The sequence below is a fragment of the Flavobacterium chungbukense genome (genome assembly GCF_020805785.1).
GTDB lineage: Bacteria > Bacteroidota > Bacteroidia > Flavobacteriales > Flavobacteriaceae > Flavobacterium > Flavobacterium chungbukense.
The window spans coordinates 461,372-519,042 of the sequence record NZ_JAJGZV010000001.1 but is presented as its reverse complement, the minus strand read 5'-3'; the positions used below and the strand labels follow the sequence as shown (position 1 = coordinate 519,042).

49 protein-coding genes and 1 tRNA gene (2 of these 50 running past the window's edge) are annotated in these 57,671 nt (G+C 33.4%); 29 read left to right on the top strand and 21 right to left on the bottom strand.

Annotated elements, in window-relative coordinates:
* Together LL966_RS02195 and LL966_RS02190 are read right to left on the bottom strand one after the other, a co-directional pair.
* On the bottom strand, positions 1 to 2,024 hold the 5' portion of the coding sequence (locus LL966_RS02195; protein WP_229349758.1) for a hypothetical protein. The gene continues 217 nt to the left of window position 1, outside the view; the window shows 2,024 of its 2,241 coding nt (coding positions 1-2,024); its start codon is at positions 2,022 to 2,024; its stop codon lies beyond the left edge, outside the window.
* 246 nt (positions 2,025 to 2,270) lie between these two features.
* Positions 2,271 to 2,387, bottom strand: a tRNA-OTHER gene (locus LL966_RS02190).
* A gap of 484 nt (positions 2,388 to 2,871) precedes the next feature.
* On the opposite strand from LL966_RS02190, the gene LL966_RS02185 reads away from it, so the two are divergent.
* The 7 genes from LL966_RS02185 (at position 2,872) to LL966_RS02155 (ending at position 12,532) form a co-directional block, all read left to right on the top strand.
* Positions 2,872 to 3,486 (top strand): HD domain-containing protein, encoded by a 615-nt coding sequence (locus LL966_RS02185; RefSeq protein WP_229349756.1) that lies wholly within the window; start codon positions 2,872 to 2,874, stop codon positions 3,484 to 3,486.
* 315 nt (positions 3,487 to 3,801) lie between these two features.
* A complete protein-coding gene (locus tag LL966_RS02180; RefSeq protein WP_229349755.1) occupies positions 3,802 to 4,827 on the top strand; it encodes a helix-turn-helix transcriptional regulator in 1,026 nt (341 codons plus the stop codon).
* 232 nt (positions 4,828 to 5,059) lie between these two features.
* Complete coding sequence (locus LL966_RS02175; protein ID WP_229349753.1) at positions 5,060 to 5,518, top strand: MarR family winged helix-turn-helix transcriptional regulator; 459 nt, start codon at positions 5,060 to 5,062, stop codon at positions 5,516 to 5,518.
* Positions 5,519 to 5,556: 38 nt separating this feature from the next.
* Entirely contained in the window at positions 5,557 to 7,947 is a 2,391-nt protein-coding gene (locus tag LL966_RS02170; protein ID WP_229349751.1) for a 3-hydroxyacyl-CoA dehydrogenase/enoyl-CoA hydratase family protein, read from the top strand.
* Between the two features lie 110 nt (positions 7,948 to 8,057).
* A complete protein-coding gene (locus LL966_RS02165; protein ID WP_229349749.1) occupies positions 8,058 to 9,239 on the top strand; it encodes a thiolase family protein in 1,182 nt (393 codons plus the stop codon).
* A gap of 174 nt (positions 9,240 to 9,413) precedes the next feature.
* Positions 9,414 to 11,204, top strand: coding sequence for an acyl-CoA dehydrogenase family protein (locus tag LL966_RS02160; RefSeq protein WP_229349747.1), 1,791 nt, complete (start codon positions 9,414 to 9,416; stop codon positions 11,202 to 11,204).
* Positions 11,205 to 11,437: 233 nt separating this feature from the next.
* The gene (locus tag LL966_RS02155) at positions 11,438 to 12,532 is read left to right on the top strand and encodes a glycoside hydrolase family 18 protein (RefSeq protein WP_229349745.1); all 1,095 of its coding nucleotides are present in this window, start codon (positions 11,438 to 11,440) and stop codon (positions 12,530 to 12,532) included.
* A 68-nt stretch (positions 12,533 to 12,600) separates the two neighbouring features.
* Here LL966_RS02155 and LL966_RS02150 read toward each other — a convergent pair whose 3' ends face one another.
* The 3 genes from LL966_RS02150 to LL966_RS02140 all read right to left on the bottom strand — a co-directional run bounded on the left by LL966_RS02150 (position 12,601) and on the right by LL966_RS02140 (position 14,182).
* A complete protein-coding gene (locus tag LL966_RS02150) occupies positions 12,601 to 13,086 on the bottom strand; it encodes a hypothetical protein (protein WP_229349743.1) in 486 nt (161 codons plus the stop codon).
* Between the two features lie 112 nt (positions 13,087 to 13,198).
* On the bottom strand, positions 13,199 to 13,714 hold the full coding sequence (locus tag LL966_RS02145; RefSeq protein ID WP_229349741.1) for a DUF4251 domain-containing protein: 516 nt from the start codon (positions 13,712 to 13,714) through the stop codon (positions 13,199 to 13,201).
* 33 nt (positions 13,715 to 13,747) lie between these two features.
* Complete coding sequence (locus LL966_RS02140) at positions 13,748 to 14,182, bottom strand: META domain-containing protein (protein WP_229349739.1); 435 nt, start codon at positions 14,180 to 14,182, stop codon at positions 13,748 to 13,750.
* A 214-nt stretch (positions 14,183 to 14,396) separates the two neighbouring features.
* Here LL966_RS02140 and LL966_RS02135 point away from each other — a divergent pair, with 214 nt between their 5' ends.
* The gene (locus LL966_RS02135; RefSeq protein WP_229349737.1) at positions 14,397 to 14,924 is read left to right on the top strand and encodes a superoxide dismutase family protein; all 528 of its coding nucleotides are present in this window, start codon (positions 14,397 to 14,399) and stop codon (positions 14,922 to 14,924) included.
* Positions 14,925 to 15,033: 109 nt separating this feature from the next.
* The gene (locus LL966_RS02130) at positions 15,034 to 16,236 is read left to right on the top strand and encodes an LETM1-related biofilm-associated protein (RefSeq protein WP_229349735.1); all 1,203 of its coding nucleotides are present in this window, start codon (positions 15,034 to 15,036) and stop codon (positions 16,234 to 16,236) included.
* A 52-nt stretch (positions 16,237 to 16,288) separates the two neighbouring features.
* Here LL966_RS02130 and can read toward each other — a convergent pair whose 3' ends face one another.
* The 4 genes from can to LL966_RS02110 form a co-directional block, all read right to left on the bottom strand.
* Positions 16,289 to 16,924: a carbonate dehydratase gene (gene can / locus LL966_RS02125; protein WP_229349734.1), complete on the bottom strand. Its 636-nt coding sequence runs from the start codon at positions 16,922 to 16,924 to the stop codon at positions 16,289 to 16,291.
* Between the two features lie 114 nt (positions 16,925 to 17,038).
* Positions 17,039 to 18,685 (bottom strand): SulP family inorganic anion transporter, encoded by a 1,647-nt coding sequence (locus tag LL966_RS02120; RefSeq protein ID WP_229349732.1) that lies wholly within the window; start codon positions 18,683 to 18,685, stop codon positions 17,039 to 17,041.
* Positions 18,686 to 18,769: 84 nt separating this feature from the next.
* Complete coding sequence (locus LL966_RS02115; RefSeq protein WP_229350881.1) at positions 18,770 to 19,051, bottom strand: hypothetical protein; 282 nt, start codon at positions 19,049 to 19,051, stop codon at positions 18,770 to 18,772.
* A 122-nt stretch (positions 19,052 to 19,173) separates the two neighbouring features.
* On the bottom strand, positions 19,174 to 19,653 hold the full coding sequence (locus LL966_RS02110) for a Dps family protein (protein ID WP_111288607.1): 480 nt from the start codon (positions 19,651 to 19,653) through the stop codon (positions 19,174 to 19,176).
* 106 nt (positions 19,654 to 19,759) lie between these two features.
* Between LL966_RS02110 and LL966_RS02105 the strand changes: the two genes are divergently transcribed.
* Positions 19,760 to 20,704: a LysR substrate-binding domain-containing protein gene (locus LL966_RS02105; RefSeq protein WP_229349730.1), complete on the top strand. Its 945-nt coding sequence runs from the start codon at positions 19,760 to 19,762 to the stop codon at positions 20,702 to 20,704.
* 29 nt (positions 20,705 to 20,733) lie between these two features.
* Here LL966_RS02105 and LL966_RS02100 read toward each other — a convergent pair whose 3' ends face one another.
* A complete protein-coding gene (locus LL966_RS02100; protein WP_229349728.1) occupies positions 20,734 to 20,931 on the bottom strand; it encodes a hypothetical protein in 198 nt (65 codons plus the stop codon).
* A gap of 168 nt (positions 20,932 to 21,099) precedes the next feature.
* Positions 21,100 to 21,762, bottom strand: coding sequence for a tRNA (5-methylaminomethyl-2-thiouridine)(34)-methyltransferase MnmD (mnmD, locus tag LL966_RS02095; protein ID WP_229349726.1), 663 nt, complete (start codon positions 21,760 to 21,762; stop codon positions 21,100 to 21,102).
* A 307-nt stretch (positions 21,763 to 22,069) separates the two neighbouring features.
* Here mnmD and LL966_RS02090 point away from each other — a divergent pair, with 307 nt between their 5' ends.
* Positions 22,070 to 23,140 (top strand): branched-chain amino acid aminotransferase, encoded by a 1,071-nt coding sequence (locus LL966_RS02090; RefSeq protein ID WP_229349725.1) that lies wholly within the window; start codon positions 22,070 to 22,072, stop codon positions 23,138 to 23,140.
* Positions 23,141 to 23,357: 217 nt separating this feature from the next.
* Here the strand turns inward: LL966_RS02090 and LL966_RS02085 are convergent, their stop codons facing one another.
* Positions 23,358 to 23,738, bottom strand: coding sequence for a nucleoside triphosphate pyrophosphohydrolase family protein (locus LL966_RS02085; RefSeq protein ID WP_229349724.1), 381 nt, complete (start codon positions 23,736 to 23,738; stop codon positions 23,358 to 23,360).
* A gap of 454 nt (positions 23,739 to 24,192) precedes the next feature.
* Between LL966_RS02085 and LL966_RS02075 the strand changes: the two genes are divergently transcribed.
* The 4 genes from LL966_RS02075 to LL966_RS02060 all read left to right on the top strand — a co-directional run bounded on the left by LL966_RS02075 (position 24,193) and on the right by LL966_RS02060 (position 26,940).
* A complete protein-coding gene (locus LL966_RS02075) occupies positions 24,193 to 25,383 on the top strand; it encodes an SRPBCC family protein (RefSeq protein WP_229349721.1) in 1,191 nt (396 codons plus the stop codon).
* Between the two features lie 76 nt (positions 25,384 to 25,459).
* The gene (locus LL966_RS02070) at positions 25,460 to 26,002 is read left to right on the top strand and encodes an RNA polymerase sigma factor (RefSeq protein WP_229349719.1); all 543 of its coding nucleotides are present in this window, start codon (positions 25,460 to 25,462) and stop codon (positions 26,000 to 26,002) included.
* Between the two features lie 33 nt (positions 26,003 to 26,035).
* Positions 26,036 to 26,455, top strand: coding sequence for a hypothetical protein (locus LL966_RS02065; protein WP_229349718.1), 420 nt, complete (start codon positions 26,036 to 26,038; stop codon positions 26,453 to 26,455).
* A gap of 26 nt (positions 26,456 to 26,481) precedes the next feature.
* Positions 26,482 to 26,940: a sensor of ECF-type sigma factor gene (locus LL966_RS02060; protein WP_229349716.1), complete on the top strand. Its 459-nt coding sequence runs from the start codon at positions 26,482 to 26,484 to the stop codon at positions 26,938 to 26,940.
* A 72-nt stretch (positions 26,941 to 27,012) separates the two neighbouring features.
* Here the strand turns inward: LL966_RS02060 and LL966_RS02055 are convergent, their stop codons facing one another.
* On the bottom strand, positions 27,013 to 28,074 hold the full coding sequence (locus LL966_RS02055) for a beta propeller repeat protein (RefSeq protein ID WP_229349715.1): 1,062 nt from the start codon (positions 28,072 to 28,074) through the stop codon (positions 27,013 to 27,015).
* Between the two features lie 241 nt (positions 28,075 to 28,315).
* On the opposite strand from LL966_RS02055, the gene LL966_RS02050 reads away from it, so the two are divergent.
* The 3 genes from LL966_RS02050 to LL966_RS02040 all read left to right on the top strand — a co-directional run bounded on the left by LL966_RS02050 (position 28,316) and on the right by LL966_RS02040 (position 33,128).
* The gene (locus tag LL966_RS02050) at positions 28,316 to 29,671 is read left to right on the top strand and encodes a hypothetical protein (protein WP_229349713.1); all 1,356 of its coding nucleotides are present in this window, start codon (positions 28,316 to 28,318) and stop codon (positions 29,669 to 29,671) included.
* A gap of 128 nt (positions 29,672 to 29,799) precedes the next feature.
* On the top strand, positions 29,800 to 31,779 hold the full coding sequence (locus tag LL966_RS02045; RefSeq protein ID WP_229349711.1) for a KUP/HAK/KT family potassium transporter: 1,980 nt from the start codon (positions 29,800 to 29,802) through the stop codon (positions 31,777 to 31,779).
* 134 nt (positions 31,780 to 31,913) lie between these two features.
* The gene (locus tag LL966_RS02040; protein WP_229349708.1) at positions 31,914 to 33,128 is read left to right on the top strand and encodes an RsmB/NOP family class I SAM-dependent RNA methyltransferase; all 1,215 of its coding nucleotides are present in this window, start codon (positions 31,914 to 31,916) and stop codon (positions 33,126 to 33,128) included.
* A gap of 324 nt (positions 33,129 to 33,452) precedes the next feature.
* Here the strand turns inward: LL966_RS02040 and LL966_RS02035 are convergent, their stop codons facing one another.
* Positions 33,453 to 34,496: an AMP-binding protein gene (locus LL966_RS02035; RefSeq protein WP_229349707.1), complete on the bottom strand. Its 1,044-nt coding sequence runs from the start codon at positions 34,494 to 34,496 to the stop codon at positions 33,453 to 33,455.
* Positions 34,497 to 34,501: 5 nt separating this feature from the next.
* Entirely contained in the window at positions 34,502 to 35,434 is a 933-nt protein-coding gene (locus LL966_RS02030) for a CPBP family intramembrane glutamic endopeptidase (RefSeq protein ID WP_229349705.1), read from the bottom strand.
* A gap of 116 nt (positions 35,435 to 35,550) precedes the next feature.
* On the opposite strand from LL966_RS02030, the gene arsC reads away from it, so the two are divergent.
* Positions 35,551 to 35,895, top strand: coding sequence for an arsenate reductase (glutaredoxin) (arsC, locus tag LL966_RS02025; protein WP_229349703.1), 345 nt, complete (start codon positions 35,551 to 35,553; stop codon positions 35,893 to 35,895).
* Between the two features lie 90 nt (positions 35,896 to 35,985).
* Positions 35,986 to 38,487 carry a TonB-dependent receptor domain-containing protein gene (locus LL966_RS02020; RefSeq protein WP_229349702.1) on the top strand — a complete coding sequence of 834 codons (2,502 nt, stop codon included), beginning with the start codon at positions 35,986 to 35,988 and terminating at the stop codon, positions 38,485 to 38,487.
* 162 nt (positions 38,488 to 38,649) lie between these two features.
* Here the strand turns inward: LL966_RS02020 and LL966_RS02015 are convergent, their stop codons facing one another.
* The 3 genes from LL966_RS02015 to LL966_RS02005 all read right to left on the bottom strand — a co-directional run bounded on the left by LL966_RS02015 (position 38,650) and on the right by LL966_RS02005 (position 43,833).
* A complete protein-coding gene (locus LL966_RS02015; protein WP_229349700.1) occupies positions 38,650 to 40,107 on the bottom strand; it encodes a PepSY-associated TM helix domain-containing protein in 1,458 nt (485 codons plus the stop codon).
* A gap of 73 nt (positions 40,108 to 40,180) precedes the next feature.
* Entirely contained in the window at positions 40,181 to 41,419 is a 1,239-nt protein-coding gene (locus tag LL966_RS02010; RefSeq protein WP_229349699.1) for a DUF4374 domain-containing protein, read from the bottom strand.
* Between the two features lie 23 nt (positions 41,420 to 41,442).
* Positions 41,443 to 43,833 carry a TonB-dependent receptor gene (locus tag LL966_RS02005; RefSeq protein WP_229349697.1) on the bottom strand — a complete coding sequence of 797 codons (2,391 nt, stop codon included), beginning with the start codon at positions 43,831 to 43,833 and terminating at the stop codon, positions 41,443 to 41,445.
* Positions 43,834 to 43,940: 107 nt separating this feature from the next.
* On the opposite strand from LL966_RS02005, the gene LL966_RS02000 reads away from it, so the two are divergent.
* From LL966_RS02000 to LL966_RS01975, 6 genes are all read left to right on the top strand, one after another.
* Positions 43,941 to 44,972, top strand: a complete 1,032-nt coding sequence (locus LL966_RS02000) for a helix-turn-helix domain-containing protein (RefSeq protein ID WP_229349696.1) — start codon at positions 43,941 to 43,943, stop codon at positions 44,970 to 44,972.
* 495 nt (positions 44,973 to 45,467) lie between these two features.
* Positions 45,468 to 45,782 (top strand): hypothetical protein, encoded by a 315-nt coding sequence (locus LL966_RS01995; RefSeq protein ID WP_229349694.1) that lies wholly within the window; start codon positions 45,468 to 45,470, stop codon positions 45,780 to 45,782.
* Between the two features lie 24 nt (positions 45,783 to 45,806).
* Positions 45,807 to 46,373: a 2'-5' RNA ligase family protein gene (locus LL966_RS01990; RefSeq protein ID WP_229349692.1), complete on the top strand. Its 567-nt coding sequence runs from the start codon at positions 45,807 to 45,809 to the stop codon at positions 46,371 to 46,373.
* A gap of 311 nt (positions 46,374 to 46,684) precedes the next feature.
* Entirely contained in the window at positions 46,685 to 47,608 is a 924-nt protein-coding gene (locus LL966_RS01985) for a helix-turn-helix domain-containing protein (RefSeq protein WP_229349690.1), read from the top strand.
* 437 nt (positions 47,609 to 48,045) lie between these two features.
* Positions 48,046 to 48,774: an SDR family oxidoreductase gene (locus tag LL966_RS01980; RefSeq protein ID WP_229349688.1), complete on the top strand. Its 729-nt coding sequence runs from the start codon at positions 48,046 to 48,048 to the stop codon at positions 48,772 to 48,774.
* A gap of 71 nt (positions 48,775 to 48,845) precedes the next feature.
* Positions 48,846 to 49,610, top strand: a complete 765-nt coding sequence (locus LL966_RS01975; RefSeq protein WP_229349686.1) for an SDR family oxidoreductase — start codon at positions 48,846 to 48,848, stop codon at positions 49,608 to 49,610.
* Positions 49,611 to 49,745: 135 nt separating this feature from the next.
* Here the strand turns inward: LL966_RS01975 and LL966_RS01970 are convergent, their stop codons facing one another.
* The 3 genes from LL966_RS01970 to LL966_RS01960 form a co-directional block, all read right to left on the bottom strand.
* Complete coding sequence (locus LL966_RS01970; RefSeq protein ID WP_229349684.1) at positions 49,746 to 50,219, bottom strand: hypothetical protein; 474 nt, start codon at positions 50,217 to 50,219, stop codon at positions 49,746 to 49,748.
* A gap of 130 nt (positions 50,220 to 50,349) precedes the next feature.
* Positions 50,350 to 51,054: a LytR/AlgR family response regulator transcription factor gene (locus tag LL966_RS01965; protein WP_229349682.1), complete on the bottom strand. Its 705-nt coding sequence runs from the start codon at positions 51,052 to 51,054 to the stop codon at positions 50,350 to 50,352.
* Complete coding sequence (locus LL966_RS01960) at positions 51,051 to 52,088, bottom strand: sensor histidine kinase (protein ID WP_229349680.1); 1,038 nt, start codon at positions 52,086 to 52,088, stop codon at positions 51,051 to 51,053. The genes LL966_RS01965 and LL966_RS01960 overlap by 4 nt, the downstream gene beginning before the upstream one ends.
* Positions 52,089 to 52,259: 171 nt before the next feature.
* Between LL966_RS01960 and LL966_RS01955 the strand changes: the two genes are divergently transcribed.
* The 3 genes in view from LL966_RS01955 to LL966_RS01945 are tightly spaced (at most 12 nt apart) and all read left to right on the top strand, a layout consistent with a single transcriptional unit that may run on beyond the window.
* A complete protein-coding gene (locus LL966_RS01955; protein ID WP_229349677.1) occupies positions 52,260 to 53,645 on the top strand; it encodes a TolC family protein in 1,386 nt (461 codons plus the stop codon).
* Between the two features lie 12 nt (positions 53,646 to 53,657).
* On the top strand, positions 53,658 to 56,942 hold the full coding sequence (locus LL966_RS01950) for an efflux RND transporter permease subunit (protein ID WP_229349675.1): 3,285 nt from the start codon (positions 53,658 to 53,660) through the stop codon (positions 56,940 to 56,942).
* Positions 56,932 to 57,671, top strand: partial view of an efflux RND transporter periplasmic adaptor subunit gene (locus LL966_RS01945; RefSeq protein WP_229349673.1) — the 5' portion only. It continues 349 nt past the right edge of the window; 740 of the gene's 1,089 nt are visible here — the first part of the coding sequence; it begins with the start codon at positions 56,932 to 56,934; the stop codon falls past the right edge of the window. Before LL966_RS01950 ends, LL966_RS01945 begins: the two co-directional genes overlap by 11 nt.

Here is a 57,671-nt window from a genome sequence, read left to right as displayed (position 1 = left end):
TCTAACCAAACGATTTCTCTTTTGGCTACATCCAACACCCCAAAAACCAAACCTTTGGCAACATTTTGCGTCACACGAACCTGATGATCTACACACGACGGATCGTACGCTACACCAGTTCTCTCCGAAATTTTCATCGGGTATTTGCTGTTCATCCAACCTACAACCAAATTTGGCGTAATACTTCCGTTGCTGTATGCGTTGCAAGTAAAAGTTACAAATTTTGCTTTGGCTTTCGCCAATTCGTCAATGTTGATGTTGATATATTCGGCAGTTCCAATTTTATTCGGAATGCTTCGGATATCTCCACTATGCTGACAACCTGTTGTATTCAATCGGCTGAAAGAACAAATATCGGCTTTATCTTCATAAGCGATATGACAGCTCAAATCCATATCTAAATGTTGCGCTGGCAAATCTTTCCCCCATTGCATAAACAATCGCACTTCGTTTCCTTCAATTGGGAAACGTGTTCCCATTAAAGCAACTGGCAAATCCTGAACCGTTTCGCTTCGATCTCCTATAGAAACCGGAATGTTAAACAATTGCGGATCGATATAGATTGTTTTGTTGGTGTTCGCCATTTTCGCAAATCGTTTTTTCATGGCCAAAAGACACAATTCTTCGATTTGATTTTTCATCGCTTCCAACTGAAAATCTTCGTACAACTTCAATAAAGCGTTTGCTTCAATTCGTTTGTTTGTTCCACCCAAAGGTTTCACACTTCTCTGCATGTTTTTATCAAAATAATTTTGAGCATACATGTTTAAAGTAAACACCAATCGAGCCGGAACTTTATCGATGATTTCTTCAAAATGAGCAATAGTTTCGGTTGCTCCAAACCATAGCATGTTCGAGAATAACGAACGAGCAAATAATCCTGGACGCTGTTTTAATAATGCAAATGTTTTATCAGCATCAAATTTCAATCTTGACGAATCAACTTTACTCTGCCAAACATCATACACTTGGTTGTAGAATACATCCATTAAAAAGTTCAATTTCTCAAACCCTTTTCTTTTGCTGTATTCTGCCAAACGAAGTGCGCGGATAAAACGAACCCACATTCCTCTTTTTGGATGCATGGTTTCGCACATTGCCTCAACTTCCATATCCATATTATTCAACCAATTTGCTACCATTAAACATTCTTTTCGGGAATATTTAAGTTTCAAATCTTTTTGAGACGCAATTCTCGACTGAACGCTTGTATCTAAAACATTATGGAAATGCTGTGCATTTTTTGATGTTCTTTTGATAATCGTTTTTGGCTCGATAATTTGAAGCATTCCTGTGTTTTTATACCATAAGTATCGCAAGATATCGGTTGGCGTTTTCAAAAACTGAGACGCTTCTTCTTCTTTACCATTTTCGATCAAAAGATCAATCACCAGCATTAAAGTTTCCTTCATTGCCACTTCTGTTTTTGGTAAAGGCAAATACTGCATCGCCATTTTTAAACTATCTACCTGAGTAGCGTCTAAAGCGGTTTTAGATTGCAATAACGATATATAGAAATCATTTAAATCTTTTTCTTTCCATAATTCAAGCATTTTCAATTTGCTTCCTTGTCCGATATTTTCCAGTTTTCCGAATTCAAACGGAGTTCCGCAGAACGGACAACCGTTGTATCTTTCTAATGGGAAAGTATTATCCGGGATTATATGTCCGCATTGTAAAGCTGTTCCGTTTTTAGTTTTAAAAACATTTCCGAAATACGTGATGATATGATCCAAAACAGATTCACCTGTTAGAATATTCCATTCTTTTACCAATGGCGTCCAGTTTTTATCTGTTCCTAAAACTTCTCTCAAAACTTCTAAAACCTCGATTTTATAATTCGGGCTCACATTGTTTAAAGCATGTAATAATGATTCAGAAAATGTAAATCCAAGTTTTGAAACATTGGCTAACAAAACGGATGTTGTTCCTGATAAATTTTTAACGTCATTCGTAATCATTTCTGACGGAATGAAAATGGCATTTTGGCGTAAACTGATTTTTAATAATTCTTTTGTTTTCATTTTTTTAATTTTTAAAATTTAGATAATGGTGTTTCTGAGTTCTACCTAAAAGATTTTTGAAGTAAGAAACACTTGACCTGAAATTAGAGTGTAATGAATTAACTGAGCTTAAATGGAGCGGGACAACCGCGAAGAAGTAAGTTAATCTTGACCCTCGTTTTTTATTAATGATGATTTTAAAACTTTGTTCGGATTCGAACCGAAATTAGCCGTGTTCTGAAGTAAGTTTTAATTGACCATTAATTGTAAAGCAGATGGGATTCGAACCCACGACACGGACATTAGAAGTGTACGAAGTAAGTTTTGATTGACCTTTTCAGGATAATTTCAAAACTACCTGCTCTACCACTGAGCTACTGCTTCATAATAATTGAATAAAAAGGTAATGGTGTAAGTTTGTACATTGGAAAGTGTTTTCGAAGTAACTCAAACTTGACCTGTTTTATTCTTTATTTTTATTTCTATGAACGTTTGTTTTTATTTCTGAACAAAGATTTTAAAACTAGTGCGCAGTTATTTTGCGTAGTGAAATTTTTGTTTCATTTTTTAGAAATACTGCTTGTTTTATTTCTTGGACAAAGATTTCAAAACTACTACGCAATTATTTTGCGCAGTAAAAAAAGAATTTTAAATTTGAGTAAATATTAATTTGAAAAAAGCGCGTAAGTCCCAGAGGGACGACATATTTATAGCTCTTTGATGATGCCTAAAAAGAGCCCCAGCGGGGCGACATATTTTTTAATAAAGCCCAACTTAAGTTTCGCTCCGCTGGAGCTTTATGATTGGATCTTATAAATTAGCTATAAATATTTAGCTCCTCTGGAGCTTAAAAAATCCACTTACGATTATGAATTTAGAAAAAATTTATTCTGATTTACTCTCTAATATTGGCTTTTCAGCAGATGAAATTCAGAAAAACTGGAAGAATTTGGAAAAGGAATATTCCAAAAAATCAAGGCATTATCATAATCTCACCCATTTAAAAGAAATGATTGCGAGTTTTGAAGTCTATCGAGATGAAATTCAAAACCCAGACGAAATATTATTTTCTATTTTTTATCATGATTTTGTTTATTCAGCTTCCAAAAAAGACAACGAACTTAAAAGTGCAGAATATGCTTTGTCCGTTTTACCAGAAAATAGCAATCTAAATAAACAATTAATTTTTGATGCGATTTGTGCGACGCAACAGCATCAACACAATTCAATCGAAGATATTAATTGGTTAATTGATTTTGATTTGAAAATCCTTGCCAAAGATTGGGATGATTACAAAATCTATTTTGAACAAATTAGAAAAGAATACCGCATTTATCCTGACTTTCTCTACAAACCTGGAAGAGCGAAAGCTTTGAAACATTTTCTGGAAAATGAGTTTATTTTTCAGACTGAGGAATTTCGGAATTTGTATGAGGATAAAGCGAGACAAAATATAGAAAAGGAAATTTCAATATTAACATAAAGTATGTCTGTAGAGACGCACTGCAGTGCGTCTACGCAAAGTAATTCGATACCAATATAACGTAATAATTAAATATGTCGGGTTTTGCTATGCGTTGTGGCTAATCGTTGCGGAGACGCACTGCTGCGCGCCTCTACGGTATGTCTCTATGGAAAATTGGAACGAAAATAAAATCATTGAAAACGAGATTTCATTATTAACGTAAATGCGTGAGGGATTGAAGTGGAGCTCTTTTTTAAGGCGATTTTTCTTCGCCTTAAAAAAAGCGGGAACGTAAAGCCCGGCCCGGAGGGACACGCCCAAAATCATAAAAACATGTCACAAAACAAAAATGCCTTAATTCGCTACAAAACCATCGATAAATGTCTACAGAATAAATACAGGCAATGGACACTCGAAGATTTAATCGAAGAATGTTCTGAAGCTTTATCTGAATATGAAGGACGCCAAAATCCGATCAGTAAGCGAACCATTCAAATGGATATTCAATTGATGCGTAGTGAGAAATTGGGTTACAATGCTCCGATTGTGGTTTACGATAAAAAGTATTATAAATATGAAGACGAAGATTTTTCGATAACTGATATTCCGCTGACGGAGACGGACATGAATGTTTTGACGGAAACGGTTTCGATGTTGAAACAATTTAAAGATTTCTCTCTATTTAATGATGTTTCGGATATTCTACAGCGTTTGGAAGATAAAATCTACTCCGAAAAATCGCATACAAAACCAGTTATTTATCTGGACAAAAATGAGAATCTGAAAGGTTTGCATTATTTAGACGAAATCTATCAAGCGATTATCAAAAGAATGGTTTTAATAATTACGTATAAATCTTTTAAATCGAGAGAAGAAACAAAATTCCATTTTCATCCTTTTATATTAAAGGAATTCAATAACCGCTGGTTTTTAATCGGAAAGAAAAAAGCCTCGCAGCCAATTACGAATCTGGCTTTGGACAGAATCATTTCTATTGATTACGATTTTAATCATCCCTATTTAGAAGAAGATTTTGATGCCGATGATTATTATAAAGATGTAATTGGCGTAACGGTAAATTCAGGATTAAAAGCAAGACGAATTGAATTGTGGGTAGATGCTTCGAATGCGCCATATGTAATAACAAAACCGTTGCATACTTCTCAGCGATTAATTAAAGAAAATGAAGATGGAAGTGTTATCCTGCATTTGTTTGTGATACCAAATTATGAAATGGAACGGCTTCTATTAGGTTTTGGAAATTGTCTTGAAATTCTAAGGCCCGAAGGTCTGAGAAATCGTATGAAAAAGATCCTCAACGATGCTATTTCACGCTATGATTCTGAGAAACTCACTTAAAGAAATACATTTTTTTTTGAATAATACAGAATTAAATCCAATATAAATACTATAAAGAGATTTTTACCGCACATAAATTGTTAAAATCTAAAAAAAGAATAGTATATTTCAAATCAGAAGAACCACAAAACCCTCTAAATCAAGGGTATTTTTTAACTAACCAAAAATTTATGAAAAAATAATATGCATGCATAGTATTTTTTCATTATATTTGAAATCGATATAGTTACCTATGAAAGACAAAACGATAGATTATATTTTGAGAGCTACATGGCAGGCTGTTTCAAGAATGTATAATGAAGAGGCTGCAAAATACGATGCTACAATGGCAACGGGATTTGCTTTGTTAAGCATTGATAAAGAGGAAGGAACTCCCTCAACCGCTTTAGGTCCAAGAATGGGAATGGAAGCTACAAGCCTGACCAGAACATTAAAATCTATGGAAGACAAAGGTTTAATTGTTCGCAAGAAAAATCCAAGCGACGGAAGAGGTGTTTTAATTTACCTGACTGACTTTGGAAAAGAAAAAAGAGAATTATCAAAAAATACTGTTCTGAAGTTTAATGAAACCGTTAGAAAGCATGTTTCTGACGAAAAACTGAAACATTTTATTGAAGTTTCGGAAATCATTAATGAATTAATTCACGACAAAAACATATTTAATCAAACAGAAAACACGGCAAACGAATAGTAAACGATTCATTTGCTCATACAAACAAGTAACAAATTATGAAACGCACAATTAAAAAAGTTGCTGTAATTGGATCCGGAATTATGGGTTCAGGTATAGCTTGTCATTTTGCCAACATTGGTGTTGAAGTTTTACTGCTTGACATCGTTCCGCGCGAGTTGACAGAAGCTGAAGCTAAAAAAGGATTAACGCTTGAAAGTAAAGCCGTTCGCAACCGTGTGGTAAACGAGCATTTGGCGAATTCATTAAAATCGAAACCCTCTCCTATTTACAGTCAAAAATTCGCAAATAGAATCACAACTGGAAATACGACTGATGATATGGCTAAAATTGCCAATGTAGACTGGATTATTGAGGTTGTTGTAGAGCGTTTAGACATTAAGAAATTAGTTTTTGAGCAAATCGAGAAATTCCGTAAACCGGGAACTTTGGTTACTTCAAACACTTCTGGTATTCCAATTCATTTTATGAGTGAAGGAAGAAGCGAAGATTTTCAACAGCACTTTTGTGGAACTCACTTTTTTAACCCTGCGCGTTACTTAAAATTATTTGAAATTATTCCTGGCCCAAAAACTTCAACTGAAGTATTGGATTTCTTAAACGAATATGGATCTAAATTTTTAGGAAAAACTTCGGTTGTTGCTAAAGATACTCCTGCGTTTATTGGAAACAGAATTGGTATATACGGAATCCAAAGTTTATTCCACTTGGTAAAAGAAATGGGATTAACGATTGAAGAAGTTGATAAATTGACTGGTCCGGTAATTGGTCGTCCAAAATCGGCTACTTTCCGTACGGTTGACGTTGTTGGATTGGATACTTTGGTACACGTTGCCAATGGTATTTATGAAAACTGCCCGACAGATGAACAACACGAATTATTTAAACTTCCTGATTTCATCAACAAAATGATGGAAAATAATTGGTTAGGAAGTAAAACAGGACAAGGTTTTTACAAAAAAGTAGATAAAGACATTCTTTCTTTAGACTTAGATACATTAGAATACCGCTCTGCAAAAAAAGCAAATTTTGCTACGCTTGAACTAACAAAAACTATCGATAAACCAATCAATCGTTTTAAAGTTTTAGTAAAAGGGACAGATAAAGCGGGAGAATTCTACCGTAAGAGTTTCGCTGGAATGTTTGCATATGTGTCAAACAGAATTCCTGAAATCTCAGACGAATTATACAAAATTGATGATGCGATGAAGGCAGGTTTTGGATGGGAAAATGGTCCATTCGAAATCTGGGATGCAATTGGTGTTGCAAACGGAATTGAAATCATGAAAGCAGAAGGTCTTGAACCAGCTGTATGGGTTACTGAAATGCTGGCTTCCGGAAGCGAAAGTTTCTATTCTGTAAAAGAAGGAGCGACTTATTTCTATAACATTCCAACAAAATCACAAGTAAAAGTTCCTGGACAAGATTCATTTATTATTCTGAACAACATTCGCGAAAGCAAAAAAGTTTGGAGCAACAGTGGAGCAATCATTCAGGATTTAGGTGACGGAATCTTGAACTTAGAATTCCAATCTAAAATGAATACAATTGGTGGCGATGTTCTTCAAGCTATCAATAAAGCAATCGACTTATCTGAAAAAGAATATCAAGGTTTAGTTATTGGTAATCAGGCAGCGAATTTCTCTGTTGGGGCTAATATCGGAATGATTTTTATGATGGCAGTTGAGCAGGAATACGACGAATTGAACATGGCAATTAAATTGTTCCAAGACACTATGATGCGCGTTCGTTACTCTTCTATTCCGGTTGTGGTTGCGCCTCACGGAATGACTTTTGGCGGTGGATGCGAAATGAGCTTACACGCTGACAAAGTAGTTGCTGCTGCTGAAACCTATATGGGATTGGTTGAATTTGGTGTTGGTGTACTTCCTGGTGGTGGTGGATCTAAAGAAATGGCTTTAAGAGCTTCAGATTTATTCCGCAAAAATGATGTGGAATTGAACGTTCTTCAAGAGTATTTCTTGACAATCGCAATGGCAAAAGTATCAACTTCTGGTTATGAGGCTTTTGATACAGGACTTCTTCAACATGGAAAAGATGTTATTGTAGTAAACAAAGATCGTCAGATTGCTGAAGCTAAAAAACATGCTTTGTTAATGGCAGAAGCGGGTTATACACAACCTATCAGAAGAACTGATGTGAAAGTACTAGGTAAACAAGCACTTGGAATGTTCTTAGTTGGAACAGATCAAATGGAAGCTGGAAAATATATTTCTGAACACGATAAAAAAATCGCTAACAAACTGGCATACGTAATGGCTGGTGGAGATTTATCTGAAGCGACTTTAGTATCTGAACAATATTTATTAGATATCGAACGTGAGGCTTTCTTAAGTTTATGTACTGAACGTAAGACTTTAGAGAGAATTCAGTATATGTTAACTAAAGGAAAACCGCTTCGTAATTAGATAAAAAGAAGCAAGAAACAAGAAGCAAGATTTCAAAACATAGTTTTGTCTTTTCTCTTGCTTCTTGCCTCTTTCCTCTTCTTCTAATAAATCTTAAAAAAACAAAACAAATGAAAACAGCATATATAGTAAAAGCTTACCGTACTGCGGTAGGAAAAGCACCAAAAGGGGTTTTTAGATTTAAAAGACCTGATGAATTAGCAGCAGAAACCATTCAGTTTATGATGGACGAACTGCCTGATTTTGATAAAAAACGTATCGATGACGTTATGGTAGGAAATGCCATGCCGGAAGCAGAACAAGGTTTGAACGTTGGACGTTTGATTTCTCTTATGGGATTAAAAGTTGAAGATGTTCCTGGTGTTACGGTTAACCGTTATTGCGCTTCTGGATTAGAAACTATCGGAATGGCAACTGCTAAAATCCAATCAGGAATGGCAGATTGTATCATTGCAGGTGGTGCAGAAAGCATGAGTTTTATTCCGATGGGAGGTTATAAACCAACTCCGGATTATAAAGTTGCTGCTGCAGGTCACGAAGATTATTATTGGGGAATGGGTTTAACTGCTGAAGCGGTTGCAAACCAATATAAAATCTCTAGAGAAGATCAGGATGAGTTTGCTTACAATTCTCACATGAAAGCTTTGAAAGCACAGGCAGAAGGAAAATTCGATAAACAAATCGTTCCGATTACTGTTGAGCAGACTTTCATCAATGAAAATGGAAAAAAAGAAACAAAATCATACGTTGTAAATAAAGACGAAGGTCCAAGAGCAGGAACTTCTAAAGAAGCTTTAGCAGGTTTAAAACCAGTTTTCGCTGCTGACGGAAGTGTAACTGCTGGTAACTCTTCTCAAATGAGCGACGGTGCCGCTTTCGTTTTAATCATGAGCGAAGAAATGGTAAAAGAATTAAATCTTGAGCCAATTGCGCGTTTGGTAAACTTTGCTTCTTCTGGTGTTGAGCCAAGAATTATGGGTATTGGTCCTGTAAAAGCAATTCCGAAAGCGCTGAAACAAGCGGGATTAACATTGAACGATATTGAGTTAATTGAATTAAATGAGGCTTTTGCTTCACAAGCTTTAGCTGTAACTCGCGAGTTAAGCATTAACCCAGAAATTGTAAACGTAAACGGTGGAGCTATCGCTTTAGGTCACCCTCTGGGATGTACAGGAGCTAAACTTTCTGTTCAGTTATTTGACGAAATGAAACGCAGAGGTAACAAATACGGAATCGTTTCGATGTGTGTGGGAACTGGACAAGGTTCTGCTGGGGTTTACGAGGTATTGTAAGAAAGTATTCTCTCCTATTTGTCATTTCGACGAAGGAGAAATCACACTCGGGAATCGACAAAGATTCGCACATTACGTTGCGGAGCTTCTAGTGTGATTTCTCCTTCGTCGAAATGACAAGATTGAGGAAAAAACATAAATAAAAAGATACTAAAAACAAAAAAAATAAAGGTCATGAGCGACAAAACAAGAGGAGGTCAATTCCTAGTTAAAGAAACAAAATGCGAGGATATCTTCACTCCAGAAGATTTCTCGGAAGAGCAGTTAATGATGCGTGACTCTGTAAAAGAGTTCGTAGACAAAGAATTATGGGCGCATAAAGATCGTTTTGAGAAAAAAGATTATGCTTATACTGAATCATCTATGCGTAAAGCTGGTGAACTGGGACTTTTAGGAGTTGCAGTTCCGGAAGAATACGGCGGATTAGGAATGGGATTTGTTTCTACAATGTTAGTTTGTGACTACATTTCTGGAGCTACAGGTTCATTCTCTACTGCTTTTGGTGCACATACAGGAATTGGAACAATGCCAATTACACTTTACGGTACCGAAGAACAAAAGAAAAAATACGTTCCAAAATTGGCTTCTGGAGAATGGTTTGGAGCTTATTGCTTAACTGAACCAGGCGCAGGATCTGATGCTAACTCAGGAAAAACAAAAGCTGTTTTATCTGAAGATGGAACACATTATAAAATTACAGGACAAAAAATGTGGATTTCGAATGCAGGTTTCTGTAGCGTATTCATCGTTTTTGCCCGTATTGGAGATGATAAAAATATTACAGGTTTCATCGTAGAAAACGATCCGTCTAACGGAATTTCTATGAATGAAGAAGAACATAAATTAGGAATCCGTGCTTCTTCTACTCGTCAGGTTTTCTTCAACGAAACAAAAGTTCCTGTTGAAAACATGCTGTCTGAAAGAGGAAACGGTTTCAAAATCGCTATGAATGCTTTAAATGTTGGTCGTATTAAACTAGCTGCAGCTTGTTTAGATGCTCAAAGAAGAGTTACTTCTGGAGCTGTAAAATATGCTAACGAAAGAATTCAGTTCAATACTTCTATTTCAACTTTTGGAGCTATTCGTTCTAAATTAGCAGAAATGGCAACTAGCGCTTACGCTGGAGAAAGTGCTTCTTACCGTGCTGCAAAAGATATCGAAGACAGAATTGCAGCTCGCGAAGCAGAAGGAACTTCTCATCAAGAAGCTGAATTAAAAGGTGTTGAAGAATATGCTATCGAGTGTTCTATCTTGAAAGTAGCAGTTTCTGAAGACATTCAAAACTGTTCTGACGAAGGAATCCAGATTTTTGGCGGAATGGGATTCTCTGAAGACACTCCAATGGAAAGTGCTTGGAGAGATGCTCGAATCGCTAGAATTTACGAAGGAACAAACGAAATCAACAGAATGCTTTCTGTTGGTATGTTGATCAAAAAAGCAATGAAAGGTCATGTTGATTTACTTGGACCTGCAATGAAAGTTCAGGAAGAATTAATGGGAATTCCATCTTTTGATACTCCAGATTTCTCTGAATTATTTGCAGAAGAAAAAGTAATCGTAGCGAACTTGAAAAAAGTTTTCTTAATGGTTGCCGGAAGTGCTGTTCAAAAATATGGTCCAGATTTAGATTCTCACCAACAATTATTGATGGCTGCTGCTGATATTTTAATCGAAATCTACATGGCTGAAAGTACTATTCTTAGAACTGAGAAATTAGCTAAAAAAGAAGGTGAAGATAAAGTACAAGAGCAAATCGCTATGGCGAAATTATACTTGTACAAAGCGGTAGATATCGTAAACTTAAGAGGAAAAGAAGGAATCGCTGCTTTCTCTGAAGGAGATGAGCAACGTATGATGTTAATGGGACTCAAACGTTTCACAAAATACACTAATCTGCCAAATGTTGTGGCGCTTAGAGAAAAAATTGCAGAAAAATTAGTTGCAGAAAACTCATACTGCTTCTAGTTTCAAAATAGTTTTTAGCTTTTAATTTGTTTAAACCCGCACAAGTCCGAAACTGTGCGGGTTTATTTTTTCACGTTTTAAAGACGAAAGATTTTAACTACAAGTCGCAAGTTTTTTGCATGAATTTGCAAAATATTCGTTAAAATTATTGTTTGCAAACACTTCCTATAGTTAAATATCAAATTTATTGCAGTACTTTTAGCTTTCTAAAAAACGCTAAAAAAACCAGAAAAATGAAACAAACTACTTTAATTGCTTTATTTTTAATGTGCTTTTGTCTCACAAATACATTTGCTCAGAAAAATAAAAAAATGGACATTATTGCTTATTACACCGGAGATTCAAAATTAATTGATGAATACGAGGTTAATAAATTAGACCAAATCATTTTCAGTTTCTGTCATTTGAAAGATGGAAAACTAACTGTTGATTCTGCTAAAGATTCAATTACGATTAAACATTTGGTTTCCTTAAAAGCTAAAAATCCGCAGTTAAAAATTATTGTTTCACTTGGTGGCTGGGGAGGCTGCGAACCTTGCTCTGCTGCTTTTTCTACTGCTGAAGGACGCTTAAAATTTGCAAAATCGGTAAAAGATCTAAGCGATTCTTATAAAGTAGACGGATTAGATTTAGATTGGGAATATCCTGCAATTGAAGGACTTCCTGGACATTTATATCAAGCGGTTGACAAACCGAACTTTACCGAATTGGTAAAAATATTACGTACAACATTAGGTAAAAAATACGAATTGAGTTTTGCTGCAGGTGGTTTCCAAAAGTATTTGGATGAATCTATTGATTGGAAAGCAGTAACTCCATTAGTAAATCGTATTAATATCATGAGTTACGATTTAGTAAATGGATATTCAAAAGTTACTGGACACCACACTCCTTTATACAGCACAAATCCGAAAGAAGAATCTACAGACAGAGCTGTTGAATTTTTGCTAAAACAAGGAGTTCCTGCTGAAAAATTAGTAATTGGAGGCGCATTTTATACGAGACAATGGAAAAATGTAGAAAATGTCAATAACGGATTATATCAGGCTGGTGAACATTTCGAAGGTGTTGATTTTAAAAACTATGCTAAAACTTACACAGAAGCTAACGGATGGAAGTATTTCTGGGATGATAAAGCAAAAGCACCATATTGGTATAACGCACAGACTAAAACTTTTGCAACATCTGACGATCTTAAGTCTATAAAAGCTAAAGCTGAATATGTAAAAGCTAAAAAACTAGGCGGAATTATGTTTTGGGAGCTTACTTTAGATAGTTTCCGTGACGGAATGGTAAATGAAATTTACAAAGTAAAAACAGGAAAATAAAAAATAATTACAAGAACAAAAAAAAGGGAATCACTTACTATTCCCTTTTTTTTATAATGCTATTTTTTTTAAAGTACTTTATTTTTATCTAATTCACCAATAAAAGGAATTGCTTCTAAAATTTCACTTCTAATGATGGTTTGCAAATAAACTTCAAGCTGAATAAATTTTGCTGCATTTATAGCCCCAATTGCTTTTTTAGCCTGGCCGTATGTTTTAGTGTAAAGCTTTTCATAAGCAATATGATTTTTTAAAGTTCCTTTTGCCAATTCATCTGCTTTAGCATCTGTTAATGTTTCGTAATTGGCTGCATAATCATTAATCAATTGAAATTTGGTCTTGCCCAACGATTTTCGTGCTGTTTCATAATTATCATAAACCTTGGCAAAAGCCGCAGCTTGCACATCAGACAAATTCATGTACTGCTTTACTAGTTCACTTTTAGATTTTCCATAAACACTTTGCACTACTTCTAAATCTTCCGTATAAGAGGATTGTGCATAAGATGAAAACGAGGCGATAGCCAAAATCAGGATAAGACTTAATTTTTTCATAATTAAAATTTGTTTTGGGTTGTTTTTAAAAATTTATTTACTTCTAACAATACTGATTTTTAACACATTAAAACATATTTAATTGGTAAGATTTGGGTAAGTGCTTTATACTTTATTTTTGTTCCTTATCTTCTGGAGCACGAATAATTCCATCGTAGCTAATAGGAGCTCTATTATTACTGTTTACCGATAATGTTGCCGATCCGTTATAAAATATTCTAAACATTAAATCATAAGTATCGTTTTGTCCCTTTACAGTTGCTTGAAAGTTAATGTTTTTAGATTTTTTCCCAACCTTAATTTTTTCAGGTTTACCTTCAAATTTAATTCCGCCATCACCATTGTATGCCACATTAAAAGCACGTCCAAAAAATGGCAGATCACAAGAAGTTGAATCAGGGTAGAATTTTAAGAAATGGGTATAATCATTCAAAATAATTAATCTACCTCCTTGAGGCGTAACTTTTTGCGCTTCGAAAACAAAAGTTTTAGCGTCAATTAATTCTTCAATTTCTTTTTGTTTTTTCTCTGCTTGTTCTGCTTTAAGTTCTTTCTTCGTTTTTTGCTGTGCAATAGAAGGGAAACTAAAAAAACATAAAAGCAATAAAATGGATAATTTAGCTGACATAAAATTTTAATTAAATAGAATTATAAAATTGTTTTATTTCTTGGTAAATCGCATCATTGCAATATCTCCAGAAATAAAATTTAAAGTTTTTCCATCATCGGTAATATCGTATGATGTTATTTTTTGGAGTGTATTCATATAAACTTGTTCTCCCTGATTATCGATACACATCATTTTTGTTACTGCCATCGGTTGGGTAAAATCAATTTTGTTTCCATTTACCACCAATTTTCCTGTGTAAGAATTGCAACTATTATTTCCTGAAACCCTATTCTCTTTTGAATCAAAATTTATTGTTGGCTTTTTGTTAGCATACAAACCATCAAAAGTAATGCGAGGTCCTGTAATGTAGTTTAGCTCCCAATTTCCATCCAATTTAGAAGCTGTATCATTTTTTTTGCATTTGAAAACATTACATGAAATTAGCAATGTTGCAAGTAACACGAGAATTAGAATATTTTTGCTCATATTATCAAAAATTAACTTTTATCTTTTTATCAAATTGGTTTTCAGATTTTTAACCATTAAAAAGTTCTTCGAATTTACGCAATATTTTTCAGAACTAATCTTATGGAAGTTTAAATTACAAAGAATAGTTTGACTTTTTTTTAACTTTTCTGACTTATCAATTCCATTATTTTATGTTAAATTTACTTAATAAATAATTTAAAAGCCTTCCTATATGAAAAAGATAATCGTTTCTTTCGCTATACTTACTGCCTTAGTTATTGGCTGTAAGACCAATACAAAATCAAATGATGCAAAAACGCTAACAGTTGCACTCGAGCCAAAAAGCAACAGTAAAGTTGCCGGAACCGCTGTTTTTACTGAGAAAAATGGTAAAGTAACGTTTACAGCAAAAATAACTGGTCTTGAACCGGGAGTGCATGCCATCCACATTCATGAAAAAGCGGATTGTAGTGCTGCCGACGGAAGTTCTGCTGGCGGTCACTGGAATCCAACATTCAAAAAACATGGAAAATGGGGAGTTGGCGAATACCACAAAGGTGATATCGGAAACTTTACTGCTGATGCAAAAGGTAACGGATCGATCACTCTTACTACAGACGAATGGTGTGTTGGCTGTGGAGATTCTAACAAAGATGTTCTTGGAAAAGGATTAATTGTACATGCAGGAACAGACGATTTTACTACGCAACCAACTGGTGATGCGGGAGGAAGAGTAGCTTGTGCAGGAATCATCAAATAAGAAAAATCATCATAACCGTTATATTTTCACAAAATATAGCGGTTATTTCATTTAAAATTAATTCTAAAACAAGAAAAAGACATAGCTTTGCATCAGCAAAATAAAGTCAATGATTAACCCATCAGCACCAGGCTGGATCGATAAGTTTTTTAGTGAACAGAAGTTTTCAGAAGCTATTCCTTTTGAAACTGTAGATTCTTTTTACTATAAAGTAAGAGACACAGGATTTATCTATGGACATATTATTGCTATAGATTCACAGATTCCGATTCCAATTAAAGGATGGTTTAAAACCGAAATTTCTAAAACAGCGTTACTCAATACGCTTTATCATGTTTTTTGCTTAGAAAAAAGAAATTCGGAACCTAAAAACTTTATTTCAGAAGTTTTAAAGTTTTACAAACAGATGAATCCAGAAGGATTTAATTTGTTTAAAATCTTATTGCCAAAAGATACTCCTTCTCTATCTCTAGAAAATATAATTGATCAAAGAGTTCAGACAAATGACAGTATCATCAGTAAAAATTTCTCGCATTTAGTAACGAATGCTTTATTGTTTATTGATGTTTTAGCTTTTAGACAATATCTAGAACATGGTCAAATCCCAGAAAAATATCTGAAACGCATTGAAGAAACCGTTCTCGGAATTGTTGGCTTAGCGTTAAAAACTAAAACCGTAAAATCTGTTCATGACGATTTGTTGATTAAGCTCTTTGAAGCTTCGATTCGATATTCTAAATTTTCAAAAGTTACTGTTGATACCTTAGAGAATTTACAATTGGATTATTTCAGTAATAAATTAGAGCAATATTATCTTATTGATATGGCCGGAATGGCACTTTGGAGTGACGGCGTTGTAGAAAATGAAGAAGCTTATTTCTTGTATTCTTTAGGATCAATGATGGGCATTTCTGATGAGTTTACAGCTAAAAGCATTGCTACAACAAATACTTTTATTACCACGCATAAAAAGAAGATTCCGTATTTTAATTACTCCAATCCGGTTAAACATTTTTACGATCAGATGACACATAGCGTTGTAAAACTGATTACACGAAATAAAAACAGACTTGTGAGAGAAATTATGCAGAGTAAGGAACTTGTCGTTCTGCTAGCTTATTCTACAACAAGAGATTTGGATGCTAAAGAGAAAAAGAAAGTCAAAAAACAGCTTTTGGATATTTGTAAAACCATTCCGTCGCTGACCATATTTTTACTTCCTGGAGGAAGTTTATTACTGCCAATATTGATTAAGTTTATTCCAACAATGCTACCATCGGCATTTAACGAAAATCTAGACGAAAACGAATAAAAAAAATCGCCCTTTTTGAGAGCGATTTTTTTTTAAAATTATATTTTTTCAATTAAAATTTCAATTGATATACTTCATCCAATTCTTCATTTGAAGCGATATTTACATTTAAATCTGTAACAAATCCAGAATTTAAACCGTAAACCCATCCGTGAAGCATTAAATCCTGACCATTTCTCCAAGCGTTTTGCACAATTGATGTTTTAGCCAGATTATAAACTTGTTCTTTTGCATTGATTTCAACAAAAGCATTAAAACGTTCTGTTTCATCTTCAATTGAATTTAAGTATTTATCGTGTAAACGGTATTCATCTTTAATGTGGCGAATCCAGTTATCAATAATTCCAACAGACTGATTTCCCATAGCAGCTTTTACACCACCGCATCCATAATGACCGCAAACAATTACGTGTTTAATTTTCAACACATTTACAGCATAATCTAAAACACTTAGCATATTCATATCTGAGTGCACAACCATATTGGCAATGTTACGATGAACGAATACTTCTCCCGGTTTTGCACCAACAATTTCGTTTGCAGGAACACGGCTGTCAGAACATCCAATCCATAATAATGGCGGAGATTGTCCTTTTGCTAAATCAGCAAAATAATTCGGGTCTAAAGCCAATGAATTTTCTACCCATTTTTTATTATTTTCTAATAACTGCTCATAAAATTTTCTCATTTTTTTTATTTTTTGTGTGGTAATTTCTAAGTTATAAAGGTCTCAAAAAATGAACTTGATGTAAAGTTACCTAAATTTTGACATTTCTATAAACATAAAAATGCTTAAATTTCATCATTCTCCTTTAACTACTTCTTTTTGAACAACTTCTCTTTTCGCTACATCATAATAATGTTCAATGGTAACATGGTTGTGGTTCTCCGGTGTATTTTCTAATTCGTAAGCTTCTTTAAATCCTTTAAGCTTCACTTTGATGTTTTCATCTATTGCGCGGGTTTCTTTAAATTCACGAATTAAATCTAAAACATCGTGCGAAATATACTCCGTATCATGCGCATTAATAATTACTTTAGAATTTTCTGGAATTTCTGCCAATGTTTGTTTGATTGCCGCTTTGTTCAAGAATGAAACTTCCTGAGCCAAATCAATATGAATGATATCGCCATCTTCATATTCTTCTTTCTTGAAAACATAAGCTCTTTTTAGATTTCCTCTCAACACAAAAATGATACTGATAACAATTCCCAGCGCAACACCTTTTAGCAAATCTGTCGCAACGACAAAGACCAAAGTTGCAATGAAAGGGACAAACTGGTATTTCCCCTTTTTCCAGAAATGCATAAAGGCTGCTGGTTTTGCTAGTTTATATCCAACCAAAATCAGAACTGTTGCCAATGTTGCCAAAGGAATTTTGTTTAAAATTGCTGGTATAGACAATACACTTATTAATAAAAGAACACCATGAATTATGGCAGACAATTTAGATTTTGCTCCTGCATTATTATTAGCAGAAGATCTTACTACTACAGAGGTCATTGGCAGACCTCCCAAAAGAGAACTTATAATATTACCCACACCCTGTGCTCTAAGCTCTACATTGGTATTGGTGTAACGTTTTTGCACATCCATTCTATCTGTAGCTTCAATACACAAAAGCGTTTCAATAGAAGCCACTATAGCAATCGTAATAGCAACTACCCAAACTTGCGGATTTGCAACAGCGGTGAAGTCTGGCATAATTATAATTGATTTAAAGTCATCAAAAGATTTTGGAACTGGCAAAGAAACCAAATGTTCTTTTGCAATTGCCAAAGTACTTCCTGTAGAAACAAATATTTCGTTTAAAACAACTCCAGCAATAACTGCAATCAGAGCTCCGGGAACTAGTTTGATTCTTTTTAAAAAAGGAACCCTATCCCAAGCTAATAAAATCACCAATGAAACTGCAGAAACTACCACGGCTCCTAAATGAATATGATTTAAAACATCAAATAAAAATGAAAAAGAATTACTTCCATCATTTTGAATAAATGCCTGATCTCCTTCAAAGTCAGCATCATAACCAAAAGCATGTGGTATTTGTTTTAAGATGATAATAATTCCAATACCGGCTAACATTCCTTCAATGACGTTTGTTGGAAAATAATTTGATATACTTCCGGCTTTTAAAAATCCTAATGCTAATTGAATTAATCCAGCAATAAAAACAGACATTAAAAAAACATCGAAAGCTCCTAAATCGGTAATTGCGGTTAAAATGATAGCCGTTAACCCAGCAGCTGGACCTGATACACTAATATGGGACTGGCTCAAATATCCTACAATGATACCACCCACAACACCAGCGATAATTCCAGAAAATAATGGCGCTCCAGAAGCCATTGCAATACCTAAACACAATGGAAGAGCCACCAAAAAGACCACTAAACCTGATGCAAAATCAGATTTAAGGTTGGCAAAAAGATTGATTTTTTTTGTCATAATACAACACTAAAAAAATTATTCATTAAAGATTTACCCCATCTCAAAATGAAATGCGGTTAAAGATCAAAATAATCGGAAGTATTATACCAAATTAGGAGGTGGAGCAAATATGCTCGGAGAAATATTATCGAGTTTTACAATGTTTTCAGAAATGATTGTTTTTTTCTCGATGCAAACGGGAATTAAAACTTCATGCTCTAAAACCGTTGGATGAACTACATTTTTAAGTTCTTTATGTACTTCTTCTTCAGCAATACTAAAAGATACAGCCGTGCCATTACCTTTCTTTATCGCCTGAACAATTGTCGGAGTCGATAAAAAGGCAATAAATATGAATAATAATATGCGGGCTACAAATTTCATCAAAACAAAAATAGCGTTAAACAAATAAAATCAAAGAGATTTTTATAGAAATTTAACATAAACAAAAAAGCAGAATGCATTTTTTAACGCATTCTGCTTCTATTTTACTAAAAAACAATACCTTAGAGAGTTTCTTCTAACCAAGCATTCATCATCCAAATTGTTTTTTCTTGCTCAGAAATGAAATCACTCATCATAGAATTGGTACCTTCATCATTAATTTCGTCCGATTTGTTTAATATTTCTCTCTCTATTTTTAATAAATCAGATAAAGAATGAACAATTAATTGAACCGCTTTTTCATCATTAGAAATATTTTTCCCAACTGTTAATTTATTGTTTTTGATGTAATCTTCAAAAGTATGCAATGGTGTTCCTCCAATTGTCAAAACTCTTTCGGCTATCATATCTATTTTTAATTGTGCATCTGTATATAATTCTTCAAATTTTACATGTAAATCAAAAAAACGTTTTCCTCGAATGTTCCAGTGAATTCCTCTCAAATTTTGATAATATACTTGAAAGTTGGACAAAAGCACATTCAATTCTTTTACTAATAATTCTGATTCTTTTACAGGTAATCCTAAAATATTTGTTTTCATAATCTATTTTTTACACTAATTTACTACAAAACTAAAGCAACTTTCATAAAATAAATATAAATAAAAATTATATTTTCTTATTTTTGCATCACAAATTACTATCAAGATGACTATAACTCAATTACAATATGTGTTAGCGGTTGCTGAGCACAAAAATTTTACACTTGCCGCCGAAAAATGCTTTGTAACACAGCCAACCTTAAGTATGCAAATACAAAAGATTGAAGAAGAACTTAATATTTTAATTTTCGACAGAAGTAAAAAGCCAATTCAACTTACCGATATTGGCCAGAAAATAGTAAATCAAGCGAAGAATATCGTAAACGAAGCCGATCGTATTAAAGATATTGTAGAACAGCAGAAAGGTTTTATTGGCGGAGAATTTCGTTTAGGAATCATTCCTACGATTATGCCAACGCTACTTCCTATGTTTTTAAATAATTTTATTAAAAAGTACCCAAAAGTTAAACTTTTAATCGAAGAATTAAATACAGAAGAAATTATACTCAAACTTAAAAACGGCCATTTGGACGCTGCGATCGCAGCAACTCCATTAGAAGATGAAAAAATCAAGGAAATTGTCTTGTATTTCGAACCGTTTGTAGCATATATTCCTGAACAGCATGCCATTTTTGGAAAACAAGAAATAGAGGTTTCTGATTTAAATCTGAACGAAATCTTACTTTTACAAGATGGCCATTGTTTTAGAGATGGAATTTTAAATCTTTGCAAAAGCGTTTCTGATGCCGATCAAAGTAATTTTCAGATTCAAAGCGGTAGTTTTGAAACCCTAATTAAATTGGCCGACGAAGGTTTGGGCACAACGTTACTTCCGTACTTGCACACCTTAGACTTAAAAGAATCCGATAAACTGAAACTTCGAAACTTTAAGGAACCTAAACCTGCTCGCGAGGTAAGTTTGATTTACCCAAAGAGCGAATTAAAAATGCAAATCATTGACGCAATCCGATCTACAATTGCAGGCGTTGTAAAGGGCGCAATTGTTTTTCAGAACGTTCAAATCATAAGTCCGCTACAAAAGAAAGCGTAATAAAAAAGGAGCCAATTTGGCTCCTTTTTTTATGCTTTAATAAGTAGTAGACTTTGTTTTAATTCTGGCTTTTCGATTACAAAACTTAATAACCATTCTTGTAATTGTTCCATTTCATAAGGTAACAGTGTCTTGATAGCTTTTTCTACCTCTTTGCAGAAAAGTATCGGATCGAAACTAACTCTCTCAAGTATTGATTTCGTGTAATCAAACATCATTTTTGACATAATAAAATAAGATTTTCGGGGGTTATCTAATTTTTTAAACTCGAGCCAAATTTAAACAATTAACCAACATAAATTCCATTTTTAACTAATTATTTTAAAAACTTTAGCAACGAATACGTTTTCTTAAAACATATAAATCAATATAGAATCGTTCTAAACAACTCGTTTCTAAAGGTTTTTAAAGGCTCTAAACATTTCTCGTTTACCAGGAGGCCCCGCTAATTTTTCGACGGTAAATCCTACAGCAATCATACTTCTCTTAACAACTCCACGAGCTGCATATGTTACTAAGACTCCATTAGGCTTCAAACTATTGTACATTTTCTGAAAAATTTCTGTACTCCAAAGCTCCGGTTGCACTCTGTATCCGAAGGCATCAAAGTAAATCAAATCAAAAGTTTCAAAATCGTCAATTTCATCAAAAAATTGTTTCCTTTTGGTTAACGAGAACTGGTCGCAAATTTCTACTTTTTGATTCCAATCTGATTTATGCATTTTTTCGAAAATGTTATGAAATTCCAATGCTTGCAGTTCCTCTGCATAATTCATTTCTAAAATTTCTTCCGCATCTACTGGATAAGCTTCTACTCCAACATAATCAATCTTTTGATTTTTTCGAATGGCTTCTAAAAAAGTAATAAAAGCATTTAATCCTGTTCCAAAACCAATCTCTAATATACTTATTGGTTTTTCAAACAATGAAAGACCATTTTTTATAAATACGTGTTTTGCTTCCTGAATTGCTCCATGTTTAGAATGATAACATTCATCCCATTCTGGTAAATGAATTGTAGTTGAGCCATCTAGCGTTTTAATTATTTCTCTTTTCACTTTTTTCGAAATTTACAATAGATTTTTATTGATTATCAAGGCATTTTAATATTCAAATTTCGTCAAAACTAATGCGTAAAGCCTTAAAAATCGATAGTTTTTTCATAAATTCTTTATAAAAATCAATTAAATATTTGACTTTATTATAGGATAAATAAATCTCAGTCAAAACCAGTAAATAATGAATTTTCACTAAGCATTTTACATAATTTTACGTAATTTTGCATTCATTAATTTCCATTTTACACGATATCATCACTTTAAAATATCAGAAGTGAAAAATATCTCACAAAAAACTTACATAACTATGAGTACAACTCAAACAAGCAAAATTGAAATCAGAAAAGCTGATTCGTCTAAGATTAGCTCTGTAGACTTTGAAAACTTAAGTTTTGGTGCTGTATTTACAGACCATTTATTTGAATGTGATTATAAAGACGGACAATGGCAGAATCCGGTCATTAAGCCTTATGCTCCTATTCTAATGGATCCATCATCAAAAGTCTTTCATTACGGACAAGCTATTTTTGAAGGAATGAAAGCTTATAAAGATGAGAATAATGATGTTTGGTTGTTTAGACCTGATGAAAACTACAAACGTTTCAATAATTCTGCTGTTCGTATGGCAATGCCAGAAGTTCCAGAAGATATTTTTATGGATGGTTTAAATGAATTATTAAAAATCGACCAAGAATGGATTCAGAGAGGAAACGGTGCAAGTATGTACATCCGTCCTTTTATGATTGCAACAGGACCTGGGGTAATCGCAAATCCTTCTGATGAATATAAATTTATGATTTTACTTTCTCCAGCAAAAGCTTATTATGGAGGAGAAGTAAAAGTAATTATTGCAGAACATTTCAGTAGAGCTGCAAATGGCGGAATCGGTGCTGCAAAAGCAGCTGGAAACTACGCAGCGCAATTTTATCCAACTAACTTGGCAAACAAAGATGGTTTCCAACAAGTTATTTGGACTGATGATGCAACACATACAAAATTAGAAGAAGCTGGAACAATGAACGTTTTCTTCAGAATTAACGATACTTTATTAACAGCTCCAACAAGTGAAAGAATTTTGGATGGTGTTACGAGAAAAAGTTTGATTGCAATGGCTGAAAAAGAAGGTCTTAATGTAGAAGTTCGTCCAGTTATTGTTTCAGAATTGGTTGAAGCGGCTAAAAATGGATCTTTGAAAGAAATCTTCGGAGCAGGAACTGCAGCGGTTATTAGCGTTATCAAAGGATTCTCTTATAAAGATGAATACTATGAAATGGAGCCAATTGAAAATTCTTACGCTTCTTTCTTAAAAGAGAAATTAACAAGTCTTCAAAACAAACTTTCTGAAGACACGTACGGATGGACCGTTAAAGTTCAATAATCCAAAACCATATAAAAAAGAGAAACCCGATAAATTTAGTTTTATCGGGTTTTTTATTTGGCTTTATTATAAAATTTTATCGTGAAGATAAGATATTAAACTCAATCTTGTCATTTCGACGAAGGAGAAATGACAAAATAACGTAAAGCTTTGCGGACTTTGTTTTTTTTACAAGAACTACAGAAAAAAACTTAGCGTTCTTTGCGTTTAATCTTCTTTACAACAATTTAGAAAAATCAGGTTTAAAGTAATTTGGTCCTTTCATTACTTTTCCGTCTTCTCTATAGATAGGTTTTCCGTCTTCTCCTAATTTGCTCATATTACTGCGTTGAATTTCATCAAAAACAGCTTCAATTTTATCTTGAAGTCCGTGCTCGATAATGGTACCGCACAAAATATACATCATATCGCCAAGCGCATCAGCAATTTCAACCAAATCATTATTTTGAACCGCCTCGTAATATTCTTCGTTTTCTTCTTTCATTAAATTATAACGAAGTAATTTTTTTTCAGATCCAACATCGGCAACTGGAGTTGCGCTATGACCAATTTTAAATGCGGTGTGAAATTCTGTTACGGCGTCGAGTTGTTTTTTCATATTATAGTTTTCCTTTTTTTTGCTAATATAAGTCACTTTATAATAAATTCGAAAATTTATTGAACGAAATGAAAAGCCAATTTAGCAGCAAATCGTATACAATTCTCTAAATTTGTCAAAAATAATTTTAGAAGTATGTTTAGTCAAGGACAATTAATATTTGGAGTCTGTTTTTTTATTGCATTTGTAATCATTATGATTTTTGCTTATCGAAAAGATTTAGCACTGCACAAAATCTTTTACAAAGGAAATTACAAAGTACTTCTTGTTTTTTTACTCTTTATTGCCATTTTGTTTTTGATTAAAATATTCTTCAAAAGATAAGTTTAAAAAAAACAATAAAGTCTTATTTTTATTTAAAAATAGTAATCGCTATAAAATAAAACCTAATAATTATTGGTTATTAGTAAGACTGACAATAAATTTATAACTTTACGAACCAAACAATCTACCAATGAAAATTCTTAAGTATTTATTTCTTTTTGCATTATTAAGCTTTGTTGCTCTTACTGTTTTTGTTGCCACTCAAAAAGGAGATTTTTCTGTAGAAAGAAGTAAAGTTATCAATTCGCCTCGCTCCACAGTTTATAATTATCTTAATGATTTTAGAAATTACGAAGATTTTGAATCTTGGTCTGTTGAAGATCCTACTATAAAAATGACTTTTGCTAATAAGACTAGCGGAAACGGAGCTTCATTTTATTGGGATGGGGCTGACGGAAAAGGAAATGCCATTACCATTAAAACAAAAGATGGAGAAAACATTGCACAAAAAATGCACTATGACGGCACTCAAGCTGATGTAAGCTGGACTTTAAAAGACACTTTAAACGGAAAAACAAAAGTTACCTGGAAAGGAAAAGGTACGATGAGTTTCTTGTTTAAAATTTATACTGCATTGCATGGTGGTTCTGATAAGGTAATTGGAACTATTTATGAAAAAAGTTTAGTAAATATTGACAAAAATCTAGACTACGAAACTAAAACTTACGCGGTTAAAGTTGATGGTGTGGTTAAAAAAACAGAAACACCTTATATTCGTCAGACTTTTACGAGCGAAATTTCAAAAGTAAATAAGAATGCTAGGATTGTTATTCCGAAATTGATTCAGTTTAGTGAAGCAAATGGCTTATCTGAAAGCGGGAAACCTTTTATTATCTACCATACATACGACACTAATACTGGTTTAGCAAAGATTTCGATCTGTTTACCAATCAATAAAGAAATTTCTATTAGCTCTGGAAGCGATATTTTATCCGGAAAATTAACTGGCTTTGATGCTGTAAAAACGACACTTACCGGAGATTACTCCCATAGAAATGAAGCGATTGCTAAAACAACAGCTTATATCAACAATGAGAAGATAATTCCAGATTTAAGCTGGTCGCATCTCGAAATTTGGACTCTTAGCAAATTGGATGTAAAAGCATCATCAAAATTAGTTACAGAAATTTATTTTCCAATAAAACCAAAAGTAGTTCCTGTTGTAACAGAACCAGTTTACGCTCCGCAAACAGCGAGCGAAACACAAGGAGAAACTCCAACAAGCGAACCTCGTACAGAAACGCGAAAAGAACCTGTTAAAAAGAAACCAGCCCCTACACCAGCTCCTGCTCCTACGCAAGAAGAAGACTCAGAATTTTAAATTTCAAAAGTTTATTAAACCTTTTGTTTACAATTCAGTCTAATATACATTCAGAAGGTTTACACAATAAAAAAGTTTGATAGACGAGAAGGAATTTATAAAACAATTATTAAACCCTCAAACGCAAAATACAGCGTTTCAAAAACTCTTGTCTGATTATCAGCGTCCGCTGTATTCTCATATTCGAAACATTGTTTTGAATCATGATGATGCAGATGATGTTTTGCAGAATACTTTTATAAAAGTCTTTCAATATCTTAAAAACTTTAAAGGTGAAAGTAAACTTTTTTCCTGGATGTATCGTATTGCCACAAACGAAGCTTTGACTTTTTTATCTCAAAAAGCAAAATTGAGCGGTATTTCGTCTGAAGATCTTCAAAATAAAACGATTGACAATTTAAAGGCAGATCTTTATTTTGATGGAGATGAAATTCAAATCAAATTTCAAAAAGCAATTGTAACGCTTCCAGAAAAACAACAATTAGTTTTCAAAATGAAATATTTTGAAGAATTGAAGTACGAGGAAATAGCCGAAATCTTAGGAACTTCGGTTGGTGCCTTAAAAGCATCTTATCATCACGCAGTAAAAAAAATTGAATTATATGTTACATCAAATTAAACCTTTGGTAACTAAAACTATCTTATAGATATTATGAAAGCATTTAAATTAGAAAACGAACCCAAAATAAAATCTGGATTTAATACTCCAGAAAATTATTTTGATGATTTTTCAGAGAAAGTTTTACAGCAATTACATCAGAAAGAAGTTAAGGTAATTCCTTTTTACAAACGTAAAAAAACACTTTCGCTTGCGGCCGCGGCTGTAATTGGTTTTGCGCTGATGATTCCGATTGTAAATAATTACAAAGCAACATCTAATGATCTGGATGAAGCTACATTAGAAACCTATTTATCTTATCAGTCCAATATAAGCCAGTACGATTTAATTCAGAAGTTAGACGACAGCGATATTGAAAAATTAAACAATAATATTACTTTGGAAGACGAAACTCTAGAAGACATTTTATCCACAAGTCCAAACATAGAACATTTAATTGCAGAACAAAATTAAACTTAACTCAACAACTTAACTTAGCAATGAAAATAAAAAACATTTTAACATTACTGCTCTTTCTGACAAGTATTTCCTTTTTTGCACAAAATGGAAAAATTGATGAAAAACGTGAAAAGATTAAAGCTTTTAAAGTTTCATTTTTAACGACAGAACTAGAATTAACTTCAACAGAAGCAGAAAAATTTTGGCCTATTTACAATGCTTATGATGATAAACAATTCGAATTAAGACATTTAAAAATGAAAACTTATCTGAAAAAATTAAACGATGACAATTTTAAAAATCTTTCAGAAAAAGAAGCCGTAACCTTATTATCTCAAATAGAAAGTACAGATAAAGAATTGTATCAACTAAGAGAAAAATTTATGAGTAATATTAAAAAGGTGCTTTCTGCAAAGAAAATATTATTACTTAAAAAATCGGAAGACGATTTTAGCCGAAAATTGTTGCAGCAGTATCGTGATAAAGCCAACAAAGACTAAGCAATAAAGAAACAACAGCGATAAGGACCCTATATAATAATACTTACTTTATTATTTAGGGTTCTTATTTTTTTATTTAAAATTAAGCTTAACTACTTTATTATGACCCGCTGCAATTGCAGTATTTCTGTTTACAAAACGAATAGTAAAAAGTGTTGAATCTGTAGAAAGCTGCATCCAGTTTTCTCCTCCATTTTGAGAATATTGTATGCCTTCAGAACCAACGCATACAATTTCTTTTCCATTTCCTCCAGGCACATATTGCACACAAGACGCATAACCAAAGCCCATATTCTGCCCTATCAATTCCCACGTTTTTCCACCGTCTTTGGTAAAAGCTTTATTATCTATTCTTTTATTCGGATAATCATAATCTCCTCCTGCAATAAAACCTTGTTTAGAATCGTAAAAATCAGCTGTAAAAATCCCCGTCATTTGTTTTCCTTGAACAATCGGTGTTTCTACTACTTTCCATGTTTTTGCCTTATCTGAAGAATAAAAAACACGTGCTTTTTTCCCTCCCGAAACAAGCCATGTATCATTTCCTTTAATTACAATATTAGTATTACTTGCTGCAAAAGCAGCTTCACCAGTTGTATTTGTCGGCAATTTATCCGACAATAATTTTGTCCAGGTTTCTCCTCCATCTCTTGTTACAATAACAGAAAAAGTATCTTCGGTCGGATCACCAATGGCAATTCCTTCTTTATCGTTCCAAAACTGCATGCTATCGTAGAAAACTTTTGGGTTAATTTCTTTGTAAACCAATTTAACTTTATTGTCTTTTTTAGAAACCGCATAAAGCAAGGCAGGATTTGCTACACTAAGCAAAAAAACATCTTTTGAAGTCTGGGCGATGCTTCTAAATTCTAAGTTTAAAGTATCACGGTAAATATGTTCTTCAAATTTTTCTTTTTTAGTTAAATCATAATAACCAAAACGAGAATTATCTGCACCGTACCAAACTTTATTTTTATCAATTAGAATAGCTCTAATACTAATTCTATCTTTAAAAAGAGTATCTACTGTCATTGATGTAAAACCACTACTATAAAGTACTTCCGTTTTATGATTAAATGTTCTAAAAGACATCAATAAAATAAAAATACCACAAAATAAAGTTAGTTTTTTCATAGGAAATCAAAATTTGGTTAACGCTAAAATACGATTATTTATAAAATTTCAAATAGGTTTATTTCTTTTTCAAAAAATAAAATTGATATCTCTCTTTATTGCAAATCAAAACAAAAATAGAACAAACAAATCATAAGTTATTGATTAAGTGACAATTAAAATACGCAAGATTGCAAAACTAATTTATGGCACAGTAATTGGATATTCACTAGTAGAAAAAATAATTTAATACAATTAAGTCATGAAAACGAAATTACTTTTAATAGCGATGATAGCCTTAGTTTTTGGTTCTTGTGCAGCACAGAGTCAAACTACAGTATACGCAAAAAATTCAGACATAAGCGATAATTTAGATTTAAGGGCAGTTGCTTCGATGTTTGGAGAATCAGCCAATCTTCAAGATTTTGAAAGAAGATTAAATGATCCAAAATATCAAATTTCTAACTTAGACTTAAATGGCGATGACCAAGTAGATTACTTACGTGTTATCGAATCTGTAGAAGATAGAACACACGTTGTAATTATTCAAGCGGTTTTAGATCGTGATGTTTATCAAGACATTGCAACTATTGATGTTGAAAGAGATAATTACAATAAAGTAAGTGTTCAGATAGTAGGAAATACTTATTTGTATGGTGCAAACTACATTTACGAACCAGTGTACAGTGTTGCACCAGTAATTTATACTTCATTTTGGGTAAACAATTACAGACCATACTACTCAACTTGGTATTGGGGTTATTACCCTACCTATTACACAGCTTGGGCGCCATATCCAGTTTACAGATATAGAAACAATGTAAATGTTTGCATAAATGTTCATAACAGTTACAACTACGTAAATGTTAGAAGAAGTTACAGAGCTCCAGCTATCTATGAAACAAGACGTGCTTATGGTTATGAAAGAATGCGTCCTAACAATAGTTTTGCTCAAAGACATTCTAACACTACAAACAGATACGAATTAGATCAAAGACGAGTTGCTAGTAGAGAATCTAACAGAAATACCTACAGTACAAATAGAGGCAATACAGCAAGACCTATTTCTAGTGATAATAGAAATTCTAACAGAACATATGCAGAAAACAGAAGCTCAACTAACAGAACTTCTGCAGAAAGAAATACAGATAGAAACTATAATTCTAGCAACAGAACTGTAAACAGAAACACAGAAGGAACAGCAAATAGAGATTATTCAAACAGAGGAAATAGTTCTGCAAGAGTTGAAAGTACTCCAAGAGCTGAATCAAGAACCAATACAGGAAATATTTCAAGAGGAAATTCAGAAAACAGAGTAAATTCTAATCGCGAGATGTCTTCTCAAAGATCTGAGAATTCAAGAAGCTATTCTCCAAACAGAGCTAGTACAACGCAATCTGCTCCAGTTCAAAGAGCTGAAGCTCCAAGAAGCAATTCTGAAAACAGATCTAGCAACTCAAACAGAGAATATACTGCTAGACCGCAACAAACTCAGCAGCGTTCAGAAGCGCCAAGAGCTAGTCAAGAAACTTCTAGAGTAAGCCAAGAATCTAGAGGAGGACAACCTCAGAGAGAAAGCGGTTCGAACAATAGAGGTGGTGGCGGAAGAAGAGGTTAATTTTAGTACAAACGATAATGTAAGAAAGCACAATTTTAGGATTGTGCTTTTTTTTATCTTTTTAATTATAATTGCTGCTAATTTGTTTTAAAACAGTAAATTTGCAACCGTCTTTTATAAAAATATACATGAGCGCATCGCATAAAAACTTACATAGTAAGTTGTCTATTGGGGGTTTATTGATTACTTTAGGGATTATTTACGGAGATATTGGAACCTCTCCATTGTATGTAATGAAAGCCATTTTGGGCGATCATACCATAAATGCTGATATTGTTTTAGGAGGTATTTCTTGTGTATTTTGGACTTTGACACTGCAAACTACGATTAAATACGTACTTATTACATTAAGCGCAGACAATCATGGTGAAGGAGGAATCTTTGCACTTTATGCCTTAGTCAAGAAAACAAAAATACAATGGCTTATTGTACCCGCCATAATTGGAGGAAGTGCATTGCTAGCTGACGGAATTATTACGCCACCTATCTCGATTTCATCTGCTGTAGAAGGAATTCGCGCATTTTACCCAACAATGCAAACCCAAACTATTGTTTACATTGTTATTAGCATTCTCTTCGTTTTATTTACCATTCAGCAATTCGGAACTAAATTGGTTGGGAAATTTTTTGCCCCAATGATGTTAATCTGGTTTGCCATGCTTGGAACTTTAGGAACTATTCAAGTACTTAATTATCCAGAAGTTATTAAAGCGATTAATCCATATTATGCTTATCATTTATTGTCTATTCATCCTGATGGTTTCTTCGTTTTAGGATTTGTATTTTTATGTACAACTGGAGCTGAAGCATTATATTCTGACATGGGACACTGTGGTAGAAAAAACATCAGAATAAGCTGGATGTTTGTAAAAACTACTTTGGTTTTAAATTATTTTGGACAAGCTGCCTATTTAATTCATCACGAAGGAAGTACGCTACAGCAATTAGGTGGAGAAAATGGAAATCCATTTTACTTAATTATGCCGCATTGGTTTTTACCATTCGGAATTGTAGTAGCAACTTTGGCTGCCGTTATTGCTTCTCAAGCGCTTATTAGCGGATCATTTACTTTGATTAACGAAGCAATGCGTCTTAATTTCTGGCCTAAGGTAAAAATCAAATATCCAACAGAAGTTAAAGGTCAATTATACATTCCGTCAATCAACTGGTTATTGTTTTTTGGTTGTGTTGGAATTGTATTACACTTCGAAAAATCAGGAAATATGGAACATGCGTATGGTCTTGCCATTATTTTGTGCATGATCATGACGACTATTTTATTGAATTATTACTTAATCATGAAACGTGTAAAATTGTATTTCATGGTTCCGTTAATTACGATTTACCTCTTAATTGAGTTTAGTTTCTTATTCGCCAATATTACCAAATTTGCAGAAGGTGGTTATGTAACCTTAATCATTGCAAGTATGCTGATTTCTGTAATGACGATTTGGTACTTAGCTAAGAAAATCAACAAAAACTACACGAAAGTGGTTAAGGTTGATGACTACAAACAAGTTTTAGTAGAATTGAGCCAAGATTTATCCATTCCGAAATATGCAACGCATTTGGTTTATATGACGAATGCAAATCGTGTTGATGAATTAGAGGAAAAAATCATTTATTCTATTCTGCAGAAACGTCCAAAAAGAGCCGATATCTATTGGTTTGTTCACGTTAACATTTTAACCGAACCTTATAAAACGCAATATAAAGTTACCGAAATTGCTAAAGACGATATTTATAGAATTGATTTCAACTTAGGATTTAGAGAACCTACCAAAATCAATTTAATGTTTAGAGAAGTTATCAAAGACATGGTAAAACGCGGAGAAGTAGATATTACCAGCCGTTACGAATCTTTAAACAAAAACAATATTATTGGTGACTTTAAATTTGTCCTTTCTGAGAAATTCTTATCAAACGACAATGATTTAAGATGGCATGAAAACATTATCATGAACTCTTATTTCTTTATCAAAAAATTGAGTTTGTCTGAAGAAAGAGCTTTTGGTCTAGACAGTAGTTCTGTTAAAATAGAAAAATTCCCAATGGTGCTTCATGCTCCAGAAAATATTGGATTAACTCGTATTATTTCAAAAGAATAAAAGCTTAACAATAATTTCAAAAAACACTCTTTTTTAGAGTGTTTTTTCTTTTAATGAAAGTCTAAGATAAGATTCAGTATTAAAAATTTAACTTTCAATCAATTAATAGTACCTTTGCAACTCAAATAATAGAAATGAGATTACACAGAAATTTAGTTTATACTACCATTGACTCTTTGAATGCTATTTTCAATGAAGGAGAATATGCCGATAAAGTGGTGGCAAGAGCATTAAAAAAAGACAAACGTTGGGGAAGTTCTGACAGGAAGTTTGTTGCTGAAACGATATACGAAATTGTTCGTTGGAAACGATTATACGCCGAAATTGCAGAGGTAAAAGAACCTTATGATAGAGATAACTTATGGAGAATGTTTGCCGTTTGGGCAGTTCTACGTGGTTATCCAATTCCGGATTGGAGACAATTGGAAGGGACACCAGAAAGAAAAATTAAAGGCCGTTTTGACGAATTATCTAAAAACAGAGCGCTTAAAGAATCTATTCCGGATTGGATGGATGAATTAGGAGTAAAAGAATTAGGTGAAAAAGTTTGGTCGAAAGAAATTGCGGCACAAAATCAGCCAGCAAAAGTTATTCTTAGAACGAATACTTTGAAAGGAACTAAAGAAAGCCTTAGAAATACATTGATGGATTTAAATATTGAAACAGAATATTTAAAAGATCAGCCTGAAGCTCTTGTTTTAAAAGAAAGAGCAAACGTATTTTTGACAGACGCTTTTAAACAAGGACTTTTTGAAGTTCAAGATGCTAACTCACAATTAGTTGCAGGATTTCTTGACGTAAAACCAGGAATGCGTGTTGTAGATACTTGCGCTGGAGCGGGAGGAAAAACATTGCACATGGCTTCCTTAATGGAAAACAAAGGACAGCTAATTGCAATGGATTTGTACGAAAGCAAATTGAAACAATTGAAATTAAGAGCAAAAAGAAATGGAGCTTTTAATATTGAATATCGAATTATCGACAGCACAAAAGTGATCAAAAAATTACACGAAAAAGCAGATCGTGTTTTAATTGATGCACCTTGTAGCGGATTAGGAGTTTTAAAGAGAAATCCAGATTCTAAATGGAAATTACAGCCTGAATTTATCGATAACATTCGTAAAGTTCAGAGTGAGGTTTTAGAAAGCTATTCTAAAATTGTAAAACCAGGCGGAAAATTAGTCTATGCAACTTGTTCTGTATTACCATCAGAAAATCAAGAACAAGTGGAGAAATTCTTAAAAACAGAAATCGGACAGCAATTTACTTTTGTTGAAGATCGTAAAATGCTGGCTTCAGAATCTGGTTTTGATGGTTTCTATATGGCTTTACTGGAACGTAAAATATAAATTCCAATTTTGAAATTCCAAATTCCAATTTGTTTTGGAATTACTCAATATTAAAAAATCCAAATTCCAATTTTAAAACTTGGAATTTGGATTTTTTTTATTTTTTTTTCTAATTCCCTACAGTTTTGTCATTTCGACGTAAGGAGAAATCTCCGAGAAGCTAGACAAAGATTGTATTTTCGTTGCGGAGTTACTTACGAAGATTTCTCCTTACGTCGAAATGACAAGATTGTGAAAGAACTTTCGTTTCACTTTGTCAAAGTTTAAAACTTTGACAAAGTTCTAAACTACGAGTTTGGAATTTGGAATTTTGATATTTGGAATTTAATCCTGCAAGGTAGGCTTTCGCAGTAATTTTCCATTTTCGTTTTCTTTGAATTTTGAAACAAAAACTATTTCTTTCGGCTTTTCATATTTACCTAAAACATCAAAGAAATCAGAAGCAAAATCTTGTTTTTCTCCTTCAATAACTAAAACTAATTTTTCTCCCAAAGTAGTATCCGGAAGTCCAGTTACAAAAAACCTGCTATTTATTTTCCCAGTTAATTTGGCTTCAATCTGTTCAGGAATCAGCTTCACTCCTCCACTATTAATTACATTGTCAATTCTTCCTAAAAAGATAAATTGCTGATCGTTTATTAATTCTACCAAATCATTCGTTACAATCGCTTCGTCAGAAATTGTAGCAACATTGATAACCAAGCATCCGCGTTCATCTTGCGATATTTTTACATTTGGCAGAATTGAAAAAACAGAGTCTCCCAAACGTTTCGCAGCAATATGCGTGATGGTTTCTGTCATTCCGTAAGTTTCATAAATCTCTGTTTTAAGCGGTAAAAGTTTTTCTTCTAAAGAAGAATCCATTTTAGCACCTCCTATTACAAGTTTACGAACTTTTGAAAGTCCTTTGATTGAATTTTGAACCTGAAGCGGCACCATCGCAACAAAATCGTACAAAGTCGTATTTAATTCTAACGGATGAAGACTTGGCGAAACAACATCTAATTCTAATCCTAAAATTAAACTGCGCACCAACATCATCTTTCCTGCAATAAATTGTGTCGGAAGGCATAATAAAGCTTTATCACCAGGTTTTAAATCAAAAAAATCACCCGTTGCTAGTGCAGACTGGATCATTGCTTTTTTTTCTAATCTTACCAATTTTGGCAGTCCAGTAGTTCCCGAAGTTGTCATTTCGATATAATCCTTTTTATCAAACCAATCTAAAAAGAATTCACCAATTGATCTTTCGTAGGCGTCACCTTCTTTAACATAACTATAAGCAGCTCGGCATAAATCTTTTGCATTTAAATGATAACCGTTTAGCTTAAAATAATTATGAACGTTGTTATGAGTTAAGTTTTGCATACTTTTTAATTTTTTACTTCTACATTTTTAATCTTGCCTGATAATTTTTCTTTCCAATTTGTCCAACTATATTTTTTGCTAAAAATGAAAAGTAAAATTGGATATATAATTACAACTGGCAGAATCACATCAATTCCTGCTGATGGTTCTGACAAATCTCTAAATATGGAATAAGTTTGAAAAACGGTCCAATCTGAAGTAACCAAAAGTGCGCCCACGAGATTATTTGCCGCATGAAATCCTAATGCCAACTCCATTCCTTCATCCATCAAAGTGATAACCCCTAAAAACAATCCTGTTCCTATGTAATAAATCATTACAATATTTCCCATTTTAACTACTTCAGGATTAAACCAATGCATAGAACCAAAAATAACTGAAGTCATCACGAGAGGAAACCATCTATTTCTAGCCAAATTGGCAAATCCTTGCATTAAATACCCTCTAAAAACATATTCTTCTGTACTGGTTTGTATCGGGATTAATATAGAACCTAAAACAACTAAAATTAGAAACGGAACTAATTTAAAACTTAAAACAAATTTTTCAGGAGAGCTTAGATAAACGATTGAAAAACTAACCAGCGAAATAAAAGTCCATAAAAAGAAAGAAAACCAAATTCGTTTCCAGTCTGTTTTTGGTCGTGCCGTAGTTATTGATAATAATGTTTGATGGTGAATGAATCTGACAACAAAATAAATTCCTGCAAAGGCAAAAACAAACGAAATCATTACAAGGAACAGAGTTGTATTAGACTCGAACATTTTCATAACATCATCATTTGTTGTTGGAAAAGCCTTGCCCTCACTAAAAGCTTTATAAAACACCACGCCAATAAGCGGCATCTGTCCTAAAAAAGAAGCCGCTATAATAAAAACAGATCCCAAGAGATATTTCCAAAATTTATTTTCAGGCTTAATTCCTTGTTCTAAAAACATAAATTTAAAATTTAAAAAAAATGAGAATTCAAATTCCATAAGTAAATCTTACTTTTGGCATTGCAAAACTACCTCTTTTTTGCCTTACAAATATTTGAACCCTTAAATATAACAAAATGATACAAATCTATCATAATCCGAGATGCGGAAAATCAAGAAACTGTCTTGCATTTATAGAAAATTCAAAACAAGAATTTGAAATCATTCCTTATTTGACAGAAACACCAACTTTTGACCAACTAAAAAAATTACTCAAACAACTTAACATAGAGCCAATTCAGTTAGTCAGAACCAAAGAAAAAGTCTGGATCGAAAACTTTAAAGGAAAAACTTTAAACGAAGAACAAATTATAAATGCGATGGTCGAAAATCCAATTTTAATAGAAAGACCTATTGTTGTAAAAGACGGAAAAGCTATTATTGGCAGAGATCCAGATCTTGTTGCTTCTTTTTTAGATTGATTCTAAAATACTTCATTAACATTTTTTTGTGATTTCTTTCTTTAAACCAAAAACTACATTTGCCGTCTAAAGAGAAAAGAAAACCAGAAAATGAAAAAAATCAAATTTGCTATACTGCTTGTATTCTTGTTTACAAGTGTGTATAATTACTCACAACAAGGGCCTGGCGGCAACAAAGTAAAAGTCAGCGGAAAAGTTTTAGAAAAAGTAAGCAAACAACCTTTAGAATATGCTACTATTTCTATTACAGCTCCTAATGATACTAAAGTTATTGCTGGCGGGATTACCAATCCAAAGGGAGAATTTGAAGTTGCTGTTGCACCAGGAACTTACGATATAAAAGTTGAATTTATCTCTTTTAAATCAACTGAAATCAAACAAAAAAGCATTCAAAATGACACTAATTTAGGTGTTGTTAATTTATCTGAAGATGCTGCGCAACTTAATGAAGTTGTAGTTCGCGCTGAAAAATCGACAGTTGAAATAAAACTAGACAAAAAAGTTTACAACGTTGGTCAAGATATGATTGTAAAAGGCGGAAGCGTTAGCGACGTTTTAGACAATGTACCTTCTGTTTCTGTTGATACTGAAGGAAATGTTAGTTTAAGAGGAAGCGATAACATTCGTATTTTAATTGACGGAAGACCTTCACAAGCTATTAATATGGCTGAAGCTTTAAGACAACTTCCTGCTGATGCTATCGATAAAGTAGAAGTTATTACCAATCCATCTGCACGTTATGATGCAGAAGGAGGTTCTGGAATTATAAACATTGTGCTTAAAAAAGGTAAAAATCAAGGTTTTAACGGAACTTTAATTGCTTCGACAGGTTTACCAGAAACTTATGGTTTAAGTGCTAATGTGAATTATAAAACAGAAAAATTAAATTACTTTACAACAGCCGGATATAATTACAGAACAAATGAGGGAGCTGGTAAAACAAATTCTGAATATTTAAATGCTGATGGAACTACAAAAAGTTTCTTAGATGAAACCCGTGACACTAAACGTGTTAGAAACGGATTTAACGGAAGAGCTGGAGTAGAATGGACACTTACTCCAACAACTTTCTGGACCAATGCTATTAATTATCAAAAAAATACTGGTGATGACCGTGATTTGATTAATTATTATAATTATGATGCTAATCAAGCTTTTACAGGAACATCTTACCGTTTGAACAATGCTGATACAGGTAGTGAAAATGTTGAATTTACATCAAACTTAATTAAAAATTTCAACGATAAAGGACACAAACTTACGGCAGATCTTTCTATCTCAAGAAATACAGATGATAGCAATAGTACTATTACGGCTTCTCCAAATTTTGATACCACATTAAATAATCAAGTGCAAAAGCAAGTTTTAGCACAAGTTGATTATGTGTTGCCTCTTGGAAAAGGTGGACAGTTTGAAGCAGGTTACAAAGGAAGCTTTGGAGATTTGAATAATATCTATAATGTTAGTAATCTTGATGCAAATGGTCAAAGTGTATTAAACCCTAATTTATCAAATACGTTAGAATACAAAGAAAACATCAATGCGCTTTATACACAATATGGTTTTAAAGTAAATAAATTTTCCTATTTGTTTGGTTTAAGATGGGAAGACACCAACATACAAGTTAACTTATTAGATAATAGCGATTTCAACACTAAAAAATACAACAATTTATTTCCAAGTGCTTTTGTTAGTTACGAAATTTCAGATCAAAGTAATTTCTCGGCAAGTTATAGCAAGCGTTTATCGAGACCTAGAGGACGTTTCATGAATCCTGCGGTAAACTATGCCAGTAACATCAATATCTTTCAAGGAAACCCTGATTTAGATCCTTCTTTGACAGATAAATATGATATTGGATACATCAAAAGATGGGACAAAGTAACTTTTAATACTTCGGCTTATTTTGAAAACACAAAAGACGTTTTCAGCTTTGTAAGATCTCCTACTGGTGATGTTGTAACTCCAGACGGTGAAGTGGTAACTCCTGCACCAGGTGAAGTAGTTGATGGTACGCCAGTAATTAAAAGTTCTCCTATCAACTTAGGAAGAGAACAAAAATTTGGTTTCGAATTTACATTCAACTATACACCGTACAAATGGTGGAAATTAAACAGTAACTTTAACTTCTTCAATGTAAAAACAACTGGAGAAAACAGCTATACAGATACTCAAGGAAACGTAATTGTTCAGAATTTAGACAATCAGGCTAACTCTTGGTTTGCAAGAATAAACTCTAAAGTTACCTTACCTTACAAAATTGATTGGCAATTGACTGGAATGTACAACGGAGAGCAAAAAACAGCTCAAGGTAAAAACTTAGGTCAATTCGGAATGAATACTGCTTTTAGTAAAGATGTATTGAAAGATAAAGCAACAATTGCATTTAATATTAGCGATGTTTTCAATTCTAGAAAAATGAGATCTTATACCTATCTAGAAAATGTAAATTCGTATAGCGAATTCCAATTCCGTAAACGTCAGTTCAATTTATCATTCACTTACCGTTTCAATAAACCAAAAGGTGAGAGAGATAAAAATATGCCAAAAAATAACGAAAGCGGCGGAGACGGTGGAGAATTTCCAGGATAATTTTAGTTAAACTTCAATATTAAAATTCCAAATTCCAATTTTTAAGATTGGGATTTGGAATTTTTTTTATTTTAAATCTAAAAAACAAAAAGGCAAAGCTTGTTGAGCTTTGCCTTTAATCAAAAAAAAACAAAAAAGAATTAAAAACCAGTTTTACTATTTTTAAGCAGTAACTTCTTGTTCTGCTGTATTTTTCAATTTAGGAACAGGAATTGCTTTAGCTGCCACTTTTGGTTTTGCGGCGGGCTTCTTTTTACCCCATTTCTGTTTACCCCACCAAATTATAAATCCTGTGATGGGTAAAGTTGCAGAAATTAAACTGGCAAAAAATGCAATTATTTTTCCTGTTAGTCCAAGAACACTTCCCACGTGAATATCATAATTCATACGTCTGATTTTGTCTGGAATATTTGCTTCTACATATTTCCCTGAGAAAGGAGTTTTAATTGAAATCTCTTTCAAAGACTGTTGATCGTAACTGTAACGATCCATATTGTAATAGGTGTTTTTTTGCTTGTAAACAAAAGCACCAATTGGATCTGCAGGTTTTCCGGGAATACTAATTAAGATTCCAGATGCTTGCGGATTTTCTTTTCTTAAATTCAATAAAACTTTATCGGCAGTCGTAATATTAAATGCGACCACGTTTGTGGTATCCGATTTTGGAGATTCGCGGTTTTCTGTCAATGGTTTACCTCCAGAAGTTACCCAATACAATGATTTACTCCACCATCCAAAACTCCAAACTAAACCTGTTACAGCAATAAAAAATAGAAATATACAGCTGTAAAAACCAAAAACATTATGCATGTCATAATTGACACGTTTAAAGCTGGCATCCCATTTAATTTTAAAACTTTTATCAATAATTGATTTAATCCATTTGGTTGGCCACCATAAAACGATACCCGAAATTAATAAAACCACAAAAATTAAAACTGCAACACCTACAATTGGCCTCCCTATATCATAAGGCAGCCACAAAGCCCGGTGTCCGTTTAATATCCATCTGAAAAAATCTGGTGAATCGCCTCTAGAAAAAGTTTTTACGTTTAATATTTCTCCCGTGTATGGATTCATATAAACGCTGATAAAAGTTCCAGATCTTCTGCCACCTTTACGTTTTTCATCTTTTCCTTTGCCTTTGCCCTTTTCGCCGGGTTTTACTTGAGATTTTGCATCTGATTTTGCTTTTTCGCCTTCATTTTTAGCGAAATCTTTTTTTCTTTCTCCTCTCTTATGTTCCCCTTTTTCTCCTCGACCGCCTTTTTCACCCTTTTCTTTTTTCTCTACAAAGTAGCCTACAATAGCCGCTTCGTGTTTTTCTCCGAAAGTGACACTTGTAGCTTTTTTATCTTTCATTTTTTTATCTGCAATTGAAACCAATTGGGAAGGCAGTAAAAATGCTTTTTCCTGAGGTTTTACAAAACGCCAGTCTTCGATAAAATCTTTGATTTCGTGTTCAAAAACATAAATGCAGCCCGTAAGGCTGACAATAACTACGATGACTCCAGACGCTAAACCAAGCCACAAGTGAAGCCAGGCCATAATACGCTTGAAAAGCGATTTTTTACTTTTTTTCTTATTATTATTGGGTTTTGGTTTTGACGAAGAAAACATAATGGATAGATAAATAGGATAAATAAAAAAACCGCAAGTCCTCATTAAAACAAGGACTTACGGCAAAAAAATATTAGTATTTTAATTTCTGAATTGCGGTAATTTGACCGCCTTCAACTTTCATGCCTTGTGTAGCAACAGCAGTTGTACCGTTGATAGAGTAAATCCAGTTTCCGTCAGGTGTATTTACACCAAGAATAGCTGAATTACCATCTTCTGTTGTAATATTATAACGAGTAGTAGCATTTGACAATACAGAAGGCATACCAGTAACCCATTTAAAAGTTTGGTTGTATACATCAGCAACAGCTAACTTAACAGTTCCAGAATTGGTTCCAGCAGTTCCGTACATTAACAATAAGAACTTACCATTTGAGATATAACTTGTCGAAGAAATTTTGTATCCACCTGATTTTTCTTGAACATTAAAGAAGTAAGATTTGTCAAATTCTGTTGTACCTTTATTAATTCTAACAACAGCCGAAGGTTTTGTAGAGCTAACTACGCCATTTGATGTTCCAATTGCTCCAGAAAATCCATAAGCATCTCCTTTTTCATCTTGAAACAATCCATTAGTAAAATAAGCCCCTAAGTAACTTGTACGGTTATCTTTAATTACTTTTTCTAATTTTAAGTCTGGATAACTATATACCGCTACCCAAGTACTATCAGCATGTCTTGTTCCAAAAGTATCAGGAGCAATACCATTAATTTTCATATAAGGCATAAATACTTTATCTCCTACTTGAGTTGCCCAAGTAAAATGCGCTCTTTCTGCTAAATCTGGATTTTTATTTCCAATTAAAAGTCTAGTATCTTGTGATACTGTTCCTGTAAGTACAGATTGTTCTGCATCAACTTTATACATATAAGAAATTGAAGCACCACTTCTAGGAACTTTTACCATTAAAATATCTTTGTTAACTGGTGCAAAAACTTGAACTGTCTCAGCTTGGAAATTTGAAGTCTTAGTTAAAACTCCATTCGTAGTCAAACCATATGTAGTAACAGCTCCTGGATTTCCTTGACCGTAAAGGAAACTAAAAAATTTATTTTGCGTTGATAAATAATAACGATAAGTACCGTCTTGTTCTAATCCGTTTCCTGCTGTTGTAATTGATCCTTTTGAAACGTCGTCTGCAGTTAATAAATAATCTGCTACTCCTGTTGCTCCTGTAGAAACGGTAACTATATATTTTGATTTTCCTGTTTCTCCACTAGCTCCTTCATTTTGCTCATCGTTACTCTCACATGAAGCAAAAGTGAAAGCAAATGCTGCTAACAGTAAAGGTAATTTGGTAATTGTTTTCATAAGTATTAAAATTTATATTAAAATTATTTATTCGATTTGTTAAAGAAGTATCTAAATTTTAGATAAAAAGCACGACTAGGTTTTTGAAGTGAAAAATTATCTACAAGTTCATTATCCAATAAGTTTTGACATTCTAAGGCGACGTTGTATTTTCCGTTAGCCATAGTGTAAACCAAGTTTAAATCATGCTTAAGCTGTGTAGGAATATCGTGCTTACCACTTGTACCCCCTCTACTTGGCCAGTACAAATAATAGGCGTGTACATAAAGAAGATTATAGCCAGCAGATAAATTATTTCCTTTTTTAAATACATCGTTAAAAAAAACTGTTGCATCTAGATTACTAAACAAGTAAGGAATATTGGGCACCCTGTCTTTATAGTAATAGGAAACATAATTTTGCTCTGGTTCGTATTTGGTCATATTGCGTATATCTTGGTAAGTCATATTAATACCAGATGTAAATCGCTTTTTGTAAGAGTATCGAATCTCTCCATCAATACCTTTTGTTCTAACACTTCCTTGATTAACAGTTACAGTTTTGTTCTGATTATTATTAAATTCAGTACGAATAAAATCAGTAGCATCACGATAAATACCATTCACATCAAATGTTAAGGCATTAAAGTCATTAAAATTAGTTTGATAACTAAAACCTAAATTAATATTGTTACTTGATTCTGGTTTTAAATTATTATTGCCTTGTAAATTATCATTGGGATCACCAAAAATTTCATTGGATGTAGGTAATCTATAGGTTTTTTCATAAGAAGCCTTTAGCTGTACATTTTGCTTTAAATAATAGCTGGTTGCCCCTCCGTAACCTAAAGAAGATGACTTATCATTTAACTCCATATAGGCAACATCTCCCCAGTTTCCAGAAGGATTATAACTTCTTGTAAGAGTAGTCTTTAAAGTATAGTTTTTTACAAATAATGAGGTGCTCCATTTTTGATTGTAGTCAAATTTGTAGCCAGCTGCCAAAATATTCTTTTGTAGCTTTTCAGGCTGCTGGTACGTTATCGACTCAGGATAAAGTTCATCACTTCCTTTGCGGTCAAATGTGTTAAATGTATTGTTTATTAAGAACGAATGATGCTCCCCAATAGCATAGTTCGCATTGAAAGTGGCTATTCCATTATTGTTTTTAAATTTATACAGGGATCTACCAGCTTCTCCACCTGGACCTGCGTTTTGTGTATACTGCCCAAACCAATTGTATCGTCTATTTACGGTATCTACAGTTTGTTCATATCCAAAATTAAAATTTCCAGTTACATCTACATTCAACCCTTTTGTAAACAAATCTTTTACTTGATATTTTAAAGTAGGCATCAAAGTATTCCCGCGTCTATATCTTTCTCCAAATACTGCAACCATTCTGGCTCCGGTTTGAATATCGGCCTTGTTTTGTCCCGCAGTAAAACCAAACATTAATTTATCGGCATATTTTTTACCCGTAATTCCAATATTAAAGATTACAGTTTCATTATGGTAATTATCATGAAATCTTCTTACTCGTGTTTCTGGATAATATTTACCGGTTTCCAAATCATTAGTTTCAACATTTACCCAATAATTATTATCAGAATAATTTTGAAATGCATTAATCTCTGTTGTAAAACCACTTTTTGAAGTATAACCTGCATTTATAGCAGTTTTAAAAGTGTTGAATGATCCAAAGGAATAAGAAGCATCCACATACGTTCGGGGTTTGCTATTTGTTACGATATTAACAGCTCCTCCTAAAGCATCTCCTCCCAGCCAAATAGGCACAACACCTTTGTAAACCTCTACACGATCAGCTAGGTTAATTGGAATATTATTAATTTGAAAAGACGAGCCGAAATTATCCATTGGTACTCCATCAATAAAAATTTTAATTTGGTTGCCAGAAAATCCATTAATTGATAATTCTGATCGAGAACCAACACCTCCAGCTTCTCGAAAACGTACGCCAGATACCCTATCTAAGGCATGTGCCAAATCTAAAGTGGAGTTGTGGAGTTTTTTCGCATCAACAGCAGTTACGTTATAAGCTTGTTTATTGACCTTATCAACTGTCGAACGTCCTATTACGGATACATTTTCTAATTCTTGTGACTCGGTTTCCATTTTTACTGGAATATTCAAGTTGCCTGAAACTTCAATCTGTTTTTTATAAACCGCAAAACCAATTGCAGAAATTTTTAAGGTGTGTTTTCCTGCGGGTACATTTTTAAAAATAAAGTTTCCATTTTCATCTGAAATTACACTTAAACCCGTTTTTTCGATAATAATCGTTGCGAAAGGAATGGTTTGACCAGAATTTTCTGCAACTTGTCCAGACACTGTGATACCTTGATTTTGCTGGGAAAATGATAAGAACGTAATAAGTAAAAATAAACTATAAAATATTTTTTTTTGAGTTGACATATCTTTAATTAGACTAATTATAAATAACTTTGCTGCAAAAGTACCATCAACGTCTTGAAAAAAGATAGGGAAAAACGGATTATTATTTTGTAAAAACGGATTAAATTTTGAAAATCGAAGCCACACTTTTAACACCAGAAACCCCAATAGTAAAAATTAAAATTGGAGATAAATACTATCCCAAAAGCATATTAACGGAAGAAAATATTAAGATCGAAAATAACGATACAGAAAAAATAGCAAGTCGTCATTTAATTACTGAAGGCTTAGTTTTGCTAGATACTCAGATGTATTTTTCTACTTCTAAAACCGTTATTTTTGAAATTGACGAAGAATCTGTTGTGATGAATTTTATCTACAGCAGTAACGTCGAAACTAAGATTGAGCATTTGGAAGGAGAGAAATACTCTAAAAAAAACACACACAATATATTTTATACAGACAACTTCAAAGCTTCTTTTACTATTCCGCCTTTAACGCCAATTAATTATTTATCCATAATTCTATCTAAAGAATTTTATTATAATATAATTAATGAAGATTGGCAGCTTCATGAAAAATTCTCAAGAAACATTTTAAATAAAAAATCAAGTTATTTAACTTCAAAATATCTTCCTTTTACTCCTGCTATACAATGGGTTACGCACGAAATAAAAAACTGTACAAGACAAGGTGCGCTGAAAAGGATTTATATAGAAAGTAAAATTAAGGAGCTTTTGATTTATCAGCTAGAAACCCTTAATACAAAACTTTCAGTACAAGAAAATATTGATGAAGAAGATTACACTAAATTATTAGAAGCAAAAAAAATACTAGACAACGACTATCGAAACACACCTACTCTACCCGAACTTTCAAGACTTATTTCGCTAAACGAATTCAAATTAAAAAAAGGATTTAAAGCCTGTTTTGGCACAACTGTCAAAAGCTATATCATAAAGCTTAGAATGGAACAAGCCAAAGAATTATTTCAAAATAAAAAGGCAACAGTTAGCGAAGTAGCTTATAAATGCGGCTACAAAGATGTTTCGCATTTTTCGGCTGCTTTTAAAAATTTTTATGGCTTTTCTCCTCAAAAATTTAAGCTCAATACCGATTTTATAAAAATTTGGTTAATTGGATTTTCACTTTTATTCTAAAAAAAAGGGCTTTAAAATTTCGTCTGTCGACTTAATCTTAAAACCCTTAAAAATTCGACATTAATGTATATTGCAAACTTATACAATTACCCACGATCAAATGAATATGTCAAAATTAATTCTAAAAAATGTTTCTCCAAAAACAGTATAAAAACTTAAAATGACATCTAAAAAGGCAAAGAATATCATCGTTCTTAAATTTTTACATGGCAAAATTAGGAGCCGAAACAGAAATTACCTTACGGTTTTCCTCATATTTATGTTAAAAAATAGTAATTATAAAGCTAATCAACTGTTTTGCAACGCGCTATCATTTCAACTTTAACATAATTTTAAAAAAAGATAAATCGGCTAATTCTGATAAATCTCCAAAACATCAAAAAAAATATACTTTTCTTGTCCTAGATTAAGTTTGATTTCAAGGTTCCTTATCTATTTTTGTTTAAACAATTTTAGATTAGAAATATTCTATCTTTTTCACTTAAATTAGATCTCATGAAAACTCTTGAATTCTTACTACTCGGAAAAAACGAAGCCATTTTAGCCATTTTACTACGTCTTGTCAATGCAGATGAAAACTGGAATGCAGTTGCTTTTAACAATGAAAAAGAAGCCCAGAATTACTTTGAAAATAATAAGATAGACATTGTTCTTTTGAGTTCTGGAATCAAAGATCATATTGAAAAAGAATTTACTTCTTTTTGCCTGAAAAATCATCCTGATGTAGAAGTAATTGAACATTTTGGCGGTGGAAGCGGTTTATTGAAATCGGAGATTCTGCATCGATTACATTTGAAAGGAAAGCTTTAATTTTGCTTTTTAAAGCTTAACAAAATGGAAAAAACATATTCAGTTGTTTTTTATTCGAAAAAAATCGTAGGTCCTGTTAAAGAATTGAAAGACCTCTTGAAAAGTAAAGTTCATAAAAATTGGTACAGCAGTTGCAACTCTGCAGCTCACATTACCATCTGCGAATTTACTATTGATGAATTTCAACTTGACTCGATCAAACAAAAGCTTTTTAAAATTTCTGACACATTTACACCTTTCCAAGTTTCTTTAAATCATTTTGATTCTTTTCCGAATGCTGGAGCTTTTTATATTGGAGTAAACGAAGATTCAAAAAATAATCTTGTGCCTATTATAAAAAAGATTCATGAAACTTTAAAGTCTTTGAAATTAAAAAAAAGTGATAATCCGCATATGTCAATTGGAAGGCGACTGACTCCCGAAAATCTAAAAATAGCTTCTGAGCTTTTTACCACAATCCATCTTCAATTTGACTGTAATGAAATTGTTTTAAGAGAATTTGATCCCAAAGTGAAGCAGTTTTTTGTAATGGATTCTTTTCCTTTCGGAAGCAATCCAGATCCTGAATTCGTTCAAGGAAGCTTGTTCTAACCGCAAAGGCGCTAGGTTAGCACAAAGTTCACAAAGTTTTTTTTGTATTTAACACTATCGCTTGTCCTCCTGAGCGGAGTCGAAGGACACGCTAGTAATTTAGCATGCAATACTATAGGAGCGCAGATCCTTCGACTCCGCTCAGGAAGACATAAAATGTGTATAGTACTTTTGCGAACCTTGCGAAAAAACCTTGCGTGCTTTGCGGTTAAACAAACACAAAGCAAAACAACCTGAAACATGAAACTTGAAACAAACCAAAACCAATCTTTATATTTTTCGTATATTTGAATTTCGCAATTCATCACGATATGAAATCCCTAGATTCATTTTACCAAGACATTACCGAAGGTTCATCAATTGAACCTAATTCTTTACTTCCAAACGACATTCAGAAAGAAATTGGTCATTTTAATGTTTTCGATATTCAAGAACTTTTGGAGCGTATGAAAGGGAAACCCGGAATGCCTTATGACAGAAGAGCTTATTATAAAATAAGTTTAATTAGAGGACACAATAAAGCTGAATATGCAGATAAGATAATCGAAATCGAAAAACAAGGATTGTTATTTGCAACACCAAAAATCCCATACAATTATTTACCGCAAGACACCAATCAAGGTGGACAATTTTGTGTTTTTACCAGTGAATTTTTATCCAAAAATAAGAGCGGAATTGATTTGGACGAACTTCCTATTTTCGCTTCAGATGGTTATCCTATTTTTCAATTATCTGATGAAGAAGTCGGAGAAGTCGCCTTGATTTTCAAAAAGATACAAAAAGAAATCAATTCTAATTATATATACAAATACGATTTGATTCGAAATTATGTGGCGGAGTTAATTCACTTCGGACAAAAATTACAACCTATAACCGCTTTATATTCTAAACACAATTCGGCAGCGAGAGTTTCTTCTTTATTTGCAGAATTATTAGAAAGACAATTTCCAATAGAATCTCCAAATCAAAGATTAGAGCTGAGAACTGCCAAAGATTTTGCAGAAAGATTATCGGTTCACGTCAATCATTTAAATAAAGTTTTAAAGGAAAACACCGGAAAAACTACAACCGAATTAATCAGTTCCAGATTAACCAACGAAGCAAAAATCCTTTTAAAACAAACCGATTGGAATATTTCTGAAATCGCCTATTCACTTGGATTTGAAGAATTAGCTCATTTTTCTAATTTCTTTAAAAAACAAACTTCTTTTACGCCGATTGCTTTTAGGAGTTAGATATATTAGATTTTAGATTGTAGATTTTAGATTTTAGATTACTACACAAAGTTTGTCTTCCTGAGCGAAGTCGAAGGATCTCATGCTAAATCCGTACAGTACGTCCTACTTTGCGTGTCATTCGACTTCGCACAGGAGGACAAAAAATGAGAATTGGGATTTAGGAATAGTTACCACAAAGTTTGTCTTCCTGAGCGAAGTCGAAGGATCTCATCCTAAATCCATACAGTACGTTCTACTTTGCGTGTCCTTCGACTTCGCTCAGGAGGACATAAAATGAGAATCAAGGCAATGCTGTTTTTATTGATATTGTAATTGATATTGTAATTGATATTTTTAATTCTGATTTGAATTTCGCAAACATCGGTTTGATATTTACAACTTCCCATTTCTACTTCCATCCTACCTTTGTCTTATCAATTTAAAAGATCGAAAAGATGAATTTATCAAACAATAAAATTTTAATAACTGGAGGTGCAAGCGGTATCGGACTTGGACTTACCGAACGATTTATTCAAGAAAACAATACTGTGATTATCTGCGGCAGAAGAGAATCTGTTTTAAATGATGTTAAAGCAAAATTTCCTTCAGTAATTACAAAAGTATGCGACTTATCTGTAGAACAAGAACGAATTGCACTTTACGAATGGGTTTCTGAAAATCACCCTGATTTAAATGTATTAATTAATAATGCAGGAATTCAAAATTGGATTTCAATAACGGATGACAATTTCTACCAAAACATGAAAGCTGAGCTAAGTACAAATATCGAAGCTCCATTGCATTTAACTTCTTTATTTATTCAGTTAAAATCTTTAAAAACAGTAATGAATGTTACTTCCGGACTGGCATTTTCACCTTTTGCAAAAGTTCCAGTTTATTCTGCTACAAAAGCATTTTTCAGATCGTTTACGCTTTCGCTTCGTCATTTATTAAAAGAAAAAAATATTGAAGTAGTAGAAATTATTCCACCTGCATTAAACACAGATTTGGGCGGCATTGGTCTTCACGACGCACATCCAAGCGTAAGCAGTTTTATCGAATCTATTTTTGAACAACTAAAAGACGGAAAACAAGAACTTACCTTTGGAACAAGCGAAACCAGATTAAATGCAAGCGCAGAAGAGTTAAGAAATCATTTTAATGCAATGCATGGGAACAATTAAAAATTAACAATGGATAATTGATAATTAACAACTAATCAATTATCAATTATCAATTATCAATTAAAAAAATTATGGCAGTAAATACAAAAATAGCTCTTGTTACAGGCGGTAGCAGAGGTTTAGGAAAAAATATGGCAATTGCGATTGCAAAAAAAGGAATCGACGTAATTATTACTTACAACAGTAAAAAAGAAGAAGCTGATTTAGTGGTAAAAGAAATCGAAAGTTTGGGGCAGAAAGCCGCTTCACTACAATTGAACGTTGCTGAATCTGGAACTTTTGATGCGTTCTTTAACAATGTAGAATCAACTTTAAAAAGCATTTTTAAAACCGATAAATTCGACTTTTTAATAAACAATGCTGGAATTGGAATTCACAATTCATTCATTGGCACAACTGAAGCTGAATTTGATCAATTGACTAATATTCAATTCAAAGGTCCGTTTTTCTTAACTCAAAAAGGATTGAACGTAATGAATGACGGCGGTGGAATTGTAAATATTTCTACAGGTTTAGCACGATTTTCATTCCCTGGTTATGCAGCTTATGCTTCTATGAAAGGCGCAATTGAAACTTTAACCAAATATCAGGCAAAAGAATTAGGTACAAGAAAAATCAGAGTAAATGTGGTAGCTCCTGGCGCAATCGAAACAGATTTTGGAGGTGGAGTAGTTCGTGACAATGAACAAATGAACCAGCAAATTGCTTCTGTAACAGCTTTAGGAAGAGTAGGTTTACCAGATGATATTGGCGGAGTTGTCGCCTTTTTATGTACCGAAGACGCACGCTGGATAAACGCACAAAGAATTGAAGCTTCTGGCGGAATGATGCTTTAATTTAATGGTTAATGGTTGATGGTTGTTGGTAATTGTCTCACTCATAACACATAACTCATAAAAAACAAAACCCGATAAGCTTTAAAAACTTATCGGGTTTGTCGTTTCAAATAATATTTGAATTAGTAAGCATTTTTAATTCTTTTCGATAGAGACATCAAAACCTCCATCCTTATCAAAAACAACATCATAAAATTTGGTGTCTTTGGTTACTCCAACTTCATAAGTTGTTTTGTTTTTATCATCAACAACCATCGCAATTTCTTTAATCGCTTTTGGTGCATAATTCTTTTTTAAATAAGCTTGTGCTTTTGGCGGTAACTGGCTAAACGTAATTTGCAATTCGTACGCTTTCATGTTTCCTAAATTATCATAAATTGCAACTGCTTTAGTCGTATTGGTAACATTATATCTTGCCTCAAAACGAACTTCATCTGCATCATCTCCCACGTATTCTTCAGACCAAACTGGCACTTTTCCAGGATATTCTTTCTCAAAAGCAAATTTCACCTTTTCTGGAGGCGTAATTACTTTTTTCATATTTGTTCCTTCCTGTGCAATTATAAAACTGCTGCATAAAAAAGCAAAAGCTAAAAACACGTTTTTCATGGTTCCATTTTTTAAATTAAACACTAAACAACGTATTAAATTTACTACTTTTTTATGAAGAACAAATGAAGTGGCAATATTTTTTTGAACGTTTTAAAGTCAAATCAACTACAGCTTTAAACTCTTAAAATTATTGTTCGAGTTTTTTTAAGCGATCTGTCAATTCTCTTTTATAAGTAATTCCGATTGGAATTCTTTCATTTTTAATAACCACAAAATCCTTCTCTGTTGAATCAATTTTGTCCAATGCTACGATATAAGATTTATGAATTCTCATAAAACTTTTCTCTGGCAGGCATTTCTCAAATTCAGTTGTTGTAATAGATGCTAAATAAGTTCGTTTTATCGTATGCAGCTTAACGTAATTGCCAAAACTCTGCGCAAATAAAAGCTGATCCAGTTCTATTTCAATAAAATAACCATCGACTTTTACACTAACGGAATTGATGACCGCTTCTTCTGCTTTTTTTACGTTTTCTGTTGCAAAAAAACGATCAATTGCTTTTAAAAATCTAGGAAAATAAATAGGCTTTAAGAGATAATCAATTACTCCATAATCGTAACTTTCCAAAGCAAATTCAGAATAAGCCGTTGTCAGAATTGTTTTTGGATGAGTTGGAAGAATCTTTAATAATTCCATTCCCGAAATTTCGGGCATATTAATATCGAGAAACATCAAATCGACAGTGTTTTCTCGGAGATAATTCATCGCTTCAATGCCATTATAACCTTGAAAAACCAGTTCCAATTGCGGATTTTGTTTGATGTAATTAGCCAAAACATAATGCGCCGCGGGTTCATCATCTACAATTATACATTTTTTTGTTTCTTTCATCCTACAAACTTTTTAAGTTGTATTTCTAAATCAACAATATAAGTCTGTTTATCGTCTTGAATGTCTAATTTATAGTCTTTTCCATAAATTAAATTCAAACGCTCAATCGTATTTTTTAAACCGATTTTAGTAGAAACAACATCCGTTTTCTTTGGAATTGAATTGGTTACATGAAGATGCAATAATCCATTTTCTACCGTAATATTAATTTTCACAAAACACTTTTCGATCGCGCAAGTTCCGTGTTTAAAAGCATTTTCAATAAATGCGATTAATAACATTGGAGAAATTTTATAGGTGTATTCTTTGTCGACTTTATGATCAATTGTAATATCGCAACGATAACCAACACGCTCTTTTTCGAGCTGCACATAACTGTTTATAAACTCTAGTTCATCTTCTAAAGAAACACACTGTTTGCTGTTGCTTTCTAATTGATAACGCATTAACTGCGAGACTTTCATAATTAAATCTGGCGTTCTGTCTGGAAATTCAAGACTGATTCCGTACAGTGTATTAAAAGTATTGAACAAAAAATGCGGATTTAATTGTCCTTTCAATGAATTTAATTGCATTTGATTGAACAATAAAGCCGCATCGGTTTGTTTTCTGTGAATACGATAAAACTTAAATACAATAATCGGACTCAGAATGCAGACCAAAGTTCCTAAAACACTTGCCAATTGATAGGCGTAACTTCTTTGATGTGAGTTTTGATACAAATGACATTTAGCAAACATATCCAGCATTGTAATTTCATATAAAACAACAGAAAATACAAAAACACCAAAGAGCGTTAGAATTATATAAGTAAAAGGTTTATTGGCTTTGAATAATATCGGAAGCAGAAAAAAGCGGTTAAACTGCGCATGCATGTATAAAATACAATAGAAAAATACCCCCATTAAAATCGAAATGAATGAACTAAATAACATCCAATCATTTTTTAAGGTATAAATCGTAAAGGAAAAAAGGACAACGGCAACTTCTTGCCACCATTTGTTATCCAATATGTTATCAATCTTTTTGTTCATTCTTAATTTTGAAATAGGTTACAAAGTACGAACAAATATTTAATTATTTTTTTCAAAAAATGACCAATTCAATTCGTCATTTACTAGTGCAGTACATCACTTAACCTGACTTTTATCAGCGTAAGAGAAATAAATTTGTTTCATCAAAACATTATTTCACAACTTGAGTTTATGTATTTCAAAAAAATTACCTTATTATTTTTCTTGATTTTTGCCTCAATCGGTTACGCTCAAACCCTGTCTTTAAAAGAAGCAATAAAAACAGGTCTTGAAAACTACGGTTCTATCCGGGCAAAAAACAATTACACCAATGCATCAAAAGAGACTCTAAAACAATCTCGCCGTGATTATCTGCCAAACTTAAATTTATCGGCACAGCAGGATTACGGGACCGTAAACGGACAAAACGGACCGCTTTATGGTTTTGGAGGTTTAGGAGTTGCTTCGTCAGGACTTCCGTTACCTGAACAAAACTGGAATTCGGCATTTGGTGCGCTTTATCTAGTCAACATGAACTGGGATTTTTTCACCTTCGGAAAAACACAGGAAAAAATCAATTTATCTAAAATTGATGTTCAGGCTAAAGAAAAAGATTTACAGCAGGAAAAATTTCAACAGGAAATCAAAATTTCGGCTGCTTATTTAAATCTTTTAGCGAGTCAGAGATTATTGATTTCTCAACAGAAAAATCTAAGTCGTGCAGAAGTTTTCAAAAAGACAGCCGCTGCAAGAGTTAAAAACGGATTATTAGCCGGAGTCGATTCTACATTGGCAACTGCTGAAGTGTCAAAAGCTAAAATTGCTCTAAACTTGGCAAAGAATTTCGTTAAAGAACAAAACAACAAATTAGTCGATTTAATGGGCGTTACTCCGCAGGATTTTGTTGCCGATACGCTTTTTGTAACGCAGATTCCGAAAGAGCTAATTCAAGGAAATGCTGCAAACGATAGCCTTCATCCGTTATTACAATTGTATAAAACGAAAATCGATTACAGCAATCAGCAGGTTAAATTATTCAAACGTTTTTACTATCCAACGATGAGTGCTTTTGGAGTTTTACAAACCAGAGCTTCAGGATTTGAAAATTCTTATGCTACAGACCAAAATGCCTTTAGCAGAAACTATTGGGATGGCGTAAATCCGGATCGTACCAATTATTTGGTTGGTGTTGGAATTACATGGAATTTAACCACTCCTTTTAGATCAAGCAAACAAGTTAGCGCTCAGAAATTTGTTTCTCAGGCATTGCAGGAAGAATACAATCAGGCCGATAGAGAATTGAAATCGCAATTGAATTTTGCCGAAGATAAGATCAAAATTACTTTAGAAAATTATGCTGAAGCGCCTATTCAAGTTGATGCTGCAAAAAGAGCTTACGTACAGAAATCGACTTTATACAAAAACGGTTTAACCGATCTGACCGATTTAACACAAACGATGTATGTTTTAAACCGTGCTGAAATCGATCGAGATATTGTCAATAATAATGTGTGGCAATCGTACTTATTGAAAGTCGCTGCAACAGGAAATTTTGACTTATTTATAAATGAATTTTAATTATAAATCCTAATGAATTTAATACGTTTTGCACTCCGCAAACCCATTTCCATTTTAGTATTGGTTGCGGGTCTATTTTTCTTCGGAATTGGTGCCATCAAAGACATTAAGGTAGATATTCTGCCCAAAATGAATTTGCCGGTTATCTATATCGCGCACCCATTTGGAGGTTACACGCCAGATCAGATGGAGGCTTATTTTGCCAAAAACTACGTAAACGTTTTACCTTTTTCGAATGGTATCAAATCGGTAGAAACTAAAAATATTCAAGGGTTAATGATTATGAAATTAACCTATTATGAAGGAACCAACATGGCTCAGGCGGCTGCCGAGTTAAGTGCGCTTTCCAACAGAATCCAAGCGGTTTTCCCTCCGGGAACACAGCCTCCGTTTATCATTCGTTTTGATGCTTCTTCACTGCCAATCGGACAATTGGTTTTGAGCAGTAAAATACGTTCAAACAACGAATTACAGGATTTGGCCAACGTTTATGTTCGTGCTTCTTTTACTTCGATTCCTGGTTTATTATCTCCAGCTCCATTTGGAGGAAGTCCAAGAACTATTGAGGTAAACGTAGATCCAGATTTATTGCGTTCTCATAATATGACGCCAGATCAAATCGTGGAAGCGATTCGTTTAAACAACCAAACGGCTCCATCTGGTAACGTACGTATGGGCGACAAAAACTATATTACGCCAACCAATAATACGATTAAAGAAATTAAAGATTTTGAACAGATTCCGTTATTCAAAGGCGGAGTTCAGAACTTAAAATTAGGCGATGTTGCCAATGTAAAAGACGGTGCCGATATTACGGCAGGTTATGCTTTGGTAAACGGAAAACGTTCGGTTTATATCAGTATTGCAAAAGCGGGCGACGCTTCGACTTGGGATGTGGTTCAGAAATTGAAAAAAGAGCTTCCTAAAATTCAGAGTACACTTCCTGAAGATGTAAACATTACGTACGAATTTGACCAGTCGGTTTATGTAATCAACTCGGTTAAAAGTTTGATTACGGAGGGAATTATTGGTGCGGTTCTAACAGGATTAATGGTTTTATTATTCTTGGGTGACCGTCGTGCAGCGTTAATCGTAATTATGACGATTCCGATTTCGATTATTTCTGGGGTTTTATTCCTGAAATTATTCGGACAGACGATCAACTTAATGTCATTATCAGGATTGGCTTTGGCAATTGGTATTTTGGTGGATGAAAGTACGGTAACCATCGAAAATATTCACCAGCATCTCGACATGGGAAAACCCAAGGCACTCGCCATTTGGGATGCCTGTCAAGAAATTGCTTTACCTAAATTATTGATCCTTCTTTGTATTCTAGCCGTATTTGCGCCAGCATTTACCATGGTCGGAATTCCGGGAGCGTTATTTCTTCCTTTGGCTTTAGCGATTGGATTCTCAATGGTAATTTCATTCTTGCTTTCACAGACTTTTGTTCCTGTAATGGCCAACTGGATGATGAAAGCCCATGCAAAACACGAACACGAACCGAATATTACAGATGATGAAGCTGAATTTAATGACAGCGGATTAACGCCTGAATCGGAACAAAATCTGATTACTCAGAAAAAAGGTTATGTAGAAAAAGACGATACCAACAACAACGGAAAAATTAGTGGATTCGAACGTTTCAAGATTCGTTTCATGCGAACTTTAGATCGTTTGTTTGTTCATAAAAAAGCAACGACTATTATTTATTTAAGTGGTTCGATTCTTTTGGCTGTTCTGTTTATTGGTTTTATCGGAAAAGATGTTTTCCCGAGAACCAATTCAAGTCAGTTTCAATTGAGAATGCGCGCTGTTGACGGAACGCGTTTAGAAAGAACAGAAGAACAAGCCAGAGTTGTTTTAAAAGAATTGGAGAAAATGGTGGGTAAAGATCATATCGGAATCACATCTGTTTATGTGGGTCAGCACCCTTCTCTATTCTCGATCAACCCGATTTATTTGTTCATGGCAGGTTCTCACGAAGCGGTTTTCCAAGTGAGTTTAAAAGACTATCATGAAGATATGGACGATTTTAAAGATGAGTTTAGAGCAAGACTTAAAAAAGTGCTTCCAGATACTAAACTTTCTTTTGAACCAATTGAATTGACGGACAAAGTTTTAAGTCAAGGTTCTCCTACTCCAATTGAGATTCGAGTGGCTGGAAAAGACAAAAAACGAAACGAATTATACGCTACTCAAATAGTAGACAAACTAAAAGCGATTTCGTATTTCAGAGACGTGCAGATTGGTCAGCCCATTCATTATCCAGCAATGAATATTGATATTGACAGAACCCGTGCGGCCGAATTAGGAGTCGATATGAATGATATTTCACGTTCGCTTGTGGCTTCGACCTCATCTTCTCGTTATACCGAAAAAAATAACTGGGTCGATGAAAAAGCAGGATTATCGTATTCTGTTCAGGTTCAAGTGCCTTTAAACAAAATGAAAAGCAAAACCGATATTGGAGAAATTCCAGTATTAAAAAATTCGCTTCGTCCTGTTTTAAGTGATGTTGCCAAAATTACACCGGGCTTTGTAAGCGGTGAAAACGACAATTTAGGAGCCATGCCATACATTACCGTTACAGCAAACATCTACCAAACCGATTTAGGTACGGCATCAAAAGATGTAAGCAAAACAATTAGTGCCTTGGGCGAATTACCTCGTGGTTTGTTTATCACGCCAATTGGACTAAGTACTGTATTGACTGAAACATTAAGCAGTTTGCAAACGGGGTTATTGGTTGCCGTTTTCGTAATCTTCTTAATGTTGGCCGCTAATTTCCAATCGTTTAAAGTTTCGTTGGTTATTTTAACAACAGTTCCTGCCGTAGTTTTAGGATCTTTATTAATGCTTACGCTTACAGGTTCAACGTTGAATTTACAGTCGTACATGGGAATCATTATGTCCGTCGGAGTTTCTATTGCCAACGCCGTTTTATTGGTTACGAATGCCGAACAGCTTCGAAAAATAAACGGAAATGCCTTAGAATCTGCGCGTGAAGCCGCTGCGTTACGTCTTCGTCCGATTATCATGACTTCGGTTGCGATGATTGCGGGAATGTTGCCAATGGCAATTGGACACGGCGAAGGAGGCGATCAGGTTTCTCCGTTAGGAAGAGCGGTTATCGGCGGATTATTATTTTCTACTTTTGCCGTATTATTAATCCTTCCGCAGATCTTTGCGTGGGCACAAGAAAAAACATCGACACAATCTGTTTCTTTAGATCCTGAAGACGAAGAAAGTATACATTATATCTCATCATTAAAACCAAAAAATGAACACTAAAATTATAAAATATAGTCCGCTGTTTCTAGCAACAGTATTTTTCCTAAACAGCTGTAATTCTAAAAAAGAAGAAACGGTTAAAGCGGAAATTGAACCTAAAGTAGAAACTTTCGCTTTAGCGAAAGAAAAACTAACAACAGAATTGCGTTTACCAGCTGAATTAACGGGTTTCCAACAAGTTGATTTGTATGCAAAAGTGAGCAGTTTCGTAAAATTATTGAAAGTTGATATTGGTACGAAAGTAAAAAAAGGACAGCTTTTGATTGTTTTAGAAGCACCAGAAATCAGTTCGCAATTGGCTGCAGCCGAATCGAGATTGAAATCTATGGAAGCGATTTACGCAACCAGCAAAAGCACTTACAACCGTTTGTATGAAACAAGCAAGGTTGAAGGAACGATTTCTAAAAATGATTTAGAAATGGCAAGCGGTAAAAAGAATTCTGATTACGCACAATATCAGGCAGCAATTGCAGCGCACAAAGAAATCTCGATTATGAGAGGTTATCTTGAAATTCGTGCTCCTTTTGACGGCGTTGTAGCGGCTAGAAATGTCAATTTAGGAACATTTGTTGGTCCAGCAGGAAAAGGTTCAGATTTGCCTTTATTGACGATTCAGGAGCAAAGTAAATTACGTTTGGCGGTTTCTGTACCAGAATTGTACACAGGATATTTACACCCAGGCGACGAAATGAGTTTTAATGTAAAATCATTGCCAGAAACTTTTACAGC

Coding starts and splice junctions, on each gene's coding strand:
- LL966_RS02035 (WP_229349707.1), bottom strand. CDS start 34,496: ATGCAAAACTTAACTCATAACAACGTTCATAATTATTTTAAGCTAAAC.
- LL966_RS02020 (WP_229349702.1), top strand. CDS start 35,986: ATGAAAAAAATCAAATTTGCTATACTGCTTGTATTCTTGTTTACAAGT.
- LL966_RS02160 (WP_229349747.1), top strand. CDS start 9,414: ATGAGCGACAAAACAAGAGGAGGTCAATTCCTAGTTAAAGAAACAAAA.
- LL966_RS02075 (WP_229349721.1), top strand. CDS start 24,193: ATGAAAATTCTTAAGTATTTATTTCTTTTTGCATTATTAAGCTTTGTT.
- can (WP_229349734.1), bottom strand. CDS start 16,924: ATGAGAAAATTTTATGAGCAGTTATTAGAAAATAATAAAAAATGGGTA.
- LL966_RS01995 (WP_229349694.1), top strand. CDS start 45,468: ATGAAAACTCTTGAATTCTTACTACTCGGAAAAAACGAAGCCATTTTA.
- LL966_RS01950 (WP_229349675.1), top strand. CDS start 53,658: ATGAATTTAATACGTTTTGCACTCCGCAAACCCATTTCCATTTTAGTA.
- LL966_RS02015 (WP_229349700.1), bottom strand. CDS start 40,107: ATGTTTTCTTCGTCAAAACCAAAACCCAATAATAATAAGAAAAAAAGT.
- LL966_RS02120 (WP_229349732.1), bottom strand. CDS start 18,685: ATGACAAAAAAAATCAATCTTTTTGCCAACCTTAAATCTGATTTTGCA.
- LL966_RS01980 (WP_229349688.1), top strand. CDS start 48,046: ATGAATTTATCAAACAATAAAATTTTAATAACTGGAGGTGCAAGCGGT.
- LL966_RS02005 (WP_229349697.1), bottom strand. CDS start 43,833: ATGTCAACTCAAAAAAAAATATTTTATAGTTTATTTTTACTTATTACG.
- LL966_RS02040 (WP_229349708.1), top strand. CDS start 31,914: ATGAGATTACACAGAAATTTAGTTTATACTACCATTGACTCTTTGAAT.
- LL966_RS01965 (WP_229349682.1), bottom strand. CDS start 51,054: ATGAAAGAAACAAAAAAATGTATAATTGTAGATGATGAACCCGCGGCG.
- LL966_RS02135 (WP_229349737.1), top strand. CDS start 14,397: ATGAAAAAGATAATCGTTTCTTTCGCTATACTTACTGCCTTAGTTATT.
- LL966_RS02180 (WP_229349755.1), top strand. CDS start 3,802: ATGTCACAAAACAAAAATGCCTTAATTCGCTACAAAACCATCGATAAA.
- LL966_RS01990 (WP_229349692.1), top strand. CDS start 45,807: ATGGAAAAAACATATTCAGTTGTTTTTTATTCGAAAAAAATCGTAGGT.
- LL966_RS02010 (WP_229349699.1), bottom strand. CDS start 41,419: ATGAAAACAATTACCAAATTACCTTTACTGTTAGCAGCATTTGCTTTC.
- LL966_RS02130 (WP_229349735.1), top strand. CDS start 15,034: ATGATTAACCCATCAGCACCAGGCTGGATCGATAAGTTTTTTAGTGAA.
- LL966_RS02175 (WP_229349753.1), top strand. CDS start 5,060: ATGAAAGACAAAACGATAGATTATATTTTGAGAGCTACATGGCAGGCT.
- LL966_RS02055 (WP_229349715.1), bottom strand. CDS start 28,074: ATGAAAAAACTAACTTTATTTTGTGGTATTTTTATTTTATTGATGTCT.
- arsC (WP_229349703.1), top strand. CDS start 35,551: ATGATACAAATCTATCATAATCCGAGATGCGGAAAATCAAGAAACTGT.
- LL966_RS02165 (WP_229349749.1), top strand. CDS start 8,058: ATGAAAACAGCATATATAGTAAAAGCTTACCGTACTGCGGTAGGAAAA.
- LL966_RS02090 (WP_229349725.1), top strand. CDS start 22,070: ATGAGTACAACTCAAACAAGCAAAATTGAAATCAGAAAAGCTGATTCG.
- LL966_RS02145 (WP_229349741.1), bottom strand. CDS start 13,714: ATGTCAGCTAAATTATCCATTTTATTGCTTTTATGTTTTTTTAGTTTC.
- LL966_RS02045 (WP_229349711.1), top strand. CDS start 29,800: ATGAGCGCATCGCATAAAAACTTACATAGTAAGTTGTCTATTGGGGGT.
- LL966_RS02185 (WP_229349756.1), top strand. CDS start 2,872: ATGAATTTAGAAAAAATTTATTCTGATTTACTCTCTAATATTGGCTTT.
- LL966_RS01975 (WP_229349686.1), top strand. CDS start 48,846: ATGGCAGTAAATACAAAAATAGCTCTTGTTACAGGCGGTAGCAGAGGT.
- LL966_RS01985 (WP_229349690.1), top strand. CDS start 46,685: ATGAAATCCCTAGATTCATTTTACCAAGACATTACCGAAGGTTCATCA.
- LL966_RS02100 (WP_229349728.1), bottom strand. CDS start 20,931: ATGTCAAAAATGATGTTTGATTACACGAAATCAATACTTGAGAGAGTT.
- LL966_RS02170 (WP_229349751.1), top strand. CDS start 5,557: ATGAAACGCACAATTAAAAAAGTTGCTGTAATTGGATCCGGAATTATG.
- LL966_RS01970 (WP_229349684.1), bottom strand. CDS start 50,219: ATGAAAAACGTGTTTTTAGCTTTTGCTTTTTTATGCAGCAGTTTTATA.
- LL966_RS02060 (WP_229349716.1), top strand. CDS start 26,482: ATGAAAATAAAAAACATTTTAACATTACTGCTCTTTCTGACAAGTATT.
- LL966_RS02140 (WP_229349739.1), bottom strand. CDS start 14,182: ATGAGCAAAAATATTCTAATTCTCGTGTTACTTGCAACATTGCTAATT.
- LL966_RS02110 (WP_111288607.1), bottom strand. CDS start 19,653: ATGAAAACAAATATTTTAGGATTACCTGTAAAAGAATCAGAATTATTA.
- LL966_RS02030 (WP_229349705.1), bottom strand. CDS start 35,434: ATGTTTTTAGAACAAGGAATTAAGCCTGAAAATAAATTTTGGAAATAT.
- LL966_RS02050 (WP_229349713.1), top strand. CDS start 28,316: ATGAAAACGAAATTACTTTTAATAGCGATGATAGCCTTAGTTTTTGGT.
- LL966_RS01955 (WP_229349677.1), top strand. CDS start 52,260: ATGTATTTCAAAAAAATTACCTTATTATTTTTCTTGATTTTTGCCTCA.
- LL966_RS02115 (WP_229350881.1), bottom strand. CDS start 19,051: ATGAAATTTGTAGCCCGCATATTATTATTCATATTTATTGCCTTTTTA.
- LL966_RS02155 (WP_229349745.1), top strand. CDS start 11,438: ATGAAACAAACTACTTTAATTGCTTTATTTTTAATGTGCTTTTGTCTC.
- LL966_RS02105 (WP_229349730.1), top strand. CDS start 19,760: ATGACTATAACTCAATTACAATATGTGTTAGCGGTTGCTGAGCACAAA.
- LL966_RS02065 (WP_229349718.1), top strand. CDS start 26,036: ATGAAAGCATTTAAATTAGAAAACGAACCCAAAATAAAATCTGGATTT.
- LL966_RS02150 (WP_229349743.1), bottom strand. CDS start 13,086: ATGAAAAAATTAAGTCTTATCCTGATTTTGGCTATCGCCTCGTTTTCA.
- LL966_RS02085 (WP_229349724.1), bottom strand. CDS start 23,738: ATGAAAAAACAACTCGACGCCGTAACAGAATTTCACACCGCATTTAAA.
- LL966_RS01960 (WP_229349680.1), bottom strand. CDS start 52,088: ATGAACAAAAAGATTGATAACATATTGGATAACAAATGGTGGCAAGAA.